Below are 55,136 nucleotides of genomic sequence, written 5' to 3'. Positions count from 1 at the left end.
TGTATTTTTGGTGGAAGCCGGCCATGCGGCCACGCGCTCGCAGGCGCAGCGGCTGATTGCGGGTGGCGTGCAATGGCGCATGACGCCGCTGACGCCTTGGAAGAAGGTTGCCAAGAACGGCGACGAGATTCCTGCGGGTGCCGAGCTGCAGCTGCTGGACGGGGCCGAGGCCCGGTTCATCTCGCGCGGTGGGCTGAAGCTGGAAGGCGCGCTGGCGGTCACCAAGCTGTCGGTGCAGGGCCTGCGCTGCCTGGACGTGGGCCAGAGCACGGGCGGTTTCACCGACTGCCTGCTGCAGGCGGGCGCTGCCCAGGTCATCGGCGTGGATGTGGGCCATGGCCAGTTGCACGACCGGCTGCGCTCGGATGTGCGTGTGATCTGCGTCGAGGGCGTCAACGCCCGCGCGGTGACGGCCGAGGGCCTGCAGGAGTCCTGCGAGGAAGTGCTGTCCGAACGCTGGGAAGAAGATCCCGACGACAACGACACCCAGCCCGTGGCGCCCTATGCCTGGATGCGCAACGGCGGTCTGGTCGATGAAGACTACGACGACAGCGACGACGCCAAGGAAAAAGAGATCGAGGCCTTCAAGGCCGAGCGCGCGGCCAAGGGCAAGGCCCGGGAAGAAGGCACGGTGGCCACGCAGCGCCGCCGACGCGCCGAGTTTGCCGACGTGGACATCACGCCGCAGTTCGACTTCGTCACGGGCGATCTGTCCTTCATCTCGCTGACCCTGGTGCTGCCGGCCGTCACGCGCCTGCTCAAGCCGCATGGCCAGCTGCTGATGCTGGTCAAGCCGCAGTTCGAACTGCAGCCGGGCCAGGTCGGCAAGGGCGGCATCGTGCGCGATGCGGCCCTGTTCACCGAGGTGGAGCAGCGCATCCGCACCTGCCTGGGCGAGCTGGGCCTGGAGGTCAAGGGCTGGATGGAGTCGGCCATCGAAGGCGGTGACGGCAACCGCGAATTCTTCGTGCATGCCCAGCAGGCGGCCGTGGTGAAGGAGCCTGCACAGCCTGAAACGCAGGACGAGGACGAACCCCGTTCGGCCGTGAAAGCAGCGCCTAAGCCGGCCGCGCCCAAGCGCGTGTCCCGCACCGTGCTGCGCGAGCAGCGCAACGAGCGTGTGATCGACACCAGCACCGAGTTCGGCGTGCCCGGACCGGGCCGCGCCAAGCTGCGCAAACGCAACGAATGAAACACTGAGCAGTGAGTCTTACATGAGCTTTCCGATCAGCTTCGAATTCTTCCCGACCAAGACGCCCGAAGGCGCGGCCAAGCATGTGCAGGTGCGCAAGAACCTCTATGCGCGCAAGCCCCAGTTCTGCTCCGTCACCTATGGCGCGGGCGGCTCCACGCAGGCCGGCACCTTCAACATGGTGCGTGACATCCAGAGCGAAGGCGTCAGCGCGGCATCGCATTTCTCCTGCGTGGGCGCCACGCACGACAAGGTGCGTGCCGAGCTGCAGGAGCTCAAGGCCATGGGCGTGCGCCGCATCGTCGCTCTGCGCGGCGACCTGCCCAGCGGCTATGGCCTGGGAGGGGAATTCCAGTACGCCAGCGACCTCGTGGAATTCATCCGCCGCGAGTTCGGCGACTGGTTCCACATCGAGGTGGCAGCCTATCCCGAGGTCCACCCGCAGGCGAAATCCCCACATTCCGATCTGGAAGCGTTTGCGGCTAAAGTGCGCGCTGGCGCGGATTCCGCGATCACCCAATATTTCTACAATGCCGACGCCTACTGCCGTTTCGTTGATGCGGCGCGCGGCATGGGGCTTGATGCACCGGTTGTTCCCGGCATCATGCCCATCACCAGCTCTACGCAGCTGATGCGCTTCTCGGACGCCTGCGGCGCCGAGATCCCGCGCTGGATCCGCCTGCGTCTGCAGGCTTACGGAGATGACACGGCGTCCATTCGCGCCTTCGGCCTCGATGTCGTGTCCCGTCTATGCGAGCAGTTGCGCAGCCAGGGCGCTCCCGGGCTGCACTTCTATACGATGAACCAGAGCGTCGCCACGCTGGAAATCTGCGATCGATTGGGCCTTTGAGCGCGCAGCCACTGCGCCGGCCCCGGGCGGCCCTCTAGAACTTGGGAACGGTCAGGCGTTCCCTGGAGGTTTTTGCCCATGGATCGTAATTTTCGACGCCTGCATTGGCGTTGGCTGGCCATGTGTGCCATCACCGCCACCCTGGCTGGCTGCGCACCGGCTCCCGTGGCCGAAACCGATGCCGAGTCCGGCGCCCTGATGGCCGGTTCTGCTGGTTCGGCAGGTGCCGAGGCGATGGCTGAAGGCCAGACGCCTGCGGCCGTTCCCTCCGCAGGCAAGCGCAGCAGCCGCGCCTCGCGGGCCACACCGCCTGTCAGCAGGTCCGCGGATGCCAGGCCCTCCGAACCGGCTTCGTCCGAAGAGAGTGCCAACACTCCCTCCAATCCCGATTTCGCCCTCGTTCCCTCGCGCGACAGCGACCAGCAAGGCCTGGCCTCCTGGTATGGCCCGGGCCTGCATGGCCGGCTGACGGCCAGCGGCGAACGTTTCGACAAGGAAGAGCTGACGGCTGCGCACCGCAGCTTCGCCTTCGGCAGCCGTGTCTGCGTGCGCAGCGCCGCGACAGGCAGGACGGTGGTGGTGCGCATCAATGACCGGGGGCCGTTTGCGCCCGGCCGCGTGATCGACCTGAGCCAGGCCGCTGCGCAGGAGCTGGGCATGGTCGGCCTGGGCATCAAGCCCGTGGAGCTGTGGCAGCTCGACGAAGGCGAGGAAGAATGCCCCGAAACCCTGGTCACGGCGAGGAAGGCAGAGTCCCTCAAGAAGACTCAGCAGGCCAGGGCACAGACACAAACACAAACACAAACACAAACGCGGGCGCGGACCCAGGTTCAGGCAAAGGCCCCGGTCCGGCCGCGTGTGCAGGCCAAGGCGCCCGCAACCAGGCCCAATGCACGCACGGCCGTGGCCAGCCGGGCCGCCCCTGCCGCCAGGCCGGTGGCGAAGGCCGCTGCGCCCGCCGCAGCCTCGGCCACGGCAGTGGCCTCTGCGGCGTCGAGCTCGCGCTGAACCGGGCTCAGCCGCCGGATTCGAGCGTGAAGGCCGCGTTCTCGTCCTGACCGAGCAGCTTGACCAGCTGCGGCATGGCCGGCTTGAGCTGTTCCTTGAGATTGAACGGCGGATTGATCAGGAACATGCCGCTGGCCGGCAGGCCGCCGCGCTCCGACGTCTTGTTGCTCTTGACCGTGAGCTCCACATGCAGCCAGCTCTTGCCGGCCTTGGTGGTCATGGTCTTCAGGCGGCGCGGCAGATCGTGCGCCTCGGGGCGCGGGATGATCGGATACCAGACCGCATACGTGCCTGTGGCAAAGCGCTTGAGGCTGTCGGCCGCCATGTCCAGCACCTTGGCGTAGTCGCTCTTGAGCTCGTAGCTGGGGTCGCACAGCACCAGGGCGCGGCGTGACGGTGGTGGCAGGAATTTCTTGATGCCCTCGAAGCCGTCCTCGTGCAGCACGGCCACCTGGCGGCCCGCTTCGAGCTGGGCAATGTTGCCCGCCAGCGAGCGCATGTCGGTGGGATGCAGCTCGAAGACCTTGAGCTTGTCGCGCTCCTGCACGCGCAGCAGGGACTGGATGATGAAGGGCGAGCCCGGGTAGTTGCGCAGCTGCGCGCCCTGGTTGAAGGAGCGCACCGTGGCCAGGTAGGCCTGCAGCACCGGGGCCAGCTCGGCCTCCTTGGCCTGGGCCAGGCGCATGATGCCGTCTGCGGACTCGCCGCTCTTGTTGGCATAGTCGCCGTCCAGTCGGTACAGGCCGGCGCCGGCGTGCGTGTCCAGCACCGTGAGGGCGGCATCCTTCTGGAGGAGGTATTGCAGGGTGGCGATCAGCACGGTGTGCTTGAGCACATCGGCATGGTTGCCTGCATGGAAGGCGTGGCGGTAACTGAACATAGGCGTATGGTAACCAGCCGCGCTGCCGGGTGGTTGTCCGTGGCGGCTGAAGGATGGGGGCCGGCGCTGAAGCCAGTGCGGCGCAAGGGGGGGATGGCGAAGGCCTGCCGTTTTTGTATAATGGAGGGCTTCGCAGCGATTTTAGGGTCCCGCGGCGAAGTTTACATCCCCGCCTAAGAGGCTTCCTTTTTGAAGAAGCGCCGACCGCGGAAAAGGACCCGCCAAACCTTTCTTGAAAGAGAAAACTCATGTCTACATTCAGCGCAAAGCCCGCTGAGGTGCAACACGAGTGGTTTGTGATTGACGCCACCGATAAGGTGCTCGGACGTGTCGCCAGCGAAGTGGCACTCCGTCTGCGCGGCAAGCACAAAGCCATTTACACACCTCACGTTGACACCGGCGACTTCATCGTCATCATCAACGCCTCCAAGCTCAAGGTCACCGGCACCAAGAACCTGGACAAGGTGTACTACCGCCACTCTGGTTTCCCCGGCGGCATCACTGCCACCAACTTCCGCGACATGCAGGCCAAGTTCCCCGGCCGTGCTCTGGAAAAGGCCGTCAAGGGCATGCTGCCCAAGGGTCCCCTGGGCTACGCAATGATCAAGAAGCTCAAGGTGTACGGCGGTGCTGAGCATCCCCACACCGCCCAGCAGCCCAAGGCTCTGGAAATCTAAGGAGACCTAGATGATTGGTGATTGGAACAATGGCACCGGCCGTCGCAAATCCAGCGTCGCACGCGTGTTCCTGAAGAAGGGCTCCGGCAAGATTACCGTGAATGGCAAGGACATTCAGGAATACTTCGGCCGCGAAACCTCGATCATGATCGCAAAGCAGCCCCTGGCTCTGACGAGCAACCTGGAAGCTTTCGACATTCAAGTGAACGTCCACGGTGGTGGTGAATCCGGCCAGGCCGGCGCTACCCGCCACGGCATCACCCGCGCCCTGATCGACTATGACGCAGCGCTCAAGCCCGTCCTGAGCCAAGCCGGCTTCGTGACGCGTGACGCTCGTGAAGTCGAACGTAAGAAGGTCGGCCTGCGCTCCGCACGCCGCGCCAAGCAGTTCTCCAAGCGTTAATCCGCTGGCACTGCAGGAAAGTCCCCCGGGGCTTTCCCCAGAAAAAAACCGCCTTTGCCGGCGGTTTTTTTCTGGGCGATGCAAACCCTTCGCATTCATCTTCGCCGTCGGTGGCCAATGCCCCCACTTGCACTGTCGTCAAGCCGGCGGCCCCGGGAATTCCCGAGCCCTTTGCTGTACCATTCGGGCCAATTGAGAACTTCGGAGTATCCCCATGAGCGCCGTCGCAGAAATCACCGAAACCACCACCGCCGAAATGCCCACCCCGATCGTCTTCACCGACAGCGCAGCTGCCAAGGTGGCCGATCTGATCGCCGAGGAAGGCAACCCTGACCTGAAGCTGCGCGTGTTCGTGCAAGGTGGCGGCTGCTCGGGCTTCCAGTACGGCTTCACCTTCGACGAGATCACCAACGACGACGACACGACCATGACCAAGAATGGCGTGTCGCTGTTGATCGACGCCATGAGCTACCAGTACCTGGTGGGTGCCGAGATCGACTACAAGGAAGACCTGCAGGGCGCGCAGTTCGTGATCAAGAACCCCAACGCCTCCACCACCTGCGGCTGCGGATCGAGCTTCTCGGTATAAGCCTTGTCGGCCGCGCTGCAGTGAAGCCCGCAGCAGCCCGCCGCACAACACGCCACCAACCGCCGCGCAGCAATGCGCAGGCGGTTTTTTAACGCCTGCGCCCTCCCTGCCTTGCCATGATTCCTGAAGACAAAAGCGCTTCCGCCTCCACCACATCCTCCTCGCGTTCGGTGCTCCTATGGCTCGTGGCCATCGGCTTTTTCATGCAGACGCTGGACGGCACCATCGTCAATACTGCGCTGCCCACCATGGCCGAGGCCCTGGGCGAGAGCCCGCTGCGCATGCAGTCCGTCATCGTCGCCTATTCGCTGACCATGGCCATGCTGATCCCGGCATCGGGCTGGATGGCCGACCGCTTCGGCACGCGGCGCGTCTACCTGTGGGCGATTGCGCTGTTCGTGCTGGGATCGGTGCTGTGCGCGATTGCTCCCAACCTGCAGCTGATGGTGGCCGCACGCGTGCTGCAGGGCATGGGCGGTGCGCTGCTCATGCCCGTGGGCCGGCTGGCCGTGCTGCGCGCCTTCCCGCGCGAGCAGTTCCTCAAGGCCATGAGCTTCGTGGCCATTCCCGGCCTGGTCGGGCCGCTGATCGGCCCCACGCTGGGCGGCTGGATGGTGGAGTACGTGAGCTGGCACTGGATCTTCCTGGTCAACGTGCCCGTGGGCCTGATCGGCCTGGCCGCTACCCTGCGCTTCATGCCCGTGGGCGACCGCTTCGCCGTCAAGCGCTTCGACGGCGTGGGCTATGCGCTGCTGGCCTTCGGCATGGTGGCCGTGTCGCTGGCGCTGGACAGCATGTCGGGCAAGGGCATCCACGGCGCCATGGTCTTCGTGCTGCTGATCTTCGGCCTGGCCAGCCTGGCCGCCTACTGGCTGCATGCGCTGCGCCGGCCCGATCCGCTGTTCGCCCCCGAGCTGTTCGCCGTGCGCAGCCTGCGCGTGGGCCTGCTGGGCAATCTGTTCTCGCGCCTGGGCAGCTCCTGCATGCCCTTCCTGATCCCGCTGGTGCTGCAGGTCTGCCTGGGCTTTTCGCCGCTACAGGCCGGCATGATGATGCTGCCCACGGTGCTGGCCAGCATGGCCATGAAGCGCCAGACCACCACCCTCATCCAGCGCATCGGCTACCGCCGCGTGCTCATGGGCAACACCCTGGTGCTGTCGCTGATGATCGCCAGCTTCGGCACGGTCTCCACGGCGCTGCCGCTGTGGGTGGTCATCGTCCAGCTGCTGATCTTCGGCGCCACCAACTCCATGCAGTTCACGGCCATGAACACCGTCACGCTCAAGGACCTCGATGCCGGCAACGCCAGCAGCGGCAACAGCCTGCTGTCCATGGTGCAGATGCTGGCCATGGGCATGGGCGTGGCCGCCGCAGGTGCGGTGCTGGCCGGTTTCAGCGAATGGTTCGGCGGCGATACGCCGCAGCACACCCTCAATGCCTTCCGCGCCACCTTCGTCTGCATGGGCGCGGTGACGCTGGCCTCGACCATGATCTTCTCGCAGCTCGGCGACGATGAGGATGTGCGGCCCAAGCCTCTGGAGCCGGCCGAGCACGAGTGAGGGCTGTGCATAGCTTTTGAACCCTGAACCGCTGCAATCCACACTTTTGTTGCGGGTTTACCCTTGTTTTTGGCAAGGATATATGGCAGCCCGCATAGGAAATATCGAGGCCGTCTTATGCGTTTGGGCGGGGCTGGACTTAATCTCGGGTACATCCGCAGGACTTACGCAAGCAAGAACGCAAACACGCCATCGCCACAGGGCCAGCGGCTTTCTTCCTCGGAATTTGCGTAAGTCGTGATCCGAACAGTCCACGCACCAGCAGTTGCCCCCACGAGCATGAGCCAGAGCCCCAGTTCCCAACCCATCCGCTTCTATCACCGCGGCCAGATCGTCGAGGTACAGGGGCCGCATCCCACGCGCTCGGTGCTCGACTGGCTGCGCGGCGACGCGCGCTGCACCGGCACCAAGGAGGGCTGCAACGAAGGTGATTGCGGCGCCTGCACGGTGGTCATCGCCGAGCTGGCCGAAGACGGCGCGCCCGACGCCGTGGGCGGCCTGCAGCTGCAGACGGTCAATGCCTGCATCCAGTTCCTGCCCACGCTGCATGGCAAGGCGCTGTTCACGGTGGAGGACGTCAAGGGCCAGTGCGCCGGCAAGCAGGGCTGTGCCACCGGCAAGCCCGCAGGCGGTGCCGAGCTGCACCCCGTGCAGCAGGCACTGGTGGACTGTCACGGCTCGCAGTGCGGCTTTTGCACGCCGGGCTTCGTGATGTCGCTGTGGTCGGCCTACGAGCACCACCAGCAGGCCGGCACGCGCCCCTCGCGCCAGCAGCTGGCCGACGAGCTGTCGGGCAATCTGTGCCGCTGCACGGGCTACCGTCCCATCCTGGACGCAGGCCAGCGCATGTTCGACCTGCCCGCCACGCGCATGGCCACCGAACCCGTGGTGCAGGCACTGCAGGGCCTGCGCGCGCGGGATGCCGGCTTGGACTACGCCGCGCCCAACGCCGCCCAGGGCGGCCGTGTGGACAGCTTCCACGCTCCGCGCACGCTGGACGAGCTGGCCGCCGTGTGCGAGGCCAAGCCCCGCGCGCGCCTGTTGGCAGGCTCCACCGATGTGGGGCTGTGGGTGACCAAGCAGTTCCGCGACCTGGGCGACATCGTCTATGTGGGCGACGTGGCCGAGATGAAGCGCGTCGAGGAGCGCCACGGTGCGGGCAGCCTGGACGGCGGCGAGCTGTACATCGGCGCCGGTGCCTCGCTGGAATCGGCCTGGTCGGCGCTGTCGCAGCGCTTCGAGGGGCTGACCGATGTGTGGCTGCGCTTTGCCTCCGTGCCCATCCGGCATGCGGGCACCATGGGCGGCAACGTGGCCAATGGCTCGCCCATTGGCGACTCCCCTCCCGTGCTGATGGCGCTGGACGCGCAGATCGAGCTGCGCAAGGGCGCGCGCGTGCGCCGCATGCCGCTGCATGACTTCTATCTGGACTACATGAAGAACCAGCTGGAACCGGGCGAGTTCGTGCAGGCACTGGCCGTGCCGCTGGACGCTGCACGGCGCCAGACCCGTGCCTACAAGATCAGCAAGCGCTTTGACTGCGACATCTCGGCGCTGTGCGCGGGGCTGGCCATCGAGCTCGATGGCGAGGTGGTGAAGTCCGCCCGCCTGGCCTTTGGCGGCATGGCTGCCGTGGTCAAGCGTGCGGCCCTGGCCGAGGCGGCCATCGTGGGCCAGCCCTGGGACCAGGCCGCAGTGAAGGCCGCCCAGGCCGCGCTGGCCCAGGACTTCAAGCCCATGTCCGACATGCGCGCCAGCGCCGACTACCGGCTCAAGGTGGCGCAGAACCTGCTGCAGCGCCTGTGGCTGGAGACACGTCCGCAGCAGCCGCTGCCGCTGCAGGCCACCAGCGTCTGGAGCGTGATGCCCCACGCAGTGCACCAAGGAGCCTGAAATGAACCGCCCCATCGATCCCTCCCTGCTGCACTCGTCCGAGGCCTTTGCGCATTACCTGAAGAACACCGCCTTCCGCGTGGACGAGCGCGCCGAGGCCGGTGCCCACACCCAGGGCCAGCGCGTGGGCATCAGCCGCCCGCATGAATCGGCCCATCTGCATGTGGCCGGCGAGGCCGCCTACATCGACGACCTGCCCGAGCTGGACGGCACGCTGCACTGCGCGCTGGGCCTGTCGCCCGTGGCCAATGGCCGGCTCAATGCGCTCAGGCTGGATGCCATCCGCGCCATGCCCGGCGTGGTGGCCGTGCTCACGGGCGAGGACATTCCCGGCGTCAACGACTGCGGCTCCATCATCCACGACGACCCCATCCTGTGCAGCGGCGAGATCCGCTACCTGGGCCAGCCGCTGTTCGCCGTGATCGCCGAAAGCCGCGAGGCTGCGCGCCTGGCTGCGGCCCAGGCCAAGGCGGCAGCCGACATCACGGCCGAGCCGCCCGTGCTCACGCCCCAGCAGGCGCATGAGCTGGGCCAGTACGTGCTGCCGCCCATGCACCTGGCGCGCAGCACGAATGAAGGCGGCGCGCGCCGCGCCATGGACGAGGCGCCGCACCGCCTGAAGTCATCGTTCTACGTGGGCGGCCAGGAGCAGTTCTACCTGGAAGGCCAGATCAGCTACGCCATTCCCAAGGAGGACGGCGCCGTCCACCTGTACTGCTCCACCCAGCACCCCAGCGAGATGCAGCACCTGGTGGCGCATGCGCTGGGCGTGGCCTCGCACGCCGTGCATGTGGAGTGCCGCCGCATGGGCGGCGGCTTCGGCGGCAAGGAGTCGCAGTCGGCCCTGTTCGCCTGCGTGGCCTCGGTGGCCGCGACGCGGCTGCGCCGCCCCGTCAAGCTGCGCCTGGACCGCGATGACGACTTCATGATCACGGGCCGCCGCCACTGCTTCTGGTACGAGTACGAGGTGGGCTACGACGACGAGGGCCGCATCCTGGGCGCCGAGATCTCCATGGTCTCGCGCGCCGGCCACTCGGCCGACCTGTCCGGCCCCGTGATGACGCGTGCGCTGTGCCACTTCGACAACACGTACTGGCTGCCCGATGTGTCCATGCACGGCTACTCGGGCAAGACCAATACGCAGAGCAACACGGCGTTCCGCGGCTTCGGCGGCCCGCAGGGCGCGATCGCCATCGAGAACATCATGGAGACGGTGGCACGCGAGCTGGGGCGCGATGCGCTCGATGTGCGCCGCGTCAACTTCTACGGCAAGACCGAGCGCAATGTCACGCCCTACAGCCAGGTCGTGACCGACAACGTGATCCACGAGCTGGTGGCCGAGCTGGAGACCTGCAGCGACTACCGCGCGCGCCGCGATGCCATCGCCGAGTTCAACGCGGCCAGCCCCGTGCTCAAGCGCGGCCTGTCGCTGACGCCGCTCAAGTTCGGCATCTCCTTCAACGTCAAGCACTTCAACCAGGCCGGCGCCCTGGTCCATGTCTACAACGACGGCTCCATCCTCGTGAACCACGGCGGCACCGAGATGGGCCAGGGCCTGAACACCAAGGTGGCCCAGGTCGTGGCGCACGAGCTGGGCGTGGGCTTCGGGCGCGTGCGCGTCACGGCCACCGACACCACCAAGGTGGCCAATACCTCGGCCACGGCGGCATCGACGGGGGCCGACCTCAACGGCAAGGCCGCGCAGGACGCGGCGCGCCAGATCCGCGAACGCCTGGCCGCCTGCGCCGCAGAGCGCCATGGCGGCCGCGCCGAGGACGTGCGCTTTGCCAACGACCAGGTCCACGTCAACGGCAAGGTGCTGGATTTCAAGGCCGTGGTGGGCGAGGCCTACATCGAGCGCGTGCAGCTGTGGTCCGACGGCTTCTATGCCACGCCCGGCCTGTCGTGGAACAAGGACACCATGCAGGGCCGGCCCTTCTTCTACTACGCCTACGGCGCGGCCGTGAGCGAGGTGGTGGTGGACACGCTGACCGGCGAGTTCAAGCTGCTGCGCGCCGACGTGCTGCACGACGTGGGCCGCTCGCTGAACCCGGCCGTGGACGTGGGCCAGGTCGAGGGCGCCTTCATCCAGGGCATGGGCTGGCTGACCACGGAAGAGCTGGTCTGGCACCCGCAAAGCGGCAAGCTCACCACGCACGCCCCGAGCACCTACAAGATCCCGACGGCCAACGACTGCCCGCCCGTGTTCAACGTGCGGCTGTTCGAGGGCGACAACTTCGAGGACTCCATCCACCGCAGCAAGGCCGTGGGCGAGCCGCCGCTGCTGCTGCCGTTCTCGGTGTTCTTCGCCATCCGCGACGCCGTCTCGGCCGCGGGCGGGCACCGCAGCAACCCGCCGCTGCAATCGCCGGCCACGCCGGAATCCATCCTGCGCGCCATCGAGGCCGTGCAGGCCGCCGGGAGCTGAGCGGACCGGCGCCGCCCCCCTCATTCCTTGAATCGGCGCGCAGCGATGCGCGCCACCAGGTCCATGGCCGCCCGGCAGGGTGCCATGCCTTGTGCCGGCCTGGACAGCCGGTGCTCAACCCTGGGCGCTTTCACAACCGTTGCGCCCCGCATGCGAAAACAACACGGAGACAATGCGATGAACTGGATGGAACGGGTGTTCAAGCTCAGTGAGCACGGCACCAATGTAAGAACCGAGCTGGTCGCGGGCCTGACGACCTTTCTGACGATGGCCTACATCATCTTCGTCAATCCCTCGATCCTGGGGGATGCGGGGATGCCCAAGGGGGCCGTCTTCGTGGCCACCTGCCTGATCGCGGCGCTGGGCACGACCATCATGGCGCTGTACGCCAACTATCCCATCGCGCTGGCGCCGGGCATGGGCCTGAACGCCTATTTCGCCTACGTGGTGGTGCTGCACATGGGCTTCACCTGGCAGGCCGCGCTGGGCGCGGTCTTCGTCTCGGGCTGCCTGTTCCTGCTGGTGACGCTGTTCGGCCTGCGGGAGCTGATCATCAAGGGCATACCGCAGTCCATACGCATAGCGATCACCGTGGGCATCGGCCTGTTCCTGGCGCTGATCGCGCTCAAGAGCGCGGGCATCGTCGCGGCATCGCCGGCCACCTTCGTGACCCTGGGCGACCTGCACAAGCCCGAAGTCATCCTGGCCTCGCTGGGCTTTCTGATCATCGTGGTGCTGGACCGCCTGAAGGTGCCGGGCGCCATCCTGATCGGCATCGTCGCGGTCACCGTGGCCTCGTTCTTCTTCGCGGGCAACGAGTTCCACGGCGTGTTCTCTGCGCCGCCCTCCATTGCGCCCACCTTCCTGCAGCTGGACATCAAGTCCGCGCTGACAGGTGGCATCCTCAACGTGGTGCTGGTGTTCTTCCTGGTCGAGCTGTTCGATGCCACGGGCACGCTGATGGGCGTGGCCAAGCGCGCCGGCCTGCTGGTGCCCAGCCGCATGGGACGATTCAACCGCTCGCTGCTGGCCGACAGCGGCGCCATCTTCGCGGGCTCGCTGCTGGGCACCTCCAGCACCACGGCCTATGTGGAAAGCGCGGCCGGCGTGCAAGCGGGCGGCCGCACGGGCCTGACGGCGCTGACCGTGGCCGTGCTCTTCCTGTGCTGCCTGTTCCTGTCGCCGCTGGCCGGCGTGGTGCCCGGCTACGCCACGGCGCCCGCGCTGTTCTTCGTGGCCTGCCTGATGCTCAAGGAGTTGACCGAGATCGAATGGGGCGAGACCACCGAGGCCATCCCTGCTGCCGTCACGGCCCTGCTCATGCCCTTCACCTACTCGGTGGCCAATGGCCTGGCCTTCGGCTTCATCACCTATGCCGTGCTCAAGCTGTTCACGGGGCGCGCCAAGGAAGTGCACTGGATGGTGTGGCTGATCGGCGGCGTCTTCCTCTTCAAGTTCGTCTATATAGGCGGATAGCACCCCCTGAGGCGCTTACGCGCCTTCCCCCGTATGCACGGCGCCCTCTCTCGCTTCGCGGGAGGGGGACGACGCCCTCGCCGCGAGGCGGCTCTTGCTCGGCGTCCCTGCTTTTGGGCCGCGCCAGTTTCATAGGCTTTGGGCTCAGGCAAGATGTTTGGTGTGCCCATGCTTGGCGGATGCCTTGCATGGTTTTTTTATGCGGGGTGGATGGCGCCCAGGATGCGCGGGCCGCGTGCGCCCGTCACGGCGGGCAGGTTGCCGGGCAAACCCAGCAGGGCCTGGCGTGCCAGCCAGGCGAAGGCGGCGGCTTCCACCTGCTGAGGCGGCAGGCCGCGCGCGGCCGTGGTGTCCACGGCCACGCCAGGCAGCAAGGCGGCGATGCGCTGCATCAGTTGCGTGTTGAAGGCGCCGCCGCCGCAGACCAGCAGCTCGCCGCCGCCACGCCCGAAGCGCTGCACGGCACCGGCGCAGGCGCGGGCCGTGAATTCGGTGAGCGTGGCCTGCACGTCGGCAGGGCGGGCATCGGCGGCGCTGGTTGCACTGGCGGAAAGATGGCCGGCCAGCCAGTCCGCGTGGAACAGGTCGCGCCCCGTGCTCTTGGGCGGCGGCTGCTGCAGGAAAGGCTCGGCCAGCAGGCGGTCGAGCAGGGCGGGCAGCACCTGGCCCGTGGCCGCCCATTGGCCGCCGTCGTCATAGGGCTGGCCGTTGTGGGTCTGGCACCAGCCGTCCATCAGCGCATTGCCGGGGCCGCAGTCGAAGCCCAGCACCGTGCCATCGCCCGCCAGCACGCTGAGATTGGCAATGCCGCCGATGTTGAGCACCAGCACCGTCTCGCCGGGCCGGCCGAACACGCCCTGGTGGAAGGCGGGCACCAGTGGCGCACCCTGGCCGCCCGCGGCCACATCGCGGCTGCGCAGGTCGGCCACCACGGCAACGCCGCTGAGCTCGGCCAGCAGGGCCGGGCTGTTGAGCTGCAAGGTGTAGCCCGTGCCGTCGAACATCTGCGGCCGGTGGCGCACGGTCTGGCCGTGGGCGCCAATGGCGGCGATCTGCGCGGGCGCCAGGCCCGTGGCCTGCAGCAGTTCCCGCACCACCTCGGCATAGCTGCGCGCCAGCGCATTGGCCGCCAGCGCCGCGCGGTGGAGCTCGTCGCGGCCATCGGGGGTGTTGAGGGCCAGCAGCTCGGCGCGCAGCGCGGCGTCAAACCCCCGGCTGGCATGCCACAGCACCTGCGTGCCTTCGGCAAAGTCCACAAGCACGCCGTCCACCCCGTCGAGCGAGGTGCCGGACATCAGGCCTATGCAGTAGCGGTGGGCGATGGGGGAGGGGGTGGGCTGGTTCATGCCGGCAATGGTAGCCCTGCGGCCCGGGAGCCGCGATCACAAAAGGATGCGCCTGAAACAACAAAGGCTGCCAGGGCAGCCTTTGCGGGATGGGAGCGCGGTGGCTCAGCGTTCGCTGGCCAGGGCCAGTGCTTCGTTCGATGCCTGCAGCTCGATGCGCATCTGCGCGGCCATCTTGTCGAAGGCGGCGCGGCCGGCCTTGGAGACGGGGCGGGCGGCATCGGTGGCCTGGACGATGGTCATGGGATCGCGGTGCTCGCCGTTGACGCGGAACTCGAAGTGCAGGTGCGGGCCGGTGGCCCAGCCCGTGGAGCCCACGTTGCCGATGATGTCGCCCTGCTCCACGCGCTGGCCGCGCGTGACGCCGATGTGGCTCAGGTGGGCGTAGACCGTGGTGTGGTTGTTGGCGTGGTCCACGAAGATCACGTTGCCATAGCCGTTCTGCACGCCCGCGAAGGAGACGGTGCCGTCGCCCACGGTACGCACCTTGGTGCCCGTGGCAGCGGCGAAGTCCGTGCCCAGGTGGGCACGCCAGGTCTTGTGGATGGGGTGCATGCGCATGGCAAAGCCGCTGCTGATGCGCGAGAACTCCACGGGCGAGGTCAGGTAGGCCTGGCGGCGGCTCTTGCCGTCCATGGTGTAGTAGTCGCCCTTGGCCTTGCCTTCGTCCTGGAACCACAGCGCCTGCACGACCTTGCCGTTGTTGTGGAATTCGGCGCTGAGCACGCGGCCGGCGCGCAGCGGCTCGCCATCGGCTTCCAGCGATTCGTAGACCACGGAGAAGCGGTCGCCCTTGCGCAGGCTGCGGCGGAAGTCCACGTCGCCCTGGAAGATGTCGGCCATCTGCATGGCCACGGCATCGGGGATGGAGGCCGCGTCGGTGGCGGCGAACAGCGAGCTGCGGATGATGCCGCCAGCCAGGCGGGGCGAGGCCGTCAGCTTGCCCGTCTCGATGCGGGTGCTCAGTTCATTGTTCTTGCGCTCGACCACCAGGCGGCGGAAGCTGCCGTCCTCGTCGGGTGCCCAGCGCACGGTCAGCTGCGACAGCTGGTGGTCGGGCGTGGTCTCGGCCGTCACCAGGCGGCCGGCGCGGCCCAGCACATGCTGGCGAACCTGGTCGTTGCCGCGCATGAAGGCGGCGGCGGCCGGATCGGCCACGCCCAGGCGCTGGAGCAGGGTTTCGGCCGTGTCGCTGCCGCGCGTGTATTCGGAACGGTACAGGGACATGCCCTGCACGCTGTCGGTCAGCTCGGCCAGCGTCTGGCCTTCGGCCAGCGATTCCACGGGTGTGGAGAGCATGCGCACCGGCAGGTCTGCCGGATCGGGTCCCAGGTTGGCCACGGCGAAGGCGCCGCCGCCGCCCGTGAGCAAGATGGCTGCCAGTGCTGCGGTGACACGCTTGGGGTGTTGCTGGATCACGGAGGTCAGCCGCGCAACAAGAGCACCGCTGGCATGGTTCAAGCCATATTTCACAACATCAGATCCTTGGGTTGCGCGCATCCGGCCCTGCGGGGGACGGACAGCATCGCAGCGGCGGGATACGCTCTCCAGACGGGCAACAAGTCCGCGCTCTGCGGTGCGGATAGGCGGGCGTCTAGAATTCGCCGCAGCGGGAAAATCCCCGGAGTATACCGACGCAGTCCTACGCGGCCTGGCGAAAAACCCTTATGAATCAATCTGCTGTTACAATATACCCGGTCACCGACGGTGTAAGCCAAGCGCTTGAAACCACCCTGCGCGGCGTGGATGAGCTGCTGCCCCAGGCGGACTGGGTGCAAAAGCTGGCCCGTTCCGAGGCCACCGGCGTGCCGCTGCGCATCAAGCTGGGCCTGGACCCGACGGCGCCCGACATCCATCTGGGCCACACCGTGGTGCTCAACAAGATGCGCCAGCTGCAGGACCTGGGCCACCAGGTGATCTTCCTGATCGGCGACTTCACCACCCTGATCGGCGATCCTTCGGGCCGCAACAGCACGCGCCCGCCGCTGACGGCCGAGCAGATCAAGGTCAACGCCGAGACCTACTACACCCAGGCCGCCAAGGTGCTGGACCCCGCCCGCACCGAGGTGCGCTACAACAGCGAGTGGTGCGACAAGCTGGGCGCGCGCGGCATGATCGAGCTGTCGGCCAAGTACACGGTGGCCCGCATGATGGAGCGCAACGACTTCCACCAGCGCTTCACCGACGGCAGCTCCATCAGCCTGCACGAGTTCCTCTACCCGCTGCTGCAGGGCTATGACTCGGTGGCGCTGCGCGCCGACCTGGAGATGGGCGGCACGGACCAGAAGTTCAACCTGCTCATGGGCCGCCATCTGCAGCAGGAATACGGGCAGGACACGCAGTGCGTGCTCACCATGCCGCTGCTGGTGGGCCTGGACGGCGAGCACAAGATGTCCAAGTCCAAGAACAACTACATCGGCATCACCGAGGACGCCAACACCATGTTCGCCAAGGTGCTGAGCATCTCGGACACGCTGATGTGGAACTGGTACACCCTGCTGTCGTTCAAGAGCCTGGCCGAGATCGCCGCGCTCAAGGCCGAGGTGGAAGGCGGGCGCAATCCCAAGGACGCCAAGGTGCTGCTGGCCAAGGAGATCACGGCGCGTTTTCACAGCGCGGCGCTGGCCGATGCGGCCGAGCAGGATTTCAACAACCGCAGCAAGGGCGGCATTCCCGACCAGATCGACGAGGTCAGCCTGTCGGGCGCGCCGCTGGGCATCGGTGCCCTGCTCAAGCAGGCCAACCTGGCGCCATCGACCAGCGAGGCCAACCGCCTGATCGACGGCGGCGGCGTGCGCGTGGACGGCACGGCCATCAGCGACCGGGGCCTCAAGCTCGAAGCCGGCACCTATGTGGTGCAGGTGGGCAAGCGCAAGTTTGCGCGCGTGACGCTGGGCTGATGCCCGCGCCGGGCCATGCGCCCGGCTGCACAGGAATGAAGGACGCCGGCATGCCCGCGTCCTTTTTTCATCGCCGGGCCGCCCCAAGATGAAAACGGCCCCTTCTGGGGAGCGTGGGGGCATTTTTCAAGCCGGGGGCGATTCGACGGTTTCGCGCGTGACCTCGGCCTGCTCCTGCAGCCACCGGCAGAAGGCGGCCACCTCGGGACGCGCGGCGCTGCGCGGGCCCACGATCAGCCAGTAGGCCAGCGGCGATTCCAGCCGGTGCGCGGGCAGCACCTCGACCAGGTCGCCAGCCGCCAGCGCATCGGCCACCAGCGGCAGCCGCGCAATCGCCAGGCCCTGTCCGGCCAGGGCGGCCTGCACGATCTGGTGGGCGTAGTTGAAGTACAGCCAGCGCGGCGGCTGCAGCTGGTCGCAGCCCTGCACGCCGAACCAGCGCTGCCAGCCCAGCCATTCCAGCTGGGGCATGCGGTGGGCGTCGCCGGTCTCGATCAGCGTGTAGCGCGCGGCATCGGCCGGCGTCCTGAGCGGCGGGCCGCCGGCCAGCAGGCGCGGGCTGGCCACCACGGCCAGCTGCTCGCCGAACAGGCGCTGCGCCTGGGGCCAGCCGTCGCCCGCGCGGCCGTAGCGCAGGGCCAGGTCCACGTCGGTGGTGTCCAGGTCCATCACGGTGTCGCTGGTGTCGATGCGGATGTCGATATCGGGCCAGGCGCGCTGGAAGGACTCCAGGCGCGGGATCAGCCACATGGCGGCAAAGCTGGCCCAGGTGGTGATGGCCACGCTCTTGCGGCCCACGGTCTGGCGGATCTGGCGCACCGAGGCGTCGATCTGCTCCAGCGCAGGCGCCACCGAGCGCAGCAGCTGGGCGCCGGCCCCGGTCAGCTCCACGGCGCGCGTGTGGCGCAGGAACAGCGGCACGCCGACTTCATCCTCCAGCGACTGGATCTGGCGGCTCACGGCCGACTGCGTCAGCGACAGCTCGTCGGCGGCCGCGCGGAAATTCAGGTGCCGGGCCACGGCCAGGAAGGCACGCAGATGGCCGGCTCCGATGGCGCGTGTGCGCAGCAGGGGAACGGGTGCAGTGGTGGCATGGGGCATGGCGCCGCCAGCATACGTCAATCGTGTGACCGGCCGCAGCCCTTGGCGGGCAGATAATCGGCGGCGTTGCCGGCACAGGTTCTGGCGTTTTGGATGAATCACCTATGACAGCACCTCTGGATCTCGTCATCATGGCCGCGGGCAAGGGCACGCGCATGAAAAGCCGCCTTCCCAAAGTCCTGCAGCGCCTGGCGGGGCGCCCGTTGCTGGGCCATGTGCTGTCCACGGCGGCGCAGCTGGATGCGCGCTCGGCCGTGGTGGTCACGGGCCACGGCGCGGACCAGGTGGAGCCCGCCATGGCGGCGGCCTGCCAGGGCGGCTCCATGGCGCTGAAGTTCGTGCGCCAGGAGCCGCAGCTGGGCACGGGCCACGCGGTGCAGCAGGCCGTGCCCGCGCTGGCGGGCGATGGCATGGTCATCGTGCTCTCGGGCGATGTGCCGCTGACGCAGGCCGACACGCTGCGCGCCCTGGTCGATGCGGCCGATGGCCAGCGGCTGGCGCTGCTGACCGTGCGCCTGCCCGATCCCACAGGCTACGGCCGCATCGTGCGCGGCGAAGACGGCACGGTGCAGCGCATCGTCGAGCAAAAGGATGCCAATGACGCCCAGCGCGCCATCCAGGAAATCTACAGCGGCATCATGGCCGTGCCGGCCCGCCACCTGGCCGGCTGGCTGGCCCGCCTGACCAATGACAACGCCCAGGGCGAGTACTACCTGACCGACGTGGTCGCCATGGCCGTGGCCGACGGCGTGCCCGTGGTCGCGCACTGCATTGCCGACCCGGTGCAGGTGGCGGGCGTCAACAGCCCGCTGCAACTGGCCGAGCTGGAGCGCGCCCACCAGGGCGCCCAGGCCCGTGCGCTGATGGAGCAGGGCGTGCGCCTGGCCGACCCCGCGCGCTTTGACCTGCGCGACGACCCGCGCACGGGCCGCGCCGCACGTCTGGCCTGCGGGCAGGATGTGGAGATCGACGTGGGCTGCATCTTCAGCGGCCATGTGGAGATTGGCGAAGGCGCGCGCATCGGCGCCTATTGCAGCATTGCCAACGCCACGATTGCGGCGGGCGCCGTCATCCATCCGTACACGCATGTCGATGGCGAGAAGGCCGGCGTCAGCGTGGGCGAGGGCGCCCTGGTCGGCCCGTTTGCGCGCCTGCGCCCCGGAGCGCAACTGGGCCGCGAAGTGCACATCGGCAACTTCGTCGAGGTCAAGAACTCCGTGCTGGCCGATGGTGCCAAGGCCAACCACCTGGCCTACCTGGGCGATGCCACGGTGGGCGAGCGCGTCAACTACGGCGCCGGCTCCATCACGGCCAACTATGACGGCGTGAACAAGCACCGCACGGTGATCGAGGCCGACGTGCACATCGGCAGCAACTGCGTGCTGGTGGCGCCCGTGACCATTGGCGCGGGCGGCACGGTGGGCGGCGGCTCCACGGTCACCAAGAGCACCGAGCCCGGCGTGCTCACGGTATCGCGGGGCAGGCAGGTGAGCATCACCAGCTGGAAGCGCCCAGTCAAACTGCCCAAGTCCTGAGACTTCCGAGACACGTGGGCTCGAGGGCCCGCATCGCCGGCGGGTCCCGTACGGGGTACGCCGATTTGCCGAATCTCCTGACCCTGTCCATGCCATGACGGAACCTTTCGCACCCCATCCGCCCCCCGACCCCGCCGCCGACCTGCAGGGCCCTCCCCGCACGTTGCAGGATGCGCTGGAGCGCCTGGCCCAGCGGGAGCAGGAACTGCAGGCCCTGCGCGCCGCGCAGCAGGAATGGCTGCATGCGGTGTCGCACGACCTGCGCGCGCCGCTGCGCCATGTGCTGTCCTTCGGCCCCCTGGTCGATGAGCTGCTGTCGCAGGCCGCGCCTTCGCCGCAGGAGCTGCAGGAGGCGCGCGGCTTCCTGCAGACCATGGACCAGTCGGCGCGCCGCATGGGCGGCATGCTCGACGGCCTGCTGGCCCTGTCGCGCGCCGCGCGCACGCCCATGCAGTGGCAGCCCGTCGCCTTGCAGGAGCTGCTGGAGCAGGCGCGCACGGCCGTGCTGGCGCAGCCGCGCTGGGCGGCCTGCGGCGCGGCTGCGCGGCTGCAATGGAGCCTGCCGCAGCAAAGTCCCGCCGTGCGTGCCGACGCGGCCCTGCTGCGCCAGGTGCTGGAGGCGCTGCTGGACAACGCCGTCAAGTTCACCCGGCCCGTGGACCAGCCGCGCATTGCCATCGATGTGGAGCGCCATGCCGACGGCGGCATCACGCTCAGCGTGACGGACAACGGCGTGGGGTTCGATCCCTCGCGTGCGGGAGCGCTGTTCGGCATCTTCCAGCGCATGCACCGCGAATCCGAGTTCCCCGGCCTGGGCACGGGCCTGGCCCTGGTGCGCGGCGTGATGCGCCGCCACGGCGGCGAGGCCACCATCCGCGCCACGCCCGCGGGCGGCTGCTGCGTTTGCCTGAACTGGCCCGGCGGCGAAGTGCGGCGCGCCGATCGCGGGCTCTGAGACCGCCTGCCGCTGGCGCCTGCGGTCAGATCAGCGTGTCGTCCGGCTCGGGCTGGTGCGTGGGGTGGGAGTCCCTGGTGTCCGGGCCCGTGTCGGGGCCAGTATCGGGGTCTGTGTCCGAGCCTGTTCCCGCTCGGGCAGGCGCGCTGCCGGCCATCAGCGGCGCGGCGGGAATCACCTGGTCGCGCCCGGCATCCTTGGCGCTGTAGAGCGCGCTGTCGGCCGCATTGATCCAGTCCTTGACCGACAGAAAGCTCGGGTCCGCCGCCGCCACGCCAATGCTGGCGCTCACGCGCAGCTGGGGATGCTCGCGCACGCGCAGCTGGCTCAACTGGTTGCGTATACGCAGCGCCACCGCATAGGCGTCGTCCAGCTGGGTGTGCATGCACAGCACGGCGAACTCGTCACCGCCATAGCGGCCCGCCGCGTCGTGCGAGCGCAGGCAGTGCCGGATGGTCAGGCCTATGGCCTGCAGCACCTCGTCGCCCACGGTGTGGCCAAAGCTGTCGTTGATGCGCTTGAAGTGGTCTATGTCCACGATCAGCAGGCAGGCCGAGGCCTGCGTCTGCCGGTAGTCGCGCAGCGCGGCGCGGGCCTTTTGCCACCAGTAGTCCCGGCTGTACAGCGTGGTCAGCGGGTCGATGCGGCTGAGCACCTGCAGCTTCACGTTCTGGCGCGCCAGCTTGCGCACCAGCTGGCGCGTGGACCAGCTGGAGAACACGCTGTGCAGCAGGAGCAGGGGCAGCATGCTCAGCTGCACGGCCAGGCTGGCCTCCCAGTCGGGCACGGGCCGCAGCAGCAGGGCCACCAGCGCGGCGGCCAGCAAGGTGGCCACCAGCGATTGCAGCCAGCCGTCGCGCGTGGCCGTGTGGTTGCGGTCGGCAATGCTGATGGCCAGCAGCGCAATGCTGGGCAATGCGCAGAAATGCATCACGGGAATCCAGCTGCCGATGATCAGCGCGTCTATCTGCAGATTGGCGTGTTCGGCGCGGTGGCTGTCACGGCTGTGGCGGGCGTGCAAAAAGGCGATGTGCGGCCAGACCAGGGCGCTCACCAGCACAAAGCCCCAGACCGCCGGGCTGGCGCCCATCTCGGTCATGGCCGTGCCCACGACGAGGCCGCCCAATGCCATGCTGGAGACGCGCAAGGGGTAGGTTCGGCGATGGATGCGCTGGCGCAAGGACATGGCGGTGCGAGCCGAGTGCGCGCCGATTGCCTAGCGCGTCAGAAAGTGTTGTTGCATCAATTTGTATCATTGTCCCCGTGCGTGCGCAACGCCTTAAAGTTTAACGTTGCCCAAAGTTGGCGTTCGGGACACATTGCAGGCCTGTTGTCCTACGCGGGCCCGATGCAGCGTAGCTTCCTGATGAGCACAAATACTCACAAAATCAAGGCTCCTGGCCTCATTCGGCGGCTGTTCCGGGATTTGTGGACGGCAGCGGCATGGCGGTGGAAAACTTGGCGCGCTTGACGCTGAAAAAACTCTTGACATTGCGCACGTTGGCGTCGCCCGTGAATAGCGCGCGGCTCAACTCCAGGTAGGCCGGCATGTCGGGCGCGGCCACCACGAGGATGAAATCAGGCCCGGCCGACACGCGCCAGCACTGCTGCACGGCGTCCAGCGCCACGGCGCGGCGCTCGAAGCTGTCCAGCGAATCACTGTCCTGGCGGTCCAGCGAGACTTCCACGATGGCCTGCAGCCCGTGGCCCAGGGCGGCGGCCAGGCGTTCCGGCTGGAGGATGGCCACCTGCCGCTCGATCAGCCCGGTCTCCTGCAACCGCCGCACGCGGCGCAGGCAGGTGGGCGGCGACAGCTGCAGCAGCGCGGCCAGGGCCTGGTTGCTGCGGCTGGCATCGACCTGCAGCAATTGCAGCAACCGCAGATCGGTGGCGTCCAGTTCTATGGAATTTTGTGTCATTGAATTCTGTGAATTGAAATAATATTTCTTGTGCTGGTTTTGATGAAATATTAGTTCAATAGATAAAGAAATTTGGCGAGAAATTTCTTTTCAACCTGCGTAGCATCCGTCGTCATCTCGAAACAAGGAGCTTGTCCATGTGTGGCATCGTCGCAGCGGTTTCCTTCCGCGATATCGTCCCCGTTCTCGTCCAGGGCCTGCAGCGCCTGGAATATCGCGGCTATGACTCCTGCGGCGTGGCCGTGCAGGCGCTGGACGCCCAGGGCGTGCACAGCCAGGGCCTGCAGCGCGCCCGCTCCACGGCGCGCGTGGCCGAACTCATGGCCCAGGTGCAGCAGGACAAGGTCATCGGCCACACCGGCATTGCCCACACGCGCTGGGCCACGCATGGCGAGCCGGCCGTGCGCAACGCCCATCCGCATTTCAGCCACGGCCCCGGCGTCTCGCCCGTGGCCGACACCGACCAGCCGGCCCGCGTGGCCCTGGTGCACAACGGCATCATCGAAAACTACGAAGCCCTGCGCGCCGAGCTGCAGTCCAAGGGCTATGTCTTCGCCAGCCAGACCGATACCGAGGTCATCGCCCACCTGGTGGACAGCCTCTACGGCGGCGACCTGTTCGAGGCCGTGCAGGCCGCCACGCAGCGGCTGCATGGCGCCTTCGCCATCGCCGTCATGCACAAGGACGAGCCGCAGCGCGTGGTCGGCTCGCGCGCCGGCTCGCCGCTGATCCTGGGCGTGGGCCAGGAGGGCGCCGAGCATTTCCTGGCCAGCGACGCCATGGCCCTGGCCGGCGTGACCGACCAGATCGTCTACCTGGAAGAGGGCGACATCGTGGACCTGCAGCCCGGCCGCTACTGGCTGGTGGGCAAGGGCGGCGAGCGCCTGGCGCCCGAGCAGCGCCCCGTGCGCACCGTGCACGCCCACAGCGGCGCGGCCGAGCTGGGGCCCTACCGCCACTACATGCAAAAGGAAATCTTCGAGCAGCCGCGCGCCATTGCCGACACGCTGGAAGGCGTGCAGGCCATCGTGCCCGAGCTGTTCGACGGCGCGGGCTCGGACGGCAAGGCCGGCACCTCGGCCTGGCGCGTGTTCAAGGAAATCGACCGCGTGCTCATCCTGGCCTGCGGCACCAGCTACTACAGCGGCTGCACGGCCAAGTACTGGATCGAAGCGCTGGCCGGCCTGCCCTGCAGCGTGGAAGTGGCCAGCGAGTACCGCTACCGCACCAGCGTTCCCCATCCCAAGACCCTGGTCGTCACCATCAGCCAGTCGGGCGAGACCGCCGACACCCTGGCCGCGCTGCGCCATGCGCAGGGCCTGGGCATGAAGCACACGCTGACCGTCTGCAACGTGGCCACCAGCGCCATGGTGCGCGAATGCGAGCTGGCCTACATCACGCGCGCCGGGGTGGAGATCGGCGTGGCCTCCACCAAGGCCTTCACCACCCAGCTGGCGGGCCTGTTCCTGCTGACCCTGGCCCTGGCGCAGTCGCAAGGGCGCCTGAGCGAGGAAAAGGAGCAGCAGTACCTGGCCGCCATGCGCCACCTGCCCGTGGCCCTGCAATCGGTGCTGGCGCTGGAGCCCCAGGTCATCAGCTGGTCCGAGGACTTCGCCAAGCGCGAGAACGCGCTCTTCCTGGGCCGTGGCATCCACTACCCGATTGCGCTGGAAGGCGCGCTCAAGCTCAAGGAAATCAGCTACATCCACGCCGAGGCCTATCCGGCGGGCGAGCTCAAGCACGGCCCGCTGGCCCTGGTGGACAGCGCCATGCCCGTGGTCACGGTCGCGCCCAACGACGAGCTGCTGGAAAAGCTCAAGAGCAACATGCAGGAAGTGCGCGCGCGCGGCGGCGTGCTCTATGTGCTGGCCGATGCCAAGACCAACATCGAGAGCAGCGAAGGCATGCACGTCATCCGCATGCCCGAGAACTACGGCGCCCTGAGCCCCATCCTGCACGTGGTCCCGCTGCAGCTGCTGGCCTACCACACGGCCTGCGCACGCGGCACCGACGTGGACAAGCCGCGCAATCTGGCCAAGAGCGTGACGGTGGAGTGAGGCAGAGGGTTGAGGGCACCAGGGCGCAGGTCGTGACCTGCCCTGGTCTCCGTGCCCCTGTGCGAAATGTCCGTCGGACACCCGGCGGCTGGCCTACCTGCGGTATCGCAACATGGGGCTGCGCACGCTGTGGCCGGTCCTACGGCTGAGCCGCATGCCTGGTCCCACACTGGTTACCAGCGCAGTGCATATCTGCGCTGCAGTCGGGCGCTTCGTTTGACGCGCCTCTTTGACCACCATGTGAAGGAGATACCCATGGCTCAGCAAAACGACCAGCAACAGCAGCAGCAAAACAACCCGCAGCAGCAGAACCCGAACCAGCAAAACCCGGGACAGCAGCAGCAGGACAACCCCCAGCACAAGCAACCTGGCCAGAACCAGCCAGGCCAGCAGCAGCCCAATCAGCCCCGCTGACGGGCTGGGCGGCGTTCCGTTTGACGTGAGGATGGAACCATGAAACAGCTTCTTCCCACGAGAGGCCCGCGGCATCCGGTCCATGTTCCCATGCAGATGGGGCAACCCATCACGGACAGGAACTACAGCCAGATGCAGTGCAAGGCGAACGTCCGCCAACAAGGGCAGCCTTTGCGCCAGCCACAGCAACGCTGATTGATCGCAGCCAGCGCTGGTGCAGCGCTCCCTGGAACCGGCCGCCTTCGGGCGGCTTTTCCGTGTCGAGGGCCTGCCCCTGGCAGGGGCCGCCGGAGATCTCCCCGCAAAATGACGCCTTTCCAGCATCAACCCCCAAGGATTTCAACGATGACACTGCAGCGCCCCTGCTTCGTTTTGCCGACCCTGGTGCTCGCCCTGGGATTGTCAGGGTGTGCCGCGCCGCCTTCCAGCGGGCAGCTTGAGAAGGAGGAAGCGGAGCAGGCAAAGGCGCTGTGGGTGATCAGCGAAGCCTTGAAGGCCAACATGGCCGTGGTGCTGGTGGCTGATCTGACGCCGCACAAGTCGCTGGCCGACGCCGATGGCATGTCGAAGTGGACTCCCAACGTGGTCTGGACCCATGAGGACAAGCCGGAGATCGTGTTTGGCCGCAAGTTCCAGAACAACGCGCTGCAGCGCGACCCCAAGACCACCTATCTGTTCAAGGCCTTCGAGGTCCATGTGCTGCCGCCGGGCAAGTACCTGATGACGGGGGGTGACGACTACCGGCTCAATGCCCAGCTTGACCAGCTGGGCGCCAAGGCCGGGGCCGCCGGCTCAGGCCGCGGCACCCTTGGAACGGCCACGTTGTCGCCGGAAACCTATCGCCAGTTCTATACCGAGATGAACTGGAAGGAGGGCACGACGCACTCGCAAAGCCGGATCGAGAAGTACTGCACCACGGTGCACCGCGCCTCGGGCAATTGCGTGGCCTGGGGCGAGCGCATGGTCACCGACAGCACGCCGGGCATGGCGGCGGGCTACTACCAGGACACGGATTCGCGCGACATTCCTGCACTCAAGGTCCAGGTGCGCGTGCCGCCCAGGCAGGCGCTGGCCAGCTTCACGCTGGAGGGCGGCCAACTGGTGCTGAGCCAGCGTTCGCACCTGAAGACGCCCAGCTACCAGTTCCGACAGGCCGGCTGCCGCAAGGTGGCGGCCGAGAAGGTGGAATGCCCGCTGGAAGACTTCACCGTCCACACACTGCCGCCGCCCATGGAGTTCACGCGCAACTATCTGGCCACGCGCGCCAATCTCAACGCCGAGCAGGAAAAGCTGATGGCACGCCTGGTGCCCATGCAGGTCACCACGCTGGGCCGCCAGGGCGCGGCCGACCCGGTCTGGGGCACGCCGATCTCGCTGCGCAAGGGGCCATGAAGCCGGGGCGCAGCCGGCGCCCGCCTATCGGCGGCGCCGGGTTGCGCACCTTCGCTGAAAGGCTCGCATGCTTGAAGGAGCCAGCCAGCCTCAGTACTTGAACCTGGCACTCACCATCAGCGTGCGCGGGCTGCCGAAGCTCAGCAGCTGCGCGTTCGGTGTGGTGCCCTGGACGTAGTCCTTGTCCAGCAGGTTCTTGATGGCCAGGCTCAGGCCCCATGACTTCGCTTCATAGCCCACGTTCAGGTCGAGCAGGGTGTACTTGGCCAGGTTGACGAAGGCCGTGCCGCGCTGCGCCGTGCGGGCGCCCTGCATGCGCAGGCCTGCGCCCATGTTCCAGCCCAGGCGGTCGGGGTTGAAGTAGTACTGCGTGAAGACGGCGCCTGCGTTCTTGGGCACATGGTTGATGCGCTTGCCGATTTCGCTGGCCGTCAGGCTTTGGGACGTCCGGGCCGAGGGAATGTAGCTGTAGGCGGCCGAGACATTCCATTGCCGCGTCAGCGAGGCGACGACTTCCGCTTCGAAACCCTTGGTGGTCTGCTCGCCGGTCTGGACGGCGTAGCCCAGGGTGGCGTCGTTCTCGGTGACGTTCTTGCGCCGCAGGTCATACACCGCCAGATAGCCTTGCACGCGCCGGTCAAGGGCCTGGAATTTCACGCCCAGTTCGGTCTGCTTGCCCTCTTCGGGATTGAGCAGCGTGCCGTTGATGCCGGCATCCGTCACGGGCATGAAGGAGGTGGAGTAGCTGACGTAGGGTGCCAGGAACTCGCTGGCCTGGTACATCAGCGAGGCGCTGCCCGTGAAGGCGGTGTTGCTGTTGCTGACGGAGCCGCCGGCCAGCCTGTCCTGGATTTCCACGCGCGTCCAGTCATGGCGGCCATTCAGGCCGACGATCCATTTCTCGTCGATCTTGATGGTGTTGCGCAGGTACAGGCCCACGTACTGGCTGTAGGTCAGGTTGTGCGAGGGCTTGCCCTCCTTGATGGAGGTGACGCCATAGACCGGGTTGTCGGCGTTGAAGGGGTTGATGTTGTCCACGCGCTGGTAGTAGTCGCTGCGCTCTCGCATCATGTCGATGCCGGCGGTCAGCTCGTAGTTCACGCGGTCGAATCGGAAGTTGCGCTGCAGGTAGTTGTCCAGGGCGATGTTGACGTCCTGCTTGTCCTGGTAGTTGATCTGGCGCGCGACCAGGGGGAACCTGGCATTGGCCGCCGCAAAGACCGAGTTGCTCAGGCTGCTGCCCTTGGTAAGCGCGAAGTTCTGGCGGAACACCCATTCGTTGTCGAAGTAGTGCGCGTAGTTGGCGCCCAGGCGGTAGGAGTCCACCTCGTAGCTGCGGTCGGGTTCGCCGATGAAGACATTGCGCCCGTACTTCTCGTAGTTCTGCGGAATGCCCTGGTTGCGGATGTAGTTGCGGTGCTGGTAGCTGGCGATGACGGACAGCTCGTTCCTGCCGTCCAGGTCGAAGTTGTAGGAGCCCGCCAGGTACTGGTTCTTGAAGTAGACGTAGTCCGTGGGATCGTTCTGGTCGGACGCGCGGCCCACGATGCGGAAGGCGCCCTTGCGGCTTGCGTCGGGCGAGTAGTTCAGGTCGAAGTTGGCCTCCTTCAATCCATAGCTGCCCACGCTGATGCCGGCGCGCGAGAACGACTCGGCCTGCGGGCGCTTGGTGGTCAGGTTGACCAGGCCGCCCGGCAGGGCCAGGCCGAAGCCCACCGAGGTGGGGCCCTTGACCACTTCGATGGAGCCGATGCCGAAGATGTCCTCGGAGCGCAGCACATTGGTGGAGGTCTGCGCCCGCAGTCCGTCCACATAGGTTTGCGCGCTGGAGATCTGGCCGCGGATGATGAAGTCATCCCAGCCGCGCCGGCCGTACGAGCCGGACGCAACGCCGGCCACGCTCTCCAGCGCCTCGGCCACGGACCTGACCTGTTTTTCCTCGATCTGCCGCTGGGTCACCACGCTGATGGACTGCGCGGTCTCGAACAGCGGCGCATCGGAGCGCAGCACGCCCGTGGTTTTGCGGGCGACGAAGTTGTCTTCGTTGTTCTGCTGCTTCTCGGCCTGGATCTGCACGGTTTCCAGTTGCGTGGACGGTGCGTCGGCGGCCTGGGAGAAGGCCATCACGGGGATGGCAGCCAGGGCAAGGCACAGGCAGGAGCGGGGCATGCCGGCAATGGGGGGGAGGGTGTGGAAGGAGGAAGGCATGCGCAATGGCCAGTCAATAGAGGAAAAAAGCGTTTGGCGGGGCGTTCGGCGAGGCGATACGCGGCGGAGATAAGTTCATGGAGGTGATGCGTGATGCGCGGCATCGCATGCGGCTGCGGGCCGGGACAGACACACAAAAAGGAAAGGCCGGGGGCGGGACTGGCGCCCGCTCAGAACTCGACCGTGGCGCGCAGCAGCACCTGGCGCGCGTCGCCCATCGAGATGAAGTAGGTGTTGGCGCTCGACGGGTAGTAGGTGCGGTCGAACAGGTTCTTCACGTTGAGCTGAAAGCGCGTCCTGTAGCCGTTGATCCGCGTGTCATACGTGGCAAAGGCATGGGCCACGGTGTAGCTTGGCAGCCAGAAGGAGTTGGCCGAGTCGCCGGGGCGCCTGCCCACGTACTGCAGGCCACCGCCCACGCGCAGCCGGCCTTCGCCCAGCACATCGCCCAGGACCTGGCCAAAGTCGTACACGGCCGACAGCGAGGCCGTCTGCCGCGCCACGTTCCACAGCTGGTTGCCCTGGTAGAGCGGGTCCTGCGTGGTCTTGGCATCCACATAGGCAAAGGCCGCGATGGCGCTCCAGTGGCGGCCCAGCTCGCCGGCCACATCCACCTCCAGCCCGCGCGATCGCGCCGCGCCTGAGGTGCGCCAGTCGGTCAGCTTGGTGGCGTCGTTGAACTGCGAGACCAGCACGTTCTTCTTGCGGATGTCGAACAGCGCCAGTGTGCCGGTGAGCTGCCCTGGCAGGTCCAGCTTGGCGCCGGCTTCCCAGGACCGGGCCTCCTCGGGCGCCACGCCCGAGTCGATCACGGTGCCGCTGGCCAGCGGCGCGATGGTGGAGGTGGGCCTGAGCGACTGCGAGTAGTTGCCGTAGAGCGACAGGCCGCTGGCCAGTTGGTAGACCAGGCCGGCGCGCGGCAGCCAGGCCGTGCCGTCGGCCTGGGTGTTGGCCTTGAACGGGCGGCCCCGGCCGGCGGTCTGGCGCCAGGTCTGGTAGCGCAGGCCGGTCGTCAGCACCCAGCGGTCGCCCAGGTGGATGGCGTCCTGCAGGAACAGCGACTGGTTGTGCAGCTGGTCCCTCTGGTCGCTGTCGCTGGCCGAGACGGTGGCCGAGGGCTGCTCCAGCCCATAGACGGGATTGGTGTAGCTGAAGGTGGAGGTGACGGCCTGGCGCAGCAGGTCGGAGCGGTAGATCAGCCGGTACTCGGCATCGGCGCCGAACTGCAGGTCATGGCGCAGGCCGGCCAGCTGCACGCTGCCGTCCACATAGGCCGAGCCATAGCTGTCGGTGCTGAGTGCGCCGTGCGTGGCGTCGTTGCTGCGCTGCAGGGTGCCGCGCGCGGTGTTCACGCCGTTCACGCGCAGCTGGTTGGCGTCGTAGATCTCGCGGTTGTAGCTCAGGTTCAGGTGGGCGGCCCAGCCGCTGCCCAGGCGGTGGTCCACGGAGAGCTGGGCCAGGTGGGTCTCGCCCGTCATCTGGTTGAAGGGCTCGTCCAGCCGGCGCGTGGCCGGAAGGTCCAGCGGGCGCCGGGTGACCGGGTCCAGCGCCGTGCCGCGATCGAAGGGCGTCAGGTACTTGCGGTATTCGTACCAGAGCACGGCCTGCGTGTCGTCGCCATACCAGGCCAGCGACGGCGCCACCAGCGTCTCGCGGTGCTGGCCGAAGTTGCGCCAGTAGTCCTCGTCCACATGGTCGACGACCAGGCGGTAGGCCAGACCGTTCTCACCGATGGGGCCGGTGGTGTCCAGCGTGGCGCCCGTGCCGTTGCGCCCGCCCGCGTAGCCCGAACCCTGCAGCGACAGCGCCGTGCGCTGGCGCAGCTGCGGCTTCTTGCTGACCACGTTGATCACGCCGCCCGGGTCCATGAGGCCGTACAGCAGCGAGGACGGGCCCTTGATCACTTCCACGCTCTCGGCGGCGGCGTTCATGCCGCGCCCCTGTACCAGGGGCATGCCGTTGTGCATGACGGAGCCGTCGCGGTTGGTGCCGAAGCCGCGCTTCATGATGGTGTCCTGCGTGCTGGCCAGGGTGTTGCCCTGGGTGACGCCGCTGACATTGGCCAGCGCCTCGTCCAGGTTGCGCGGGCGCTGGTCGCGGATCACCTGGGCCGGCACCACGTTGACCACCTGCGGGATCTCCAGCACGGGCGCCGTGGTGCGCAGGCTGGAGGCATCGGGCGTGGGCTGGTAGCGCTCGTCGGCATCGACCGGGGCAGGGGCCGCCCGGGCCACGACGCGCACGGCGGGCAGCTCGGTGGCGTCGGCCGCTGCAGCGCCGGCCGTGGCGGGCATGGCCGCCTTGCGCACGATGAATTCACCCGCGCCGCCTTCCACCGCCTCCAGCCCGGAGCCCGCCAGGATGGCCGCAAAGCCCGCGCCCACGGTATAGCTGCCGCGCAGGCCGCCCGACTGCCGCTGGCGCGTGCTGGCCGGGTCAAAGGACAGGGCCACGCCTGCGGCCGCCGCAAACTGGCCCAGCACCGAGGCCAGCGGGCCGGCCCCGATCTCATAGGCCCTGGCGGCCTGGCGGGTCTGCGCCAGGGGCTCGGCCGCATGGCCGGGGGCCGCACATGCCACCGCCGCAGCCAGCAGGCAGGTCAGCGCCGCGCGGGCGGGTGTCGGTGTGAAGGGCGTTTGCATTCGGGTTTCCTGGCCATGAACAGCGGTGAGACAAGGGCTTTCATGAAGGGAGCCGAACGAGATCGCAAAAGATGAAAATGGGCCGCGAAGTTTTTTGTGCGGCATGGGGAAATGGCTGGCCCTGGGCTCGCCCTGGGCTGGCCCTAGACGGGCACCAGGGTCAGCCAGTAGCGCGACAGGCCGGCCGCGCGCACCGGGAAGGCGCGCGTGATGACAGCCAGCGCCTTGTCCGTGTCTGCCAGCGGAAACACGCCGGACACGCGCAGGCCGGCCACGGCCGGGTCGCAGGCCAGGCGGCCGGGCCGGTAGCGTGCGAGTTCGCGCACCACGTCGTCCAGCCGCCAGCCGTCCACCATGAGGCTGCCGCCCACCCAGCTGACCAGGGCCGGGTCGGCGGCCTGGGCGGGCAGCATGCCGTTGCGGCTGAAGCTGGCCTGCTGGCCGGCCTGCAGCCGCAAGCTGCGGCTGGGGTCCTGCAGGGGCTGGATTTCCACGGCGTCCTGCAGCACGCTCACCACGGTGTCACCGCCCGCGCCCCCCTGGCTGCGCACGGTGAAGCGCGTGCCCAGCGCCAGGATGCGGCCCTGCGGCGTGTGCACCATGAACGGGCGGCCATCCTTGGCGCCCGCGCCGGGTCCGGCGAGGGAATGGGCGGTCTGCACCAGGATCTCGCCCTCGCGCAGCACCAGCAGCCGGCGCGTGGGATCCATGGACACATCCACCGAAGTCCGGGTGTTCAGCGTCAGCTCGGACCCGTCGGCCAGCGTGACGGTGCGGCGCTCGCCCGTGCCGGTGCGGTAGTCGGCCAGCCAGGAGCGCACGCCGCCCTGCCCGCCGGCCAGCTGCCATGACAGGCCCGCCACGGCCCCGCTGCCCACCAGTGCGCCGATGCCGCGCAGCACCCGGCGGCGGCTGCGCCGGCTGGCCTGCAGCGTGGAGGCGGCCAAATGGCCCGGCACGCGCTGCAGCATGGACTGCAGGGCGTCGAAATGCCGCCATGCGCGCTGGTGCTCGGGGTGGGACTCATGCCAGCGCTGCCAGGCGGCACGGTCGGCGTCGGTGGCATCGCCGGAGCACAGGCGCGCGTACCAGGCAATCGCTTCCTGGCGGATGCGGGCCTGGGCTGGGGTGGTGGTGGTGGGGGTTGGCGAATGTGCAGCCGCGTCCACGGCGCTGTCGCTGTTCGAGGGCAAGGCCGTCATGCGCCGTCTGCCACGATGAGGTAGCAGTGCTCCAGCGCCTTGAGCATGTAGTTGTTGACGGTGCGCACGGTCACCTGCAGCCGGGCGGCGATCTGCGCATAGGTCAGGCCTTCGAGCTGCGAGAGGATGAAGGCCTGGCGCACGGCGGGCTTCATGCCGTCGAGCATGGCGTCGATGGCCACCAGGGCCTCCAGCACGATGGCGCGTGCCTCGGGCGAGGGCGCCTGCGGCTCGGGCAGGGCGGCCAGCGATTCCAGATAGGCCCGCTCCAGCGCCCGGCGCCGGTGGAAATCCACCACCAGGCCGTGGGCGATGGTGGTCAGGTAGGCGCGGGGGTCCACCGGGTCCGCCCGCTCCTTGCGGCCGAGCAGGCGCACGAAGGTGTCGTGGGCCAGGTCGGCGGCATGGTGGGAACAGCCCAGTTTTCTGCGCAGCCAATCGCGCAGCCATCGGTGATGGTCACGATAGAGCGACTGGACCTCGTTGTGCAGCGCGAATTCGCCGGATGACATGCTGACCCCCACAACCGCAAAGATGAATCCCCTGATATCAATGACTTAATGCGATTGGTTCTCATTTTAACCAGGGGGTCGTCCGGGCTGCACGGGTGGGTATTGGCAGGCCCCGGCGATCGGTGCTTGCCCGCAGGTCACCAGGTGTGCGCGTAGCTGATCTTCAGCACCGTGCCGGCCGCTGGCAGGCGGCTGGTGTTGTTGTTGCTGCGCAGCAGCTGGCTGTAGAGCGGGAAGTACTGGCGGTTGAACAGGTTTTCCACGCCCAGGGACACGCGGTTCTTGGGGTCGATCTTCCATTGGCTGATCAGGTCCACCGTGGTGTAGCCCCGCGTGTCATAGCGGCCAAAGCCGGTCTTGCCGTCCAGGCGGTAGTCCTTGGCGGCATACGAGGTTGCCTGCAGGCGGTGGCTCCAGCGGGCATCGGGCCGGTACTCCACATAGGCCGTCAGCTTGAGCGGTGGGATGCGAAAGCCCGTCATGTCCTGGTAGCCGCTGGCGGCCTGGGGCAGCTCGCGACCCTTCATCCAGGTGAAGCTGCCGCCCGCGCTCCAGTGGTCGTCATCGCTGAAGTAGTCCAGGCCGCCTTCGATGCCGTGGATCTTCTCGCGGGTGCGCAGCAGGGACAGGCCGTTGTTGAAGCTTTGCACGGCGCCCAGGTTGGAGCGCGACTGGAAGACGCTGAGATTGGCCATCACGTTGGAGAACTTGCCGCGCCAGCCCATTTCATAGGTGTTGGTCTTGACCGCCTGCAGGTTGGAGTTGCCCAGGTTGAAGGCCGGCGTGGCATTGCGCACCACCACGCCGATGTCCGGCAGCTCGAAGCCCTGGCTGTACGAGGCATAGAACTCCTGGCCCTTCACCGGCGTGAAGACCGTGCCCAGGTTGTAGGTCCAGGCGTTGTACTGGACGGTGCCGCCATTCACGGACTGGGGGTTGGGCACCCGCGATTGCGACAGCGGCGTGAAGTCGTTGAAGCTGGCCTGGGCGCGGTCGTAGCGCAGGCCGCCTTCGGCCGACCATTGGTCGCTGAACTGGTGCTGCAGCTGGGCGAAGGCGCCGATGCTGCGCGTGGTGACCGGGGGCATGTAGATCAGGCGCCCGGTCTTGTTGAAGACCAGGCCGCCGCTGGCGTCATAGGCCCTGGGGTCGAAGATGTCGATGGGCATGTCGGTGCGCTCCTGGTGGAAGTCCGCACCCCAGATCAGCAGGCTTTTCTTGCTGGCGCCCAGCGGCGTCTTCAGTGTCAGGCGCCCGCCAAAGACCTCGGAGTTCTGCATGGACTGGTCGACATTGGCGCCCCGCACCGGCACGGCGCGTGCGTCGAAGGGCGCAAACCGCGTGAAGAAATCCCGGTAGTAGAGCTGGGCGGCCAGCGTGCTGCCTGCGATGTCCCGGTTCTCGTAGTCCAGGCCCAGCATGGTGTTCTTGATCTGGTTCTGGTCGGCCAGCACCAGGCCCTTGATGGGGCGGGCCGCAGCCGTTCCGGCCGGCAGCCGCGCCACCGACGGGTCGGAGGCGTAGTCCGTATCCTGGGCCGCGTTGTAGTGGCTGGCGGTCAATTGCAGGCGCTGGTCGGCATCGAGCTTGAAGCCGATCTTGGCCGAGGCGTTGTAGATGTTGGAGTCGAACAGGTCGCCCTGGCTGGGCTCGGGCGCAATGCGGTTGCCCTTGGCGTCAAAGGCACCGCCCATGTGTTTTGCGCCCAGGCTCACCGAGTAGTCGACCACCTCGCCGCCGCCGGACAGGTAGTGCTGCACCTCGCCGCCCAGCCCCGCGCCGCGCAGGCGCGACAGCGGGGCCGAGCCGGTGACGATGGTCTCGGCCCGCGTCTCGCCAGAGGGCCGCTTGGTGCGGATGGAGACAATGCCGCCCGCCGCACCGCTGCCGTAGATGGCGCTGCTGCCGCGCAGCACCTCGATCTGCTCGATGTCGGCCGGGTTGATGTTGGCCAGGTTCCTGGACGAGTCGCGGTTGGTGTTCAGCGGAACGCCGTCCACCAGCACCAGCATGTTGCGGCCCCGCAGCGTCTGGCCGTAGTCGGTGATGGTGTGGCTGGAGTCCGCCATGCCAGGCACCACCTTGCTGAGCATGGTGGCCAGGCTGTCCGAGCCCTGGCGCAGCTGCTCCACCTCCTGGCCTTCCAGAATCGTGACCTGCCGCGAGGGCGCGACCAGGTTGTTCTGCGTGCGCGCGGTCACCGTGATGGCGGCAAGTTCCGTGGCCTCTGCTGCGGCTGGGGCTGCGGCCGGCGCTGCGGGCACGGCCGCTGCAGCGGACGGCGCCTGGCGGGCCGCCGCAGGCAGCTTCTCCAGCGCATAGTTGCCCGCACCCACGCGGCGTGCTGTCCAGCCTGACGTGTTCAGCAGCTGCGCAAAGCCGTCCTCCACGGAGAACGTGCCGGACAGGCCGCGTGTCTCCATGCCACCGAGCTGCTGCAGGTCCATGCCCAGGTTCACGCCTGCCTGTGCGGCAAAGGCCATCAGCGCCGGGCCCAGCGGACCCGGCTGGATCTGGTAGCTCCGGGCAGCGGCGCTGGCGGCCGGCTCGGCCGCCTGGACTGGCAGCGCGTGCAGCAGCAGCGAGGTGCTGACGGCCAGGGCCGCCAAGGCGGTGGCGCGCAGGCTGGCGCGTGGTCCGGCGGTGGAAGAAGGGGAGTGCATGGTGTTCTGTCCTCTGGGCGGTCGATGAAAGTGCTTTTCACACCCCTTGACAGGCGAGATTGAAAAACCGGACAGCCCTGGCAAAAAAAATCCAAATCAGCGCCGCGTCACCGTCACCCAGTACCGGCTGCGCTCGTGCACGCGCACCGGCAGGGTCTGGGCCAGCAGGGCCAGGATGCGGTCGGTGTCTTGCAACTGGTACGTGCCGGAGACGCGCAGGTCGGCGACATCGTCATCGCACCGCACAAGGCCTTCGCGGTAGCGCGACAGCTCGGCCAGGAAGTCCTGCAGCCGCAGGTTCTCGGCATAGAGCACGCCCAGCGTCCAGGCCGAGTCCCGCGCCGCCACCGGGCGGGTGGCGCTGGCGCCATGGCCGTCGAAATGCAGTTGCTCGCCCGCATGCACCACCACGGCCTTGGCCGATGCTGCCGGCGTGACGCGCACCGCGCCTTCCAGCACGGCCAGCGCCGTGCCGTGCTCCAGCTTGCGCACGATGAAGCGCGTGCCCAAGGCCTGCATCTGGCCGTCGTCTGTCTGCACCATGAAAGGCTGGGAGGCGTAGGGCGGGGCATGCGCGGTCTCGACCAGGATTTCCCCCGCATGCTGGCGGATGCGCCGCGCCGTGCCATCCATGCGCACGCTGATGGCCGAGGCCGTGTTCAGCTGCACGCGGCTGCCATCGGCCAGCGTGACCGCGCGGCGCTCGCCCTTGGCCGTGCGGTAGTCGGCCGTCCAGTCCTGCCAGGGCAGGTGGCGCCAGGCCAGCCAGCCCAGCGCGGGCGTGGCCAGGGCCAACACGGCCGAGCGCAGCAGCTGGCGCCTTGCGGCCGAGGGACGCGCGCGGTTGAGCGTGGCCATGCCGACGGCGCTGGGAACGGCGTTGAAGCGGCCCTTGAGCTGCTCGGCGCACTGCCAGATCTGTTCATGCCGGCTGCTCTGGCTGCGCCAGCGTGCCAGCTCGGCCTGCTCGGCGGCGCTGAAGTCCGAGGCGTGCCTGCGGGCCAGCCAGCGGGCAGCCTCGTCCAGGATGCGTGCGTCTGCGGCCTGCATGCTCAGCGCTCCAGCATCACCAGCAGGCATTGCCGAAAGCCCTGGGCCATGTAGCGCGTCACGGTGCGCACGCTCAGTTGCATGTGGGCGGCAATGTCCTCGTAGGACAGGCCTTCGAGCTGGGACATGAGAAAGGCCGTGCGCACCTTGGCGGGCAGGGCGTCCAGCAGCGCATCGAGCTCCTGCAGCGTCTCCAGCAGGATGGCCCGCGCCTCCACGGACAGCACGGTGGCCTGGGGCAGAAGGTGCAGGGAGGCCAGGTAGGCCTGCTCCAGCGAGCGGCGCTCCAGGTGGTTGACCAGCAGCCGCCGGGCCACCGTCGTCAGGTAGGCGCGGGGCTCCTGGATGTCCTCGATGGCCTGTGTCCTGGCGCTGACCCAGATGCGCGTGAACGTGTCCTGGGCCAGGTCGGCCGCATCGCAGCGGTTGCCCAGCCTGCGCTGCAGCCACGCGACCAGCCAAGGGTTGTGCTGCGCGTACATGCTGCCCAGAGCCTGGCTGGCGCCACTGTCGGTGGATGGATGCACTTGCCGGGCCTTTCCTCTTGTGCGTCAAAGAACTCCCGGCATTTTATCCAGTTGATATGAATTCTCATTTGCATTGAGGCCGCAGCGGCCCGGGCCGGCCGTTCAACGGGCTGCGGCCAGCCCGTCGAAGGTCGTGCTCGTGACCCAGTCGATGATTTGCGCGTGCGTGTACTGGCCCGATTCCTTGAGCAGGGCCACCACCGGATCGCAGGCCCGCGCGAACAGCGTGTAGAGCACCAGCTCGGCCGGCAGCGCGGGCTGCAGCTGGCCGCTGGTCTGGGCCTCGGTGATCCAGATGCTCAGGCGGTTGCTCAGGGCGATCAGCCGGTCCATGTAGGCATCGTTGGATTGCAGGGAGGCGCTGAGGTTGGAGTTCTGCGCCGGCAGGGAGGGCATTTCGCCTTCCAGCTGGGTCTGCATGGCCCAGCATGTCACGGCCTTGAGCTGGTCCAGCGGGCGCACCGGCGTGCCGGCCTCGGCGGCCTGGGCCGCCGTGTCGCGCAGGCCGTCCACAAAGGCCAGGGCGCGGTCCAGCACGCCCACCATGGCGGCGCCCGCCAGTTCTTCCTTGGAGGTGAACAGCTTGTACAGGCTGGCCTTGGCCATGCCGGCCTCGGCCGCGACCTCGTCCACCGTCATGGCGTCGTAGCCCTTGGTGGCCAGCAGCCGGTTGACGGCCGCCACGATGGCCTGCTCGCGCACGCGCTGTATCTGTTCTTTGATGGAGGAGCGGCTAGTCATAGCGATATTTTAGACCTCGCAGGTCATATCTGATACCAAATAGTGCAAAGCGGGTATGTTTGGTTTATAGTTTGAACTCATCAGTTCACGATTTGGTCTTTGTGGTCTAGTCGGGCTGTTCAACCAAGAAGGGCGCCTCCATGCATCGCATTGCTGTCATCGGTTCGGGGATTGCGGGGCTGGCCGCAGCGAGCCGCCTGGCCGCGGCGCCGGGCGGGCCTGCCGTGACCTTGCTGGAGGCGGGCGGCCATTTCGGGGGGCACGCCAACACGGTGGACCTGACGCTGGGCGGCGTGAGCCAGGGCGTGGACACCGGCTTTCTGGTCTTCAACCACCGCACCTATCCGCTGCTGACGCGTTTGTTCGAGCAATTGCAGGTGCCCACGGCTGCCGCCGAGATGTCGTTTTCCGTGCAGGTGCCTGAGGCCGATGGCCGCGCGGGCCTGGAATGGAGCGGCAGTTCGCTGGGCGGCGTGTTCGCGCAACGGGGCAATCTGCTGCGCCCGCGCTTTCTGAAGATGCTGGCCGAGATCCTGCGCTTCAACCGCCTGGCCACGCGCATCGCCCAGGAAGGCGATGAAGCGCGGCTGCGCAGCGCCATCGGCGATTTTCTGGACGACCACGGCTTTGGCGCCGCCTTCCGTCAGGACTACCTGCTGCCCATGATGGGCTGCATCTGGTCCTGCCCCACCGACCAGATGCTGCGCTTTCCCGTGGCCACGCTGATCCGCTTTTGCCACAACCATGGACTGATCCAGGTCACGGACCGGCCGCAGTGGCACACGGTGCGCGGCGGCTCGCGCCAGTACGTGCGGCGCATGGTGGCCGCGCTGCTCAAGGACGGCCGCCACGAGGCGCGCCTGAATGCGCCCGTGCTGGGCCTGCGCCGCGCCGCGCATGGCGCGCTGCTTCAGACGGCGAACGGCACGGAGCCGTTCGACGCCGTGGTGCTGGCCTGCCACAGCGACCAGGCCCTGCGCCTGCTCGGCAGCGATGCCACGCCACAGGAGCGCAGCGTGCTGGGCGCCATCCGCTACCAGCCCAACCAGGCCGTTCTGCACACCGATGCCAGCGTGCTGCCGCGCAGGCAGGCGGCCTGGGCCGCCTGGAACTACGAACGCGCGGCCGACCCGGGGCGGGACCAGGCCGGCGTCTGCCTGCACTACCTGCTCAACCGCCTGCAGCCCCTGCCGTGGCAGCAGCCCGTGATGGTTTCGCTGAACCCGGTGCGCCCGATCGATGAAGGCCAGGTCCATGCGCGCATCGAGTACAGCCATCCGGTGTTCGACCTGGCGGCCATCGAGGCCCAGGGCCGCGTGGCCGGCGTGCAGGGCCAGCGCCGGACCTGGTTCTGCGGCGCATGGTGCGGCTACGGCTTTCACGAAGACGGCCTGCGCTCGGGCCTGGACGCGGCCGATGGCCTGCTGCGTGCCCTGCCGGCCTTGCCCGTTCTGCCCGCCAGCGCGGCCTTCGAGGGGGTCGCATGACGGCCCGCCCCCTCATCGGCTTCGGCCATGTCTGGCACCGCCGCCTGCGGCCTGTCGAGCATGCCTTCCGCTATCCCGGCTACTTTCTGATGCTGCCGCTGCGCAGCCTGCGCACGCAGCCGGACGCCGCGCTGCGGCGCAACCGGCTGGGCTGGCTGAGCTTTCATGACAGCGACCACGGCGAGGGCGGCTGCGACGCACTGGCCTGGTTCGAGCAGCTGCTGCACAGCGAAGGCATAGCCGACGCCGATGGCGAGGTCTGGCTGCACACCTTCCCGCGCGTGCTGGGCTACGTGTTCAAGCCGGTGAGCTTTTGGTATGCGCACCGCGCCGACGGCTCGCTGGCCGCCGTGCTGGCCGAGGTCAACAACACCTTTGGCGAGCGCCATGCCTATCTGCTGGCGGGGCCGGACCTGGACTGGGGCCGCGAGCAGGTGGCGCGCAAGCAATTCCATGTCTCGCCGTTCTGCGAGGTGCGCGGCGAGTACCGCTTCCGCTTCGAGCGCGGCGAAGACCGCACCCTGGCGCGCGTGGACCTGCACGACGAGGACGGCCCGCTGCTGCAGACCAGCGTGGGCGGCGTGCTGCACCCGCTCGACGGCGCCACCGTGCGCCGCGCCTTCTTCGGCACGCCCCTGATGACGCTGGGCGTGGTCGCCCGCATCCACTGGCATGCGCTGCGCCTTTGGGCCAAGCGCGTGCCTTTCCATGGCAAACCCTCCGAGCCCAAGCGCTTCGTCACACGATGAACACTACCGCCGCCCCCCTGCTGAGCCCCTCCGCGGCAGCGCCGCGCCGCACGCCTGCACGGGCGCGCCGGGTGCTGAACCTGCTCGAACGCCTGCCCCACGGGCAGCTGGACCTGGAGCAGCCCGATGGCCGCCTGCTGCACCTGCCCCGCCCGCCGTCGGGGGCTGCCGATGCGCATTGCGTGCTGCACGACTGGCAGGCGCTGGAGCGCACGCTCAAATCGGGCGACATCGGGCTGGCCGAAGGCTATATCGCCGGTGAGTGGGACAGCCCCGACCTGGCCGCCCTGCTGCGGCTGTGCATGGCCAACCGCGACCATGTGCAAAGCCTGGTCTATGGCAGCTGGTGGGGCCGGCTGGGCTACCGCCTGCGCCATCTGCTGCAGCGCAATACGCGGGCCGGCAGTGCCAGGAACATCCATGCCCATTACGACCTGGGCAATGATTTCTACCGCCTGTGGCTGGACCCGGGCATGAGCTACAGCGCGGCCTGGTTCCAGGGCCGCACGGGCCAAGCGCTGCGCAACGCGGACCTCCAGGAGGCCCAGCAAGCCAAGCTCCGGCGCACGCTGGACGAAGTGCGGCTGCAGTCCGGCCAGCGCCTGCTGGAAATCGGCTGCGGCTGGGGTGGGCTGGCCGAGGCGGCGGCGCAGGAGTTCGGCGCCCGGGTCACGGGCGTGACCCTGTCGCGCGAGCAACTGGTCTGGGGGCAGCAGCGCATGCAGCAGGCGGGCCTGGCCGACGCGGTGGAGCTGCGCTACCAGGACTACCGCGACCTGCCCGCGCGCCATGCGGGCGAGCCCTTCGATGCCATCGTCTCCATCGAGATGTTCGAGGCCGTGGGCCGCGAATACTGGCGCGGCTACTTCCAGACGCTGCGCGACTGCCTCAAGCCCGGGGGCCTGGCCTGCATACAGACCATCACGCTGCGCGAGGATCTGTTCGCGCGCTATCTGCGCTCCACCGACTTCATCCAGCAGTACATCTTCCCGGGCGGGCTGCTGCCCAGCATTCCTGCCTTCGAGCAGGAGGCGCGCCGCGCCGGCCTGGTGGTGGAGCGCCGCATGGCCTTCGGCCGCGACTATGCGGAGACGCTGCGGCGCTGGCGCCAGGCCTTCGATCACAACCTCGACGCCGTGCGGGCCCAGGGCTTTGACGAACGCTTCGTGCGCATCTGGACCTTCTACCTGGCCTACTGCGAGGCGGCCTTCGACACCGGCAACACCGATGTCGTCCAGTTCACGCTGCGCAAGCCCCTGCCATGACAGCCCCGCAACCTCACGCGCGCCGCGCCCCCAGTGCACCCCGCGCCCCCCGCCGCAAGGCCCTGGCCTGGGGCGCCGCCTGCGTCCTTGCCCCTTCATTGATCACCATGTCCAACGCCCTGCACGCCATCACCCCGACCGCCGAACTTCCGGCCGAACTGCGCAGCACCCTGCCGTCCGCGCGCCTGATGGGCACGGCCGTGCTGCGCTTTTTCGGCCTGCGCGTCTATGAGGCGCGGCTGTGGGCCGCGCCCGGACTGCTGCCCGAGGACTACGCCCGCCACCCGTTTGCGCTGGAGCTGGTCTACGACCGCAAGCTCGAAGGCGCGGCCATTGCCGAGCGCTCCATCGCCGAAATGCGCAGGGTCGGCAGCTTCACCGAAGGGCAGGCCCGCCAATGGCTGGACCTGATGAAGCAGGCCTTTCCCGATGTGGTGGCCAAGGACCGGCTGCTGGGCCTGAACGACGGGCAGGGCGATGTGCGCTTTTTCCACAACGGCCGGCAGACGGCGCAACTGCGCGATGCCGACTATGCGCGCCTGTTCTTCGGCATCTGGCTGGCGCCGCAGACCTCGGCGCCTGCCATGCGCACCTCGCTGCTGGGCCAGGGCTGAAGGCCAGCGGACCATGCCATGACCTCCGTCCCGGCCCCCGCTCCCGCCCCCGTGCTGCCCTGGCGCACAGGGCTGGCCTATGGCGGGCTGGCCGCGCCGCTGGCCTTTGTGTCCCTGCCCCTGTATGTGAACCTGCCCTACCACTACGCCAGCGTGGCCGGCGCGCCGCTGGCCGGGCTGGGCGCGGTGCTGCTGGCCACGCGGGCGCTCGATGCCGTGGTCGATCCGGCCATTGGTCGCCAGGCCGACAGGCTGCTGCGCCAGGGTGTGCGGCCGGCCTGGAGGGCGGCTGCGCTGGGCAGCCTGCTGATGGTGCTGGGTTTCGGGGCGCTGTGGCATCCGCCGCGCGGCTCCGAGACCGCCATGCTGGGCTGGCTGGCCGGCAGCCTGCTGGTGTGCACGCTGGCCTACAGCTTCGTCACCATCCTCCACCAGGCCTGGGGCACCCGCTGGGGCGGCCAGCCCGCCTGGCGTGCCCGTGTGACGGCCTGGCGCGAGGGCGCCACGCTGGCGGGCGTGCTGCTGGCCAGCGTGCTGCCGGCCGTGATGGGCCTTGATGCCACCAGCGCCGTGCTGGCGCTGGGCCTGGTGCTGGGACTGATGGGGCTGTACCGGCTCCGGGCGCCCGTGGCTCCTGTGCCCCATGTGTCCCATGTGTCCCATGTGTCCTCTGCGCCCCGCATGCCGCAAGCGGAGTCCCCGGCCTCGGCCGCGCTGGCCTCTTCCACTTCTCCGTGGGCGGATGGCGGGTTTCGCCGGCTGCTGGCCATCTTCATGCTCAATGGCGTGGCCGCGGCCGTTCCCGCCACCTTGCTGCCCTTCTTTGTGGCCGACAGGCTGCAGGCGCCTGCACTGCAGCCCCTGCTGCTGCTGTGCTTCTTTGGCGCGGCGGCCCTGGGCCTGCCGCTGTGGGTGAAGGCCGTCTCGCGCTGGGGCCTGGCGCCCAGCTGGCGCGCGGGCATGCTGGCCAGCGTGCTGGCCTTCGGCTTCACGCCCTGGCTGGGCGCGGGCGACGCCATGGCCTTTGCCGTGATCTGCCTGGCCAGCGGGCTGGCCCTGGGCGCGGACCTGGCCTTGCCGGGCGCACTGCTCACGGGCGTGATCCACGAGTCCGGCCAGGGCGGCCGGGGCGAGGGCCGCTACCTGGGTTGGTGGACCTGCGCCACCAAGCTCAACCTGGCCCTGGCTGCGGGCCTGGCCCTGCCCCTGCTGTCCGCCGCGGGCTACCGCAGCGGCGGCACCGACCCGGCCGGGCTGCAGGCGCTGGCCTGGGCCTATGGCGGGCTGCCCTGCCTGCTCAAGCTGGCGGCGGCGCTGCTGCTTTGGCGCGCCGAGCGATTGCATTCTTCCTGGAGTCACACATGAGCCACATCACCCACTCCACTTCGTTTTCGCCGCTGCGGCGCGTCTGCCTGGGGGCGGCATTGGCACTGTCCCTGGCGGGCTGTGCCGGGCCTTCGGTCCAGGACTACGCCAAGGAGCAGCCGCAGCTGGACCTGCGCCAGTATTTCAACGGGCCGCTGACGGCGCATGGCATGTTCACGGACCGATCGGGCAAGGTGGTCAAGCGTTTCACCGTGCGCATGACGGGCCGCTGGAATGGCGACGAGGGATCCCTGGAAGAGCACTTCGTCTACAGCGACGGCAGCACCCAGGAGCGGGTCTGGCATATCCGCCACCTGGGCGAGGGCCGCTACAGCGGCCGGGCCGACGACGTGGTGGGCGAGGCCCAGGGCCAGAGCGCGGGCAATGCCATCCGCTGGAGCTATGTGCTGGCCCTGCCCGTGAATGGGCGGGTCTGGAACGTCCACATGGATGACTGGATGTACCTCATGGACGGGCGCACCCTGCTCAACCGCACGGCCATGAGCAAGCTCGGCGTGCACCTGGGCGATGTGACGCTGTCCTTTGTCAAGGAGTGATGGCCATGCCGCTGTTCTCGCGCGGGCTGAACCCGCTGCTGGCTGACTGGAAGGGACGCTCGGCATGGGTGGTGGGCGCCTCCTCGGGCATAGGGCGTGCCACGGCCGAGGCGCTGCACCGGCAGGGCGCCCGTGTGATCGTCTCCGCACGGCATGGCGGCGCGCTGCAGGACTTCGTGCGCGGCCGCGAGGGCTGCCTGGCCCTGCCGCTGGACGTGACCGATGCCGCCGCCGTGGATGCGGCCGCCCAGGCCGTCCTGGCCCACGCGGGCGGGGCGCCCGACCTGATCCTCTACTGCGCAGGCCACTACCGGCCCCTGCGCGCCACCGAGTTCGACCTGGCCGAGATGCAGCACCACCTGGCCGTGAACTATGGCGGCGTGCTGCACCTGCTCGATGCCGCGCTGCCCATGCTGCTCAAGGCTGGCCGGGGCCATCTGGCCCTGGTCGGCTCGGTGGCCGGCTACCGGGGACTGCCCATGTCCCTGGCCTATGGCCCCACCAAGGCGGCGCTCAACAACCTGGCGGAAAACCTCTATCTGGACCTGCATGGCCTGGGCCTGGGCGTGTCCATCATCAATCCCGGCTTTGTCGATACGCCGCTGACGGCGCAAAACAGCTTCAGCATGCCGGCCCTGATCGGCGCCGACGAGGCGGCCCGGCATATGCTGCAGGGCTGGGCGCAGGGGCGTTTCGAGATGAATTTTCCGCGCCGCTTCACGCGCTGGGTGCGCCTGCTGCGCTGCCTGCCAGACGCCTGGTATTTCTCTGCGGTCCGCCGCTTCACCGGAGCATGAAACCCATGAGCAGCGGCATATCCGATCCGCGACTGGCCCGCTTGGCCCAGGCCTACGAGGCCCTGCGCCGCGACAACCTGCCGGCGCTGCTGTCCCTGTATGCCGAGCAGGCCCTGTTCAAGGACCCGTTCAACGAGGTGCGCGGCCACGCTGCGATCGAGCGCGTGTTTGCCCACATGTTCGAGCAGCTCGACCGGCCCCGCTTCGCCGTCAGCCACGGCGCGATGCAGGGGGACAGCGGTTTTCTGCTGTGGGAGCTGGGCTTTGTGCGGGCATCCGGCCAGCCCATGCACATCTGCGGCACCAGCTACCTGCAGTTCGATGGCGACGGGCTGGTGGCGACGCACCGGGATTTCTGGGACCCGGTGGAGGAAATCTTCGCCAAGGTCCCCGTGCTGGGCGCCGTGGCCAGGGCGCTGCAGCACAAGCTCAGGGCGCCGCAGTAAGCAGCCGGGCCAGCTGCGCCAGGGCGCCGTCCAGCGCGTCGAAACGCGGCGCACCCAGGCAGATGCGCAGCCCGCTGGCCTGCTCCTGCGGGTCCACCATGAGCGAGCCCGGATCGGTCAGCTTCAAACCCAGCGCCGCTGCGGCCGATACCAGGCGGTCGGCGGCTTCGCGCTCCATGGGCAGCCAGGCGTTGTAGGCCTCGGGGTGCAGCACCAGGCCGGAGCCACTCAGGTGCGAGGCGAGGTGTGATGCGGCCAACCGGCAGCGCCGCTGTGCCTCATGGCGCAGGTCGGCCTGCAGGGAAGCGACCACGCCGTGCGACAGCCATTCATCGATCACGGCGCAGGAGAGGGCCGAAGGCGCCATGGACATCTCCTGCACAAGCTCCACAGCCGCGCCGCCCAGCGAAGCGGGCAGCACCAGCATGCCCACCTGCAGCCCCGGGCCCAGGGACTTGGACAGCCCGTTCACATGCAGCGTGATCTCGGGCGCCAGCGTGGCCAGATGGGCCAAGGGGGCGTGATCGGGCAAGCAGGCGGCATACACGCCATCTTCGATGATCCAGGCGCCTGCGCTGCGGCAGATGTCCACGATCGCCTGCCTGCGCTCCGCGCCCATGGTGGCCGTGGTCGGGTTGTGCAGCGTGGGGGTCAGGTAGACCACCTTGCCTTCGGCGGCGGGAATGCCCTCCAGTGCATCGGCCAGCGCCTGCGGCAGCAGGCCCTGCGCGTCGGTGGCCAGGCCCTGCAGGGCGCAGCCCTTGCGCCGGGCCAGGGCAATGGCGCCGGGGTAGGTGATGCGCTCGGTCAGCAGCCGGCCCCGGGGCTGGCAGACCAGATCGAAGGCCAGGGACAGCGCCTGGCGCGCGCTGCTGGTCAGCACCATGTGGTCGGGTTCCACGTTCAGGCCCAGCGTCTGCAGCCAGCGCACGAGCACGCGCCGATGCTCCAGGTGGCCCTGGGGCGGGGCATAGAAGTTGAAATGATCGGCATCGATGCTGCGCGCAATCCCGGTCAGCGTACGAGCCAGAACGCGCGCACTGATGGCGGCCGGCGGCGCATTGGAAGACAGGTCGATGTCCTCGCCAGCCTGCGCCTGCTGTGACGCCACGAAGGTGCCCCGGCCCTTGACGCTGCGTGTCAGCCCCCGGCGCTCCAGCAGCGCATAGGCCCTGGTCACCGAGCCCAGGCCGATCTGCAGCCTGTCGGCCAGGTCCCTGTGGGCGGGCAGGCGGTCGCCGCCGGCCAGCCGGCCTTCGACGATGTCGTCGGCCAGGGCGCGCGCCAGCCGCTCGGCGGCACTGGCTTCAATGCGCGCAAGACGGGGCGTCCAGGGGGAGGGCAGGAGCATGGTCGGGGCAAGGAAAAAATGAGTGTGCCGTGACACTATTTCATTTGTTGATAGTGTAACGTTCACTCCATGTTCAGCCACATCACCGTCGGCGCCCGTGATCTCGAGCGGGCCGGCCGCTTCTATGACGCGGTGCTTTTCCCGCTGGGACTGCAGCGCCGCGCCGTCCAGCCCGATGGCGGGCCGGCCGCGCTGTGCTGGGTGGCGCCGCCGGCGGCCTTGCCGCGCTTTTATGTCTACAGCCCCTTCAACGGCGAGCCGGCCACGGCGGGCAATGGCGCCATGGTGGCCTTTGTGGCCCCGTCGCCCGACGCGGTGGATGCGGCCCATGCCGCCGGCCTGGCCCGGGGCGGCAGCGACGAAGGCCCGCCCGGCCCGCGCCCGCACTACGGCGATGGCTACTACGGCGCCTACCTGCGCGATCCCGACGGCAACAAGGTCCATGTGGTGCATCGCGCCGATGTGCGGCCGTAGCGCAGATCGGGCCCGCCGCCCGTTTCCCTTTCTTTTCCTTTCCATGCAACAAGGACCGTCTTCATGAGCATTGCCGTTCATATGGTCGACGTTTTCGCCAGCGGCCCGCTGTCCGGCAATCCGCTGGCCGTGATCACCGGTGGGCAGGCGCTGACCACCGCACAGATGCAGCAGCTGACACGCTGGTTCAACCTCTCCGAAACCGCGTTCCTGCTGCCGCCCACGCAGGCGCAGGCCGACTACCGCGTGAGGATTTTCACGCTGGACCGGGAGATGCCTTTTGCCGGCCATCCCACGCTGGGCAGCTGCCATGCCTGGCTGTCCCAGCACGGTGCGCCCAGGAACGCAGGCCACATCGTCCAGGAGTGCGGGGCGGGACTGGTGCAGATACGGCAGGAGCATGGACGGCTGGCATTCGCCGCGCCGCCCATGCTGCGCTTTGGCGCGCCCACCGCCGATGAGCTGGATGCCGCGCTGCGCATGCTGGGCATCACTGCCGAAGAGGTGCAGGCCGCCTCGTGGATAGACAACGGCCCCGGCTGGCTGGGCATCCGCCTGGCCTCGGCCGAGCAGGTGCTGGCGCTGAACCCGGCCCGGCAGTGGCCCACGCGCATGGACGTGGGCGTGGTGGGACCCTATGCCAGGGGTGTCGGCGGTGCCAGCCCTGCCGCCTGCGAGGTGCGCGCCTTCTTCTCCGATCACCAGGGCGCCATCGTCGAAGACCCCGTCACCGGCAGCCTCAACGCCTCGCTGGCGCAGTGGCTGTTTGCGACGGGGGTGATGGACAGCGACTACATTGCCGCCCAGGGCCGCTGCCTGGGCCGTGACGGCCGCATCTTCCTGACCCGTGACGGCACGGGCCAGGTCTGGGTGGGCGGCACGGCGCGCACCCATGTCGAAGGCGCACTGAGCGGCCTTTGATCCACACCGAAAGAACCCACGAATGACAGCGATACAAGAGAGCCCGCGCGCTCCCGTCTCATCGGCCAGGGCCAACCTGAAAATGCTGGTGCGCTACAAGGCCTGGGCCAACGGCCTGACCTTCAAGAGCGTGATGGAGCTGCCCGAAGGCGAGGCCCTGAAACAGCGCCCCACGAGCTTCGGCAACATGGTGCGCACGCTGAACCACGTCCTTGTGGTGGAGGACATCTTCAGGCACCACCTGCAGGGCCACAAACATGGCTACACCATGCGCAACACCGACCACACGCCCACGCTGCCGGCGCTGTGGGAATCGGTGCAGGCAATGGACCGCTGGTATGTGGAGTTCGTCGATGCGTGCCCGGATGAAGACCTGGCGAAGGTCGTGCACTTCGAGTTCGTGGGCGGCGGGCAGGGCGCCATGACGCGCGAGCAGATCGTGCTGCACGTGGTGAACCACGGCAGCTACCACCGTGGCTTTGTCAGCGACATGATGTACCAGGTGCCCTTCGTGCCGCCGGCCAACGACCTGCCGGTTTTCCTCAGGGACTGCTACCGCGTGGACGAGCCGGCCTGCGGTTGATGCAGGGCCAGGGCCTGCTGCGCCAGGGCGCCCTGGAGCACGGGCAGCTCAGGCGGCGCGTCCCCGGGCAGGGCCCATCCCTGGCGCAGCGCACCGGCAAAACCGTCGGCCACGCGCGAGTAGGCGCGGCCGCTGGTCATCACCCGGGGCCGGGCCGACCAGGCGATGCGGGCGCCGCCGGCCGCCAGGCGGTCCACCAGGTCCTGGTCCTCGCCGCAGGTGCGTGCGTCGAACCCGCCGGCCTGGCGGTAGTGCCAGGCTGAGATGCCCAGGTTGGCGCCGTGCACGTGGCGATGGCCGTCGCGGTCCGTGTAGGTGGTCTCGAAGTGCCGCCGCGCCGTGTCCGCCTGGACGCCGTGGGCCGACCAGTCGGCCACTTGCACCGTGCCGCAGACCACGTCGGACTGAAGCGCCAGCTGGTCTGCCAGCCAACTCTGGGAGACCGTGGTGTCGGCATCCGTGAAGGCCAGCCAGCGGGCGCCCAGCAGCAGCAGGTACTCCGACCCCAGCGCGCGGGCCTTGCCCACGTTGCGCGCGGCAATCGGCAACGGGATGGCGGGCCAGCGGCGCACGGCCGATTCGGTGGCGTCCTGGCAGCTGTCCAGCACCACGACGACGGCCACGGTCTCGCCCTGCAGGTCGGCATGGGCGGCCGCGCAAAACACGCTGTCCAGGCAGCGGCCTATGAGGTCTTCCTCGTCATGGGCTGGGATGCACACGCCGATCATCTGTCCGTCCTTTCAGGGGTTTTCTGCCAGATGTCCAGCTGGAAATCCGGCTCGCTGTGGCTCAGCAGCAAGTGCAGCTGCGCATGGGCCGACACGCTGTCATGCAGGGTGCGAGTGGTCTGCAGGTGATCGTGCGCCCCATGCCGCCAGTGGCACATAAGCCAGTGGCCGCCGCCCTGCAGCGAGGCCAGGCACTGGCGGTTGAAATGCGCCAGGGCTGCGTCGTCGAAGTAGTAGGCGAGCTCCGAGACCACGATGAGATCGAAGCCTTGCTGCGGCACCTGGGGCACCTGTGGCCATTGCCAGGGCAGGGGCAGGGCCTGCAGGTCCAGGCGTGCGCGGTCCTGCGGCGCAATCCGCTGGCGGCACAGATCCACGGCCCTGTCCGAGAAATCGACGGCGCACAGCCGGTCGCAGCGCTGCAGCAGGCGCTGCGTGGCCTCGCCATTGCCGCAGCCGGGCTCGAAGCCGTGGGCATAGCGCTCGCGCGGCAGGGCGGCCAGCAGCAGGTCGCGCTTGCGCCGCTCGTACCAGCGCGATGCGACCTGCCAGGGGTCGGGGTCGGCCTGGTACATCTGCTCGAAGTGCTGCCTGGCGCCGTTCATAGAAACACCACTTCAAACGGACGCAGCAGGCGCTGCGTGGCCCAGGACGGCAGGACGGCGTCGCGGCCCGTGGACGGGTCTGGCAGCAGCTGGCTGCGAAAGCACGACAGGGCCTTGCGCTTGAGCGCCAGTTCCTGCGGTGCCAGCGCAATGGCGGCGGCGCGGTGCCAGGGCACGCGCGCGTCGCCGGGCTCGGCCCAGTGCCAGGCCCAGATCGGCAGCTCGAAGAGCCGGCAGCCCGTGTGCCGGGCCGCCGTGGCGCAGGCCTGTCCCGTGACCTCGTGGTCCGGGTGACCGTCTTCGCGCCAGGTGCACAGCAGCGCGTCCGAGGGCTGCAGCAACTGCTCCAGCCGCTGCAGCAACTGCGCTGCATGCTCGGCGATATGGCCGTCGGGCAGGCCCAGCCGCAGCACCTGCGCCTGCGGCGCAAGCAGGGCCAGGGCCTGGGTGCTCTCCTGCACGCGCTCGCGCACCAGACGCTGCGGGGGCCACAGCGTCGAGTCGGGGTGGCTGGCTCCGCCATCGGTCACGGAGACGATGAGGCAGGGCATGCCCCGCTCGGCACAGCGGTGCAGCAGGCCGGCGCAGCCCAGGATCTCGTCATCGGGGTGCGGCGCGACGATGACGACGCGGCGCCGGCCGTCCAACAGGTCGTCCATGGATACCTGCGCTGGCCGGCGTTGCGCAAACCAGGCCTGCCAGCGCGATTCGGGCGTGCCCCGGCCCTCTATGAGGCGCGGCTTCACAGCATCCATGCCGCGCCTCCCGGTGCCTGCGAGGCCTGTGCCTTCTCGGCCAGCAGGCGGCCCAGCGCCGCCTGGTCGCGCTCGGCGTGGCTTTGGCGGATGAAAACGGGCAGGTCGGCCATCAGCTGTGCCAGGCCCCTGTTCTTGCACAGCGGGCCGGGACCGATGGCGCGCGGCACGCGCCGCAGCACCTCTTCGGCGGCGGCTTCCACGGCCAGGCGGGCGCGGCTCACGGCCAGCAGGCAGGGGTCCGAGGGCGTGGCATCGATGCAGGCCGCAGCGTCGCGCAGCAGGCCGGCCGCGCTGGCCAGGGCCACGTCCAGCGCGCCCAGGTGGGCCTGGCGGTGCGGGTCCTCGCCTTGACTGACGGCCTGCTGCAGATGGCTGGCGATGCGCGCTGCCGCGCCATGCCAGCAGGCCGCAACACCGGCGCCGCCATGGTGAAAGCCGGGGCGGCTCAGGTACTGGCCCGGGGCCCCGACCAGCACGCCGGTGGCGCCGTCGAAGTGCACATCGGCGCTGGCGCTGGCGGCCATGCCCACGGCCTGCCAGTGGCTGTCGTCCCGGCGGATGCCGGGCTGGTCCATGGTGACGGCGATCAGGCAGCGCTGGCCGTCTGCCAGCCAGCCGCTGACCAGGGCGCGGTCCACGGCGCGTGCGCCGGAGCACCAGGGCTTGTGGCCGGACAGGCGAACCGCCGAGCCTGCCTGCAGCGCCGTGCGTTGCGTGGCGTCGGGAGATGCAGCCGTGGCCTGCACGCGCTCGCCCGGCGGCTCGGCGCACCAGACGGCCCAGCGCAGTCCTTCGGTGGCCAGGTCGGCCTGCAGTTCGGACAGGATGGCCAGGGCGTCGGTATGACCTTCATAGAGCTTGGCCAGGCCCAGGCTGTGGGCGGCTACTTCGGCCAGTGCTTGCCAGCGCTGCAGCGTGTGGCCATGGCCCGGCAGCGGCAGGCGGTCGGCGCCCTGTGCTACCAGCAGGGCCAATTGGTCCGCCGGGGACAGGTCCGCATGGCCGCGCAAGGCCTGGGCCAGCGTGTCGCTGCATGTCCACGCATTGGCGTGCTCGTCGTTGTGCTGGGCCATCACCGCTCACCTTCCTTTTTCGTGCCTTGCGCAGCCTGGAATTGGGGGGAGGCGCCAGGCGATGCCATGGTGCCGGGAGGATGAACGCGGCGCCGCAGGAGCAGGAAGGCATTACCTGTCGGAGACCACCGACCGGCAGGCGTCCCGTTCCACACCGTCGGCAGGGCAGGCGGCCAGTTCCAGGCGCAGCGGCGCCTGCTCCTGCCTGATCGAGGGAACCGGGATGCCGAAGCCTTCCCTTTCCCTGTGCTCCAGCGGCCTGGCCTCTTTCAAGGCAGACAGAAAGGCCTTGCGCCACCAGTGCACGTCCTGCTCGGCAATGCGCTGCAGCAGCCGCTGGTGCCGCTGGCGCCTTTCCTGCAGCGGCATCTGCAGGGCCTGCTGCACCACGGCGGCCGTGCCGTGTACGTCGTAGGGATTGACCAGCAGCGCCTCCTGCAGCTGCTCGGCAGCGCCGGCAAACCGCGACAGCACCAGCACGCCCGGGTCGGCCGGGTCCTGGGCCGCCACGTACTCCTTGGCCACGAGGTTCATGCCATCGCGCAGCGGGGTGACCAGGCCCACGGCCGCCGCGCGGCACAGGCCCGGAATGCCGTCGCGCGGCAGGGTCTGGTGGATGTAGCGCACGGGCATCCAGTCCAGCTCGCCGTAGTCGCCGTTGATGGCGCCGCACAGCGATTCGAGTTCACGCCGTATGTCGGCATACGCGTCCAGGCCCTCGCGCGTGGGCGAGCCGATCTGGATCAGCGTGGCGCTGCGGCGCTGCTCGGGATGGCGGGCCAGCAGCTCCCGGAAGGCGCGCAGGCGCTGCGGCAGGCCCTTGGAGTAGTCCAGCCGGTCTATGCCCAGCAGCAGGCGGCGCTGGGCGTATTCGTGCTTCATGCGCTCGTACATGTCCCGCGAGGCGCCGCCCTGTGCAAGCGCCATGAAACCTTCCACATCGATGCCTATGGGGAAGGCGCGGCAGACCAGGCGCTGGCCATGGGCGCGGAATGCGCCGTCGCCCAGGGCCTGGCCGCCCGCCTCCTCGCAGACATAGCGCTCGAAATGCTGCACGTCCTGTCGGGTCTGCAGGCCCACGAGGTCATAGGCGAACAGGCAGCGCATCAGCCATGCATGCTCGGGAATGGCCGCCAGCAGGGTCGGCGGGGGCAATGGGATGTGCAGGAAAAAGCCGATGCGCTGGCGGCAGCCCAGGGCGCGCAGCTCGGCCGCCAGCGGGATCAGGTGGTAGTCATGCACCCAGAGGATGTCGTCCTCCGCCAGCAGGGGCAGAAGACGGCGCGCAAGCAGCTGGTTCACGCGGCGGTAGCCGGCCGCAAGGCCCGTGTCGAAATTCGCCAGGTCCAGCCGGCCATGGAAGACGGGCCACAGCACGCCGTTGCTGTAGCCCGCGTAGTAGCTGTCGTGGTCTGCACGGTCCAGGTCCACCGTGGCCAGCGTGACCTTGCCGGCCTGGGAGCGGTGCACATGGCCGGCAGGCGCGGCCTGGGCACCGTCGTCGGTGACGGTTCCGCTCCAGCCGAACCACAGGCCGCCCGTCTGCCGCAGCGCATCGCCCATGGCCACGGCAAGGCCCCCGGCTGCGGTCCTGCACGGATCGGCCACGCGGTTGGAGATCACCACCAGCCGGCTCATGGCAGGGCCTCCGCGCAGGTCTGTGCCGCCAGGTGCATGCATGCGGACTGCAGCCAGGCGTGCACGGCCTGCGGGCTGTCCAGCCGGTGGCGGGCCCCGCTTGCGCCTTCGCCCACCTTGATCGCCATCCCGCCGTGCGCCTGCACCACGGCAAAGCCGCTCTCGTCCGTGACATCGTCACCGGCAAACACGGGGGTGCGGCCGGCGAACGGCTCTTCGCGCAGAAAGGCCGCAATGGCGTGGCCCTTGTCCACGCCCGCGGGCCTGACCTCCAGCACGCATTTGCCGTGCAGCAGCTCCAGACCGGGCAGGTGCCGCAGTGCGCGGCTCAACGTATCCAGGCACAGCGCCGCCAGCTCTGGCGCACGCCGGTAGTGCAGTGCGACCGAGGAGCGCTTGCGCTCCACCAGCAGGCGGGGATGATCGGCCGCCAAGGCATTGCACAACTGCAGCACGGTCTCTGGCAGAGCCGATGGCTGCGGGTGCAGGCAGCCACCTGCATCCCGCCGCTGCAGGCCGTGCTCGCAGGCGGCGGGCAGATGCAGCGGCGCCAGAAAGTGGTCCAGCACCTCGAGCTGCCGCCCCGTGACGATGGCCAGCGCGCCCCCCAGCAGGCCTTGCAGCCTGGCCAGCATGGGGATCAGGGCGGGGTCTGGCGCAATGGCGTCCGGGGTCTCGGCCAGCGGCACAAGCGTGCCGTCGAAGTCGAGGAACAGGGCGAATCTGCGGGCGGGGAGTGGGGGTGTTTCCATGGAAAGACCACGGTACCGAGTGCCAGGTTCACCGACCGTCAGCCGACGGCTTGTGCGCGGATCGGCCATGCGCCAGCACCGGGCCATAGGGAGGGAGGCGGCCTGCATGGCGCGTTCAGCGCTCAGCCTTGAGGGAGCCGCGGACATTGGTCACCGCCAGGCAGGCCTGCAGCGTCACCAGTGCCCAGGCGCCGGAGGACCATCCCCACAGTGCCCACAGCACATTGCTGAGCATCAGGATCCAGAAGCCCACATTGCGCCGCCCGGCGGAACGCGAGCCCACCCACCATGCGCCGATGAGGGAGGCCGCAAAGGCAGGCCACTGGAGCCAATCTGGAATGTCGGGCATGGGGTTCTACCTGGATGGAGTGCAGGCAGGCCGCCTCAGTTGCCGGGCCGTGCCGGGTCGTCCTCGTCGATGGAGTGGCATTCCTTGCAGGCTCCGCTTTCGCGCGCGCGGGGGGCCAGGTTGACGTAGAAGGCCGCCACTTGCTGCAGCTGCTCCTCGTCCAGCGCTTCGATGCCGATCATGCGGTTGCTGGCAATCTTGTTGGCTGCCAGCAGTTCGTTGAGCTTCAGGTGCAATCAAGGCTGCTTGCGCACCATCTTCTTGCGCCGCTCGGCATCCAGTCCCGGCGTCTGCCGCATGTCGGTATCCACCTGGCCGGAAACAATGTCGTCATGGGCCTGGCGCATCACCGGGTCGGGCGCATCGCTGGTGGCGTCCAGGCTCTGGTCGCGCTCGTGCGGAAGGCGCAGGCCTTGCTCGGATGCGTCGGCTGCATCGGATTCACCGGGCGCATGGGGCGCCTTGCCGACCTGTCCGGGCAGCTTGGTCTGGCCATCGCCCGACG

The 55,136-nt window shown here is 68.5% G+C and carries 51 protein-coding genes (2 of these 51 cut by a window edge); 27 read left to right on the top strand and 24 right to left on the bottom strand.

The genetic code is table 11. The annotated features are described in order from the left end of the window. The 3 genes from BO996_RS28210 to BO996_RS28200 all read left to right on the top strand — a co-directional run. Positions 1-1,192, top strand: the 3' portion of a protein-coding gene (locus tag BO996_RS28210; RefSeq protein WP_071956958.1) for a TlyA family RNA methyltransferase. 11 nt of this gene lie to the left of the window's left edge; only the last 1,192 of its 1,203 coding nucleotides appear in the window; the start codon falls outside the window, past its left edge; the stop codon is at positions 1,190-1,192. Positions 1,193-1,214: 22 nt separating this feature from the next. Next, positions 1,215-2,042, top strand: a complete 828-nt coding sequence (gene metF / locus BO996_RS28205) for a methylenetetrahydrofolate reductase [NAD(P)H] (protein WP_034397320.1) — start codon at positions 1,215-1,217, stop codon at positions 2,040-2,042. Between the two features lie 78 nt (positions 2,043-2,120). Then, positions 2,121-3,050, top strand: coding sequence for a septal ring lytic transglycosylase RlpA family protein (locus BO996_RS28200; protein WP_071956957.1), 930 nt, complete (start codon positions 2,121-2,123; stop codon positions 3,048-3,050). Between the two features lie 7 nt (positions 3,051-3,057). Here the strand turns inward: BO996_RS28200 and BO996_RS28195 are convergent, their stop codons facing one another. Beyond that, positions 3,058-3,930 (bottom strand): 23S rRNA (adenine(2030)-N(6))-methyltransferase RlmJ, encoded by an 873-nt coding sequence (locus BO996_RS28195; RefSeq protein ID WP_063328516.1) that lies wholly within the window; start codon positions 3,928-3,930, stop codon positions 3,058-3,060. A 248-nt stretch (positions 3,931-4,178) separates the two neighbouring features. Here BO996_RS28195 and rplM point away from each other — a divergent pair, with 248 nt between their 5' ends. The 7 genes from rplM (at position 4,179) to BO996_RS28160 (ending at position 12,955) form a co-directional block, all read left to right on the top strand. Then, entirely contained in the window at positions 4,179-4,607 is a 429-nt protein-coding gene (gene rplM / locus BO996_RS28190; protein ID WP_012207711.1) for a 50S ribosomal protein L13, read from the top strand. A gap of 10 nt (positions 4,608-4,617) precedes the next feature. Continuing rightward, on the top strand, positions 4,618-5,010 hold the full coding sequence (gene rpsI / locus BO996_RS28185; RefSeq protein ID WP_012207710.1) for a 30S ribosomal protein S9: 393 nt from the start codon (positions 4,618-4,620) through the stop codon (positions 5,008-5,010). A gap of 214 nt (positions 5,011-5,224) precedes the next feature. After that, a complete protein-coding gene (gene erpA, locus BO996_RS28180; RefSeq protein ID WP_013800449.1) occupies positions 5,225-5,599 on the top strand; it encodes an iron-sulfur cluster insertion protein ErpA in 375 nt (124 codons plus the stop codon). A 116-nt stretch (positions 5,600-5,715) separates the two neighbouring features. Further along, entirely contained in the window at positions 5,716-7,158 is a 1,443-nt protein-coding gene (gene mdtD, locus BO996_RS28175) for a multidrug transporter subunit MdtD (protein WP_016448457.1), read from the top strand. A 279-nt stretch (positions 7,159-7,437) separates the two neighbouring features. Further along, a complete protein-coding gene (gene xdhA, locus BO996_RS28170) occupies positions 7,438-9,051 on the top strand; it encodes a xanthine dehydrogenase small subunit (RefSeq protein WP_071956956.1) in 1,614 nt (537 codons plus the stop codon). Between the two features lies 1 nt (position 9,052). Next, positions 9,053-11,479 (top strand): xanthine dehydrogenase molybdopterin binding subunit, encoded by a 2,427-nt coding sequence (gene xdhB, locus BO996_RS28165; protein ID WP_016448453.1) that lies wholly within the window; start codon positions 9,053-9,055, stop codon positions 11,477-11,479. A 177-nt stretch (positions 11,480-11,656) separates the two neighbouring features. After that, on the top strand, positions 11,657-12,955 hold the full coding sequence (locus tag BO996_RS28160) for an NCS2 family permease (RefSeq protein WP_012207705.1): 1,299 nt from the start codon (positions 11,657-11,659) through the stop codon (positions 12,953-12,955). A 197-nt stretch (positions 12,956-13,152) separates the two neighbouring features. Here the strand turns inward: BO996_RS28160 and BO996_RS28155 are convergent, their stop codons facing one another. Both BO996_RS28155 and BO996_RS28150 read right to left on the bottom strand, forming a co-directional pair. Beyond that, the gene (locus BO996_RS28155) at positions 13,153-14,301 is read right to left on the bottom strand and encodes an anhydro-N-acetylmuramic acid kinase (protein WP_071956955.1); all 1,149 of its coding nucleotides are present in this window, start codon (positions 14,299-14,301) and stop codon (positions 13,153-13,155) included. A gap of 105 nt (positions 14,302-14,406) precedes the next feature. Beyond that, a complete protein-coding gene (locus BO996_RS28150) occupies positions 14,407-15,801 on the bottom strand; it encodes a peptidoglycan DD-metalloendopeptidase family protein (protein ID WP_012207703.1) in 1,395 nt (464 codons plus the stop codon). Positions 15,802-15,968: 167 nt separating this feature from the next. On the opposite strand from BO996_RS28150, the gene tyrS reads away from it, so the two are divergent. Beyond that, a complete protein-coding gene (tyrS, locus tag BO996_RS28145) occupies positions 15,969-17,201 on the top strand; it encodes a tyrosine--tRNA ligase (RefSeq protein WP_071956954.1) in 1,233 nt (410 codons plus the stop codon). Positions 17,202-17,327: 126 nt separating this feature from the next. On the opposite strand, the gene BO996_RS28140 is transcribed toward tyrS, so the two are convergent. Further along, positions 17,328-18,302 carry a LysR substrate-binding domain-containing protein gene (locus tag BO996_RS28140; protein WP_012207701.1) on the bottom strand — a complete coding sequence of 325 codons (975 nt, stop codon included), beginning with the start codon at positions 18,300-18,302 and terminating at the stop codon, positions 17,328-17,330. 104 nt (positions 18,303-18,406) lie between these two features. Here BO996_RS28140 and glmU point away from each other — a divergent pair, with 104 nt between their 5' ends. Together glmU and BO996_RS28130 are read left to right on the top strand one after the other, a co-directional pair. Further along, complete coding sequence (gene glmU, locus BO996_RS28135; RefSeq protein WP_013800456.1) at positions 18,407-19,837, top strand: bifunctional UDP-N-acetylglucosamine diphosphorylase/glucosamine-1-phosphate N-acetyltransferase GlmU; 1,431 nt, start codon at positions 18,407-18,409, stop codon at positions 19,835-19,837. A gap of 94 nt (positions 19,838-19,931) precedes the next feature. Continuing rightward, positions 19,932-20,792 carry a sensor histidine kinase gene (locus tag BO996_RS28130; protein WP_012207699.1) on the top strand — a complete coding sequence of 287 codons (861 nt, stop codon included), beginning with the start codon at positions 19,932-19,934 and terminating at the stop codon, positions 20,790-20,792. Between the two features lie 25 nt (positions 20,793-20,817). Here the strand turns inward: BO996_RS28130 and BO996_RS28125 are convergent, their stop codons facing one another. Then, the gene (locus BO996_RS28125; protein WP_071956953.1) at positions 20,818-21,978 is read right to left on the bottom strand and encodes a sensor domain-containing diguanylate cyclase; all 1,161 of its coding nucleotides are present in this window, start codon (positions 21,976-21,978) and stop codon (positions 20,818-20,820) included. Positions 21,979-22,195: 217 nt separating this feature from the next. After that, complete coding sequence (locus BO996_RS28120; protein WP_012207697.1) at positions 22,196-22,711, bottom strand: Lrp/AsnC family transcriptional regulator; 516 nt, start codon at positions 22,709-22,711, stop codon at positions 22,196-22,198. 137 nt (positions 22,712-22,848) lie between these two features. On the opposite strand from BO996_RS28120, the gene glmS reads away from it, so the two are divergent. The 3 genes from glmS (at position 22,849) to BO996_RS28110 (ending at position 26,574) form a co-directional block, all read left to right on the top strand. Then, a complete protein-coding gene (glmS, locus tag BO996_RS28115; RefSeq protein WP_071956952.1) occupies positions 22,849-24,768 on the top strand; it encodes a glutamine--fructose-6-phosphate transaminase (isomerizing) in 1,920 nt (639 codons plus the stop codon). A 255-nt stretch (positions 24,769-25,023) separates the two neighbouring features. Then, positions 25,024-25,182: a hypothetical protein gene (locus tag BO996_RS29525; protein ID WP_016448437.1), complete on the top strand. Its 159-nt coding sequence runs from the start codon at positions 25,024-25,026 to the stop codon at positions 25,180-25,182. Positions 25,183-25,527: 345 nt separating this feature from the next. Further along, the gene (locus BO996_RS28110; RefSeq protein WP_071956951.1) at positions 25,528-26,574 is read left to right on the top strand and encodes a hypothetical protein; all 1,047 of its coding nucleotides are present in this window, start codon (positions 25,528-25,530) and stop codon (positions 26,572-26,574) included. A gap of 90 nt (positions 26,575-26,664) precedes the next feature. Here the strand turns inward: BO996_RS28110 and BO996_RS28105 are convergent, their stop codons facing one another. The 8 genes from BO996_RS28105 to BO996_RS28070 form a co-directional block, all read right to left on the bottom strand. After that, positions 26,665-28,743 carry a TonB-dependent siderophore receptor gene (locus BO996_RS28105; RefSeq protein WP_232240432.1) on the bottom strand — a complete coding sequence of 693 codons (2,079 nt, stop codon included), beginning with the start codon at positions 28,741-28,743 and terminating at the stop codon, positions 26,665-26,667. Positions 28,744-28,952: 209 nt separating this feature from the next. After that, the gene (locus BO996_RS28100; protein ID WP_071956950.1) at positions 28,953-31,424 is read right to left on the bottom strand and encodes a TonB-dependent siderophore receptor; all 2,472 of its coding nucleotides are present in this window, start codon (positions 31,422-31,424) and stop codon (positions 28,953-28,955) included. A 143-nt stretch (positions 31,425-31,567) separates the two neighbouring features. Beyond that, positions 31,568-32,626, bottom strand: a complete 1,059-nt coding sequence (locus tag BO996_RS28095; protein WP_071956949.1) for a FecR domain-containing protein — start codon at positions 32,624-32,626, stop codon at positions 31,568-31,570. After that, positions 32,623-33,138, bottom strand: a complete 516-nt coding sequence (locus tag BO996_RS28090; protein ID WP_012207690.1) for a sigma-70 family RNA polymerase sigma factor — start codon at positions 33,136-33,138, stop codon at positions 32,623-32,625. Before BO996_RS28090 ends, BO996_RS28095 begins: the two co-directional genes overlap by 4 nt. A gap of 137 nt (positions 33,139-33,275) precedes the next feature. Then, a complete protein-coding gene (locus BO996_RS28085; RefSeq protein WP_071956948.1) occupies positions 33,276-35,801 on the bottom strand; it encodes a TonB-dependent siderophore receptor in 2,526 nt (841 codons plus the stop codon). Positions 35,802-35,897: 96 nt separating this feature from the next. Next, positions 35,898-36,851, bottom strand: coding sequence for a FecR domain-containing protein (locus BO996_RS28080; protein WP_071956947.1), 954 nt, complete (start codon positions 36,849-36,851; stop codon positions 35,898-35,900). Positions 36,852-36,853: 2 nt separating this feature from the next. Further along, positions 36,854-37,333, bottom strand: a complete 480-nt coding sequence (locus tag BO996_RS28075; protein ID WP_063328624.1) for a sigma-70 family RNA polymerase sigma factor — start codon at positions 37,331-37,333, stop codon at positions 36,854-36,856. Between the two features lie 147 nt (positions 37,334-37,480). Continuing rightward, positions 37,481-38,119 (bottom strand): TetR/AcrR family transcriptional regulator, encoded by a 639-nt coding sequence (locus tag BO996_RS28070; protein WP_071956946.1) that lies wholly within the window; start codon positions 38,117-38,119, stop codon positions 37,481-37,483. Between the two features lie 140 nt (positions 38,120-38,259). Here BO996_RS28070 and BO996_RS28065 point away from each other — a divergent pair, with 140 nt between their 5' ends. The 8 genes from BO996_RS28065 to BO996_RS28030 are packed head-to-tail and all read left to right on the top strand — an operon-like array spanning position 38,260 to position 45,399. After that, positions 38,260-39,606: an NAD(P)/FAD-dependent oxidoreductase gene (locus BO996_RS28065; RefSeq protein WP_043825165.1), complete on the top strand. Its 1,347-nt coding sequence runs from the start codon at positions 38,260-38,262 to the stop codon at positions 39,604-39,606. After that, positions 39,603-40,355 carry a DUF1365 domain-containing protein gene (locus BO996_RS28060; protein ID WP_013800469.1) on the top strand — a complete coding sequence of 251 codons (753 nt, stop codon included), beginning with the start codon at positions 39,603-39,605 and terminating at the stop codon, positions 40,353-40,355. The genes BO996_RS28065 and BO996_RS28060 overlap by 4 nt, the downstream gene beginning before the upstream one ends. Continuing rightward, positions 40,352-41,620 (top strand): SAM-dependent methyltransferase, encoded by a 1,269-nt coding sequence (locus BO996_RS28055; protein ID WP_071956945.1) that lies wholly within the window; start codon positions 40,352-40,354, stop codon positions 41,618-41,620. The genes BO996_RS28060 and BO996_RS28055 overlap by 4 nt, the downstream gene beginning before the upstream one ends. Further along, on the top strand, positions 41,617-42,234 hold the full coding sequence (locus tag BO996_RS28050; protein ID WP_071956944.1) for a hypothetical protein: 618 nt from the start codon (positions 41,617-41,619) through the stop codon (positions 42,232-42,234). Before BO996_RS28055 ends, BO996_RS28050 begins: the two co-directional genes overlap by 4 nt. A gap of 18 nt (positions 42,235-42,252) precedes the next feature. Next, positions 42,253-43,599: an MFS transporter gene (locus BO996_RS28045; protein WP_071956943.1), complete on the top strand. Its 1,347-nt coding sequence runs from the start codon at positions 42,253-42,255 to the stop codon at positions 43,597-43,599. Continuing rightward, complete coding sequence (locus tag BO996_RS28040) at positions 43,596-44,156, top strand: DUF3833 domain-containing protein (RefSeq protein ID WP_034397282.1); 561 nt, start codon at positions 43,596-43,598, stop codon at positions 44,154-44,156. The genes BO996_RS28045 and BO996_RS28040 overlap by 4 nt, the downstream gene beginning before the upstream one ends. 5 nt (positions 44,157-44,161) lie before the next feature. Then, complete coding sequence (locus tag BO996_RS28035; protein ID WP_012207677.1) at positions 44,162-44,953, top strand: SDR family NAD(P)-dependent oxidoreductase; 792 nt, start codon at positions 44,162-44,164, stop codon at positions 44,951-44,953. A gap of 5 nt (positions 44,954-44,958) precedes the next feature. Further along, on the top strand, positions 44,959-45,399 hold the full coding sequence (locus BO996_RS28030) for a nuclear transport factor 2 family protein (RefSeq protein WP_071956942.1): 441 nt from the start codon (positions 44,959-44,961) through the stop codon (positions 45,397-45,399). On the opposite strand, the gene BO996_RS28025 is transcribed toward BO996_RS28030, so the two are convergent. Continuing rightward, positions 45,383-46,750, bottom strand: coding sequence for an aminotransferase-like domain-containing protein (locus tag BO996_RS28025; RefSeq protein WP_071956941.1), 1,368 nt, complete (start codon positions 46,748-46,750; stop codon positions 45,383-45,385). The two genes, BO996_RS28030 and BO996_RS28025, sit on opposite strands and share 17 nt — an antisense overlap. Before the next feature lie 69 nt (positions 46,751-46,819). On the opposite strand from BO996_RS28025, the gene BO996_RS28020 reads away from it, so the two are divergent. From BO996_RS28020 to BO996_RS28010, 3 genes are all read left to right on the top strand, one after another. After that, entirely contained in the window at positions 46,820-47,224 is a 405-nt protein-coding gene (locus tag BO996_RS28020) for a VOC family protein (RefSeq protein ID WP_012207674.1), read from the top strand. A gap of 63 nt (positions 47,225-47,287) precedes the next feature. Then, positions 47,288-48,145, top strand: coding sequence for a PhzF family phenazine biosynthesis protein (locus BO996_RS28015; RefSeq protein ID WP_043782983.1), 858 nt, complete (start codon positions 47,288-47,290; stop codon positions 48,143-48,145). A gap of 22 nt (positions 48,146-48,167) precedes the next feature. Then, positions 48,168-48,728 carry a DinB family protein gene (locus tag BO996_RS28010; protein ID WP_071956940.1) on the top strand — a complete coding sequence of 187 codons (561 nt, stop codon included), beginning with the start codon at positions 48,168-48,170 and terminating at the stop codon, positions 48,726-48,728. On the opposite strand, the gene BO996_RS28005 is transcribed toward BO996_RS28010, so the two are convergent. The 9 genes from BO996_RS28005 to BO996_RS27965 form a co-directional block, all read right to left on the bottom strand. After that, positions 48,698-49,456: a glycosyltransferase gene (locus BO996_RS28005; protein WP_071956939.1), complete on the bottom strand. Its 759-nt coding sequence runs from the start codon at positions 49,454-49,456 to the stop codon at positions 48,698-48,700. The genes BO996_RS28010 and BO996_RS28005 overlap by 31 nt on opposite strands. Next, positions 49,453-50,061, bottom strand: coding sequence for a class I SAM-dependent methyltransferase (locus BO996_RS28000; RefSeq protein WP_071956938.1), 609 nt, complete (start codon positions 50,059-50,061; stop codon positions 49,453-49,455). Before BO996_RS28000 ends, BO996_RS28005 begins: the two co-directional genes overlap by 4 nt. Further along, entirely contained in the window at positions 50,058-50,816 is a 759-nt protein-coding gene (locus BO996_RS27995; protein WP_071956937.1) for a PIG-L deacetylase family protein, read from the bottom strand. Before BO996_RS27995 ends, BO996_RS28000 begins: the two co-directional genes overlap by 4 nt. Further along, positions 50,804-51,892 (bottom strand): acyl-CoA dehydrogenase family protein, encoded by a 1,089-nt coding sequence (locus BO996_RS27990; RefSeq protein WP_071956936.1) that lies wholly within the window; start codon positions 51,890-51,892, stop codon positions 50,804-50,806. Before BO996_RS27990 ends, BO996_RS27995 begins: the two co-directional genes overlap by 13 nt. 111 nt (positions 51,893-52,003) lie before the next feature. Beyond that, positions 52,004-53,530, bottom strand: a complete 1,527-nt coding sequence (locus tag BO996_RS27985) for an alpha,alpha-trehalose-phosphate synthase (UDP-forming) (RefSeq protein WP_071956935.1) — start codon at positions 53,528-53,530, stop codon at positions 52,004-52,006. Then, entirely contained in the window at positions 53,527-54,282 is a 756-nt protein-coding gene (otsB, locus tag BO996_RS27980; protein WP_232240431.1) for a trehalose-phosphatase, read from the bottom strand. Before otsB ends, BO996_RS27985 begins: the two co-directional genes overlap by 4 nt. A gap of 115 nt (positions 54,283-54,397) precedes the next feature. Next, a complete protein-coding gene (locus BO996_RS27975; protein WP_071956933.1) occupies positions 54,398-54,631 on the bottom strand; it encodes a hypothetical protein in 234 nt (77 codons plus the stop codon). Positions 54,632-54,666: 35 nt separating this feature from the next. Continuing rightward, positions 54,667-54,867, bottom strand: a complete 201-nt coding sequence (locus BO996_RS27970) for a low affinity iron permease family protein (protein WP_232240430.1) — start codon at positions 54,865-54,867, stop codon at positions 54,667-54,669. Then, positions 54,868-55,136, bottom strand: partial view of a hypothetical protein gene (locus BO996_RS27965; protein ID WP_013800490.1) — the 3' portion only. The gene runs 55 nt beyond the window's last position; only the last 269 of its 324 coding nucleotides appear in the window; the start codon falls outside the window, past its right edge; it ends in the stop codon at positions 54,868-54,870. It lies immediately after the preceding gene.

Source organism: Delftia sp. HK171 (assembly GCF_001886655.1).
Lineage (GTDB): Bacteria > Pseudomonadota > Gammaproteobacteria > Burkholderiales > Burkholderiaceae_C > Comamonas > Comamonas acidovorans.
Note: the sequence above shows the minus strand (reverse complement) of the source record. Positions and strands in the feature narration are given on the sequence as shown.

What these genes read in the sequence shown, in the direction of transcription:
- metF (WP_034397320.1), top strand. Translation starts at nt 1,215, where the DNA reads ATGAGCTTTCCGATCAGCTTCGAATTCTTCCCGACCAAGACGCCCGAA.
- BO996_RS28200 (WP_071956957.1), top strand. Translation starts at nt 2,121, where the DNA reads ATGGATCGTAATTTTCGACGCCTGCATTGGCGTTGGCTGGCCATGTGT.
- BO996_RS28195 (WP_063328516.1), bottom strand. Translation starts at nt 3,930, where the DNA reads ATGTTCAGTTACCGCCACGCCTTCCATGCAGGCAACCATGCCGATGTG.
- rplM (WP_012207711.1), top strand. Translation starts at nt 4,179, where the DNA reads ATGTCTACATTCAGCGCAAAGCCCGCTGAGGTGCAACACGAGTGGTTT.
- rpsI (WP_012207710.1), top strand. Translation starts at nt 4,618, where the DNA reads ATGATTGGTGATTGGAACAATGGCACCGGCCGTCGCAAATCCAGCGTC.
- erpA (WP_013800449.1), top strand. Translation starts at nt 5,225, where the DNA reads ATGAGCGCCGTCGCAGAAATCACCGAAACCACCACCGCCGAAATGCCC.
- mdtD (WP_016448457.1), top strand. Translation starts at nt 5,716, where the DNA reads ATGATTCCTGAAGACAAAAGCGCTTCCGCCTCCACCACATCCTCCTCG.
- xdhA (WP_071956956.1), top strand. Translation starts at nt 7,438, where the DNA reads ATGAGCCAGAGCCCCAGTTCCCAACCCATCCGCTTCTATCACCGCGGC.
- xdhB (WP_016448453.1), top strand. Translation starts at nt 9,053, where the DNA reads ATGAACCGCCCCATCGATCCCTCCCTGCTGCACTCGTCCGAGGCCTTT.
- BO996_RS28160 (WP_012207705.1), top strand. Translation starts at nt 11,657, where the DNA reads ATGAACTGGATGGAACGGGTGTTCAAGCTCAGTGAGCACGGCACCAAT.
- BO996_RS28155 (WP_071956955.1), bottom strand. Translation starts at nt 14,301, where the DNA reads ATGAACCAGCCCACCCCCTCCCCCATCGCCCACCGCTACTGCATAGGC.
- BO996_RS28150 (WP_012207703.1), bottom strand. Translation starts at nt 15,801, where the DNA reads ATGCGCGCAACCCAAGGATCTGATGTTGTGAAATATGGCTTGAACCAT.
- tyrS (WP_071956954.1), top strand. Translation starts at nt 15,969, where the DNA reads ATGAATCAATCTGCTGTTACAATATACCCGGTCACCGACGGTGTAAGC.
- BO996_RS28140 (WP_012207701.1), bottom strand. Translation starts at nt 18,302, where the DNA reads ATGCCCCATGCCACCACTGCACCCGTTCCCCTGCTGCGCACACGCGCC.
- glmU (WP_013800456.1), top strand. Translation starts at nt 18,407, where the DNA reads ATGACAGCACCTCTGGATCTCGTCATCATGGCCGCGGGCAAGGGCACG.
- BO996_RS28130 (WP_012207699.1), top strand. Translation starts at nt 19,932, where the DNA reads ATGACGGAACCTTTCGCACCCCATCCGCCCCCCGACCCCGCCGCCGAC.
- BO996_RS28125 (WP_071956953.1), bottom strand. Translation starts at nt 21,978, where the DNA reads ATGTCCTTGCGCCAGCGCATCCATCGCCGAACCTACCCCTTGCGCGTC.
- BO996_RS28120 (WP_012207697.1), bottom strand. Translation starts at nt 22,711, where the DNA reads ATGACACAAAATTCCATAGAACTGGACGCCACCGATCTGCGGTTGCTG.
- glmS (WP_071956952.1), top strand. Translation starts at nt 22,849, where the DNA reads ATGTGTGGCATCGTCGCAGCGGTTTCCTTCCGCGATATCGTCCCCGTT.
- BO996_RS29525 (WP_016448437.1), top strand. Translation starts at nt 25,024, where the DNA reads ATGGCTCAGCAAAACGACCAGCAACAGCAGCAGCAAAACAACCCGCAG.
- BO996_RS28110 (WP_071956951.1), top strand. Translation starts at nt 25,528, where the DNA reads ATGACACTGCAGCGCCCCTGCTTCGTTTTGCCGACCCTGGTGCTCGCC.
- BO996_RS28105 (WP_232240432.1), bottom strand. Translation starts at nt 28,743, where the DNA reads ATGCCCCGCTCCTGCCTGTGCCTTGCCCTGGCTGCCATCCCCGTGATG.
- BO996_RS28100 (WP_071956950.1), bottom strand. Translation starts at nt 31,424, where the DNA reads ATGCAAACGCCCTTCACACCGACACCCGCCCGCGCGGCGCTGACCTGC.
- BO996_RS28095 (WP_071956949.1), bottom strand. Translation starts at nt 32,626, where the DNA reads ATGACGGCCTTGCCCTCGAACAGCGACAGCGCCGTGGACGCGGCTGCA.
- BO996_RS28090 (WP_012207690.1), bottom strand. Translation starts at nt 33,138, where the DNA reads ATGTCATCCGGCGAATTCGCGCTGCACAACGAGGTCCAGTCGCTCTAT.
- BO996_RS28085 (WP_071956948.1), bottom strand. Translation starts at nt 35,801, where the DNA reads ATGCACTCCCCTTCTTCCACCGCCGGACCACGCGCCAGCCTGCGCGCC.
- BO996_RS28080 (WP_071956947.1), bottom strand. Translation starts at nt 36,851, where the DNA reads ATGCAGGCCGCAGACGCACGCATCCTGGACGAGGCTGCCCGCTGGCTG.
- BO996_RS28075 (WP_063328624.1), bottom strand. Translation starts at nt 37,333, where the DNA reads ATGTACGCGCAGCACAACCCTTGGCTGGTCGCGTGGCTGCAGCGCAGG.
- BO996_RS28070 (WP_071956946.1), bottom strand. Translation starts at nt 38,119, where the DNA reads ATGACTAGCCGCTCCTCCATCAAAGAACAGATACAGCGCGTGCGCGAG.
- BO996_RS28065 (WP_043825165.1), top strand. Translation starts at nt 38,260, where the DNA reads ATGCATCGCATTGCTGTCATCGGTTCGGGGATTGCGGGGCTGGCCGCA.
- BO996_RS28060 (WP_013800469.1), top strand. Translation starts at nt 39,603, where the DNA reads ATGACGGCCCGCCCCCTCATCGGCTTCGGCCATGTCTGGCACCGCCGC.
- BO996_RS28055 (WP_071956945.1), top strand. Translation starts at nt 40,352, where the DNA reads ATGAACACTACCGCCGCCCCCCTGCTGAGCCCCTCCGCGGCAGCGCCG.
- BO996_RS28050 (WP_071956944.1), top strand. Translation starts at nt 41,617, where the DNA reads ATGACAGCCCCGCAACCTCACGCGCGCCGCGCCCCCAGTGCACCCCGC.
- BO996_RS28045 (WP_071956943.1), top strand. Translation starts at nt 42,253, where the DNA reads ATGACCTCCGTCCCGGCCCCCGCTCCCGCCCCCGTGCTGCCCTGGCGC.
- BO996_RS28040 (WP_034397282.1), top strand. Translation starts at nt 43,596, where the DNA reads ATGAGCCACATCACCCACTCCACTTCGTTTTCGCCGCTGCGGCGCGTC.
- BO996_RS28035 (WP_012207677.1), top strand. Translation starts at nt 44,162, where the DNA reads ATGCCGCTGTTCTCGCGCGGGCTGAACCCGCTGCTGGCTGACTGGAAG.
- BO996_RS28030 (WP_071956942.1), top strand. Translation starts at nt 44,959, where the DNA reads ATGAGCAGCGGCATATCCGATCCGCGACTGGCCCGCTTGGCCCAGGCC.
- BO996_RS28025 (WP_071956941.1), bottom strand. Translation starts at nt 46,750, where the DNA reads ATGCTCCTGCCCTCCCCCTGGACGCCCCGTCTTGCGCGCATTGAAGCC.
- BO996_RS28020 (WP_012207674.1), top strand. Translation starts at nt 46,820, where the DNA reads ATGTTCAGCCACATCACCGTCGGCGCCCGTGATCTCGAGCGGGCCGGC.
- BO996_RS28015 (WP_043782983.1), top strand. Translation starts at nt 47,288, where the DNA reads ATGAGCATTGCCGTTCATATGGTCGACGTTTTCGCCAGCGGCCCGCTG.
- BO996_RS28010 (WP_071956940.1), top strand. Translation starts at nt 48,168, where the DNA reads ATGACAGCGATACAAGAGAGCCCGCGCGCTCCCGTCTCATCGGCCAGG.
- BO996_RS28005 (WP_071956939.1), bottom strand. Translation starts at nt 49,456, where the DNA reads ATGATCGGCGTGTGCATCCCAGCCCATGACGAGGAAGACCTCATAGGC.
- BO996_RS28000 (WP_071956938.1), bottom strand. Translation starts at nt 50,061, where the DNA reads ATGAACGGCGCCAGGCAGCACTTCGAGCAGATGTACCAGGCCGACCCC.
- BO996_RS27995 (WP_071956937.1), bottom strand. Translation starts at nt 50,816, where the DNA reads ATGGATGCTGTGAAGCCGCGCCTCATAGAGGGCCGGGGCACGCCCGAA.
- BO996_RS27990 (WP_071956936.1), bottom strand. Translation starts at nt 51,892, where the DNA reads ATGGCCCAGCACAACGACGAGCACGCCAATGCGTGGACATGCAGCGAC.
- BO996_RS27985 (WP_071956935.1), bottom strand. Translation starts at nt 53,530, where the DNA reads ATGAGCCGGCTGGTGGTGATCTCCAACCGCGTGGCCGATCCGTGCAGG.
- otsB (WP_232240431.1), bottom strand. Translation starts at nt 54,282, where the DNA reads ATGGAAACACCCCCACTCCCCGCCCGCAGATTCGCCCTGTTCCTCGAC.
- BO996_RS27975 (WP_071956933.1), bottom strand. Translation starts at nt 54,631, where the DNA reads ATGCCCGACATTCCAGATTGGCTCCAGTGGCCTGCCTTTGCGGCCTCC.